Source organism: Lactobacillus kullabergensis, assembly GCF_000967195.1.
Lineage (GTDB): Bacteria > Bacillota > Bacilli > Lactobacillales > Lactobacillaceae > Lactobacillus > Lactobacillus kullabergensis.
On record NZ_KQ033871.1, the window covers coordinates 655,825 to 696,796 of the forward strand.

Here is a 40,972-nt window from a genome sequence, read left to right on the forward strand (position 1 = left end):
AAATAAAAGCCTATAATCGTTGTGATTATAGGTTTTTTGATTATTAATGTTCGCCAAATGTTCGCTGAAGTGCTATATTTCATCCAGCACTTTGACAATTTGACTATCAGATTTCTGTTTAAGTTCATCCAACATGTAAGCATATGTATTAGCTGTAATACTCATATTTGAATGACCTAATCTCTTTGAAATAGAGTATAGATCTACTCCCTTAAATAAAAGCAATGCTACATGGGTATGTCTTAGGCTGTGGAAATGGAAACCTTTCTTCTTAATTCCTAATTTACCTAATTGTTTTCGCAAAACTTTATTAACTGCATTTGAAGTAGGAATGGTACCTGCACCATCAATAAACAATCTTTGATGATTATTCACTTTTAATTGTTTTAATATGTCTAATAGTTTCTGATCAACTTTGATTACTCTAGTTGAAGTTTTATTTTTGGTTTCTTTATTAATCTCATTAGAATCATAATTAATAATTTTATTATTATCATAATCCCAGGACTTGGTTATATGTATTTCAAGATGATTAAAATCTATATCGTCCCAAGTTAAAACTCTTATTTCTCCCGGCCTCATTCCAGTATAGATAATTGTTAATAGCATATATCGACTGACATATGATGGCTTAATATCTTTAAGTAACAGAGTCTTTAATTGCTGAACTTGCTTAAAACTGAGATATTCTATTTTTCTTGTTTTGTCTTCGTTCCAAGTTAAATTAATTCTATCAGTGAAATTAATTCTAACTAAGCCATCACTAACAGCATCCTTTACGCAGCTTCTAATTGTACCGTTAGTTTTCTGAACTGTATCTTTTGCATGATTTTTACCATAATCATTAAAAAAGTCCTGATATTTATTACGGGACATTTTTGATAACTTAGTTTTGCCAAAGGTTTCTTTTAAAAGTTGGTAAATATGGGCATATCTATTTTTGGTGTTATTCGATTTTCCAGGTGCTTTGTAACGTTTATACCATTCCTCAAAATAATCTGCAAAAATTGGATCTTGATCTGATATTAAGTTTTTATCTTTAGCGACTTCAAATTCATTAGCCCATTTTTTAGCCTGCATTTTGGTAGCAAAGCCGCTTTTAGTCTTATATTTACGATTATTTTGCTCATCATACCAAGATACCTGAGCTTGCCAAGATTTACCACGCTTTTTTATATAAGCCATTTTAAATTTTATCTCCTATGCTATAATAGGGTATGCAAAAGGGCATACTCCCTGTTGTTTTTAAGCTATTAAGAACTAGTTTTCCAAGCGTATTCTTAGTAGCTTTTTTTGTTTTGTATTCGTTTGTAACTATTATTTTTGTCTTCTTTGCAAATCACATTAGATTTGTCGATTACTTAATGGACAATGTGTTTTCTTTAGAATCTAAATTTTTTACCACAGTTCATACAAATCATATCTACCTTTTTGGTATTTTTACCTGCAAATCCTGCTATAGCACCAAGTCCTCCAGATAATGCTGTACCAGCAACAGCTTTACCAACAGAAAAGCCTTTACGATGTTGACCTACGGCTTGAACATTTGTTGATCTGCATTTTGGACAATGTGGTTGTCGCATGGAGTTTATAACAGATCCTATCATGCTTGTAACTTTTACAGCCTTTTCTAACTTGCTTGTTTTTTCTTCTTGTACTGAATGTTCGGTAACGTTAGCTGTTTCTTCAGTCTGACTGCTATAAGTATTGTTTTCTGATTTGAGCTCTTGGTTAGCATTATCCACGACTTCAGGCTCAGAAATAGGTCCTACATTTTTAGGAGCAGAGGTAACAACAGCTTCTTTTTTAACTATCTCGGACTGCTGTCTTAATTGATTTAAAGTTTTCTGGTGTTCAATGGAATCTTTTAGCTTTTGTTGTTCAATTAAATTTTTGGCTTCTTTGAAAGGTAATCTCCCTTTATCAAGTTCAACCTTTACAGTATCTTTTATGCCCAAAGGTAATTTATAGCCTAGTGCTTTGATTAAATAGTTATTGTCATCAGAACATATTTTTTCTTTACCAACGGAATATCCTTGATTATTAAAAGATAGTTTTTGACCACATATTGCACATGTCTTGCTCATAATATTCCTCCTAAATTAAGTTTTATATATTATAACGTTTTCATTGAGATCAGAATACTAGATCATCATTTTCTTTAAACAGTCTGTACACATCGCCTTTCATACGATAAGGGATACCAAACTGTTCCATAAAAATGCCAGGCTCATCAAATGTTTCAAACTGACTGGATGCATACTTGTATATTAGATTAAGCGAATATAGATCAGCCTTACGTTCCTCAGAATTAACAGGCTTACCACAATAAAAAGCTCCGTTAACATTACCATTCATAATATGACCAATTTCATGTCCTATAATAAAAGGCAATTCAAATTTATTTTTACTGTTTTGATTTATAACTATCAATTTCTTATCAGGTAAAGCTACTGATTGATAACTTTGCTCTCTTCGAATTAAAGCGCAGCTAATACCATGGTCAAAAGCGTATTTTAAAAGGTATTTTACTAAGTCTTCCATCACTCACCTTTACCCTTTCTAATATCACTGTCCATTAAGTTGCGTATGACATCAAGATACTCCTTAGGCACCGGTTTGCCACGATATGAATAAATAGTTTCGTCATCCGTGATGTCAACATAAGGATGGCTTTGTTTATTTACAGTAGGTGAAGGATCATCGGTATTACCTAAAAGGTAGTCGGTTGATGTATGTAAAACTTGAGCCACTGTTCTTAGCTTTTCAGCAGTTGGTGCTTTTTTTTTCCAATGATATATAGTTCTAGTTCCTAAACCAGCTTTGTCATTTACCTCAATTAATGATAAACCACGTTTTTTAGCTAATTCTTTTATACGTTCAAATGTTGTCATATAAGGCTCCAAGGAAAAACAGCAAAAATATTTCGCAAAATTCGTAAATTTATCTTGAAAAATTCGCAATTATGCGTAATAATATATTTGTCAATTAAATTACTTATAAACTTAAATAAATAAAAAAGTATTGAACAGTATGGGGATACCTTTCAAACGCTTATTTATTATACCTTTATATTCGCACTTATGCGAATCAAAGTCAATATAAATTCGTAATTTATTGACAAAATTATTTACACTTTTGTTTTAGGAAGAAGGGAGTGAGCTATGTTGCCAGCAGAACAAGCTTTAGCAGAGGCTAAGTCAAAGATTTTTAGTGCTATCAAAATTGAAATGATAAGACAAGGGTACACAGTTTCAAGTTTGGCAGATCTATTAAATGTGAATAGACCGACACTTAGCTATGCAATTCATGGTGGTACCACACCACGTGATATATCAGTTAGGAAAAAAGTATATAAAGTGTTGGGGATGAATAGTTAGTTAGGAATGAGGTGAATAAATATTGGCGAATGTAATAGACTTGCCGATACCAGTTGAAACTTTGGCTGGCGTAGTTGATCAAATAATGGAAAAGCGAGGATATGTCCCCGCAGAGTCCTTAGTAGGGAAAACAATCAAGATGAAAGAGTTTTCCGAGAAATATTGTGGTAAGAAAGCTCCAAACTGGATAAGGTTATTTATTTTTGACGAATATCCAGAGATAAATGTAAAAAACGGCGGCTGGGTTGTTAATCCGCGCAGAACTGAAGAAGGTAGTAAAACAATTATTTTTGAAAAACCAGCTGCGGAATGGATGGAGAAGCATCGAGGCGAAATAGATTGGAACGCAAAATTACCGCAATAGTAGGAAGGATATTAGAAAAATGGCAACACTTTTTAAACACATACACCGACATAGAACTGAAAAGCAAAAGCTCATTATTAATCTCATTAATAGTAGCTATTGTTGGGCTGGTGTCAACGATTTACGTTCTCAGCTTACGAGAATACATCCCAGGAACATAAAAAAAGCCCGACCGTAATCGGGCATGTATTCAATGAAAACGTATAAAGAATACAAGGAGATTATAACATATGGAAGTAAAAGATGGTAATGAACTAAAGCAAGCTATCCATGACATTAATGTTCAAGAAGAATTAGCAGAGATTGCTAAAGAAGATCCAGATGCAACATTAATTGGTGATCACGAAAATTCAGTGATTTCAAGTTTAATTAAGGGAAGTAATGTTTATAAAAACAATATGGAATTTCTAAAGCATCGTTTAGAAATTAACCATGGCTCCCTAGATAAATTATGTGAAGAATTAGATTATGATCCGTACGATTTTTTAGCAGATTCTTGTGATATTGATGATGGAGACAGTTTTTCATCAATAATTGAGTGGGCATACGGAAGTGAAAGGATAGGCGATGTTTTAAAATGAAACTTTTCGAAATAAACAATGCAATTAAAGAAGTTGCTGATAAAGATGACATTGATCCAGAAACATTAAAAGATACACTTGACGCTCTAAAACTAACTAGAGATGACAAGCTGGATGGATTAGCTGGCTTAATTGAACGAGACACCGCAAACATCGATTTTTTGACGAACAAAATTAAGCAGCTTACAGAGCAGAAACATCATTACGAGAATCAAAAAAACAACCTTCTAAATTATATGACTGAAGTAATAGATGATGCGGGTATTAAAGAACTACATACTGAACATTACATCCTCAAGCCACGTAATTATAAGCAAAAGACCATCATTTCTGATGAGCGTAAATTACCTAAAATTTATATCGTAACCAAAGAAGTTTCATCAATAGATAAGAGAAAACTTTATCAAGATATGAAAGATGGTCAAGAAGTACCGGGTGCTCATTTAGAACCCAATAGAAAAACAACAATTAGCTAGGAGGCTTTTATGTTAAATAAAGAATTTTTAGACTGGCAGGAAGAAACTTTTAAAGCAATTGAATTATGGACTATCCGTTTAAAGAACGAGGCTTTAAAGCAATACACTTATATAGGTGCAATTAATTATCTTGATATAAATTATCCTAGTCCACTATGTGCACATGATGGATCGCCTAGTGAGCAATTTCAATCAGTCATTAGATCAATGTTTGAAGAAGCGAAAAAGATGGTTTATGAGGAAGCACAGTTGCAGGAGATTAAACATGGAAAATCGAATTAAAGAACTGAGCAAAGAAGAAATTGAATATCGTAAGAAACTAAAGCAGATAGCCCAATCTGGAATTGACATGGCTGGACGCGATTATGTACCTAGTAATAACTTTGCAGATTGGTACGCTGATTCATTATCTGCAATGGCACAGCTTTGCATTGCAGCAAACTTGGTGACTTTAACTGAAACTGTTGAAAGGCTAACAGATAAAATTAATGAGCAAATTAAACGTGTTTGAAAAATTATAAACATGTACAAATTAAGACCATATCAAAACGATTTAATTCAGCGGATTACTAAATCAATGCAACATGGTCACCATCGCATTATTGTGCAGTCACCACCGAGAACGGGGAAGACAGTAGTAATGGCAGAAATTGCTAGAAAAACAACTGCTAAAAACAATCGCGTGATGTTTATCATTCATCGTAAAGAAGTATTGGATCAAGCTAAAGCCACTTTTAAAGCACAAGGCGTTAATCCTAACTTGGCAATAATGGGCTTAGTACAGACACTATGCAGACGGGTAAATAAGTTACCTGAACCACAATTAATTCTGATTGATGAAGGACATCATGCTTTAGCAAAAAGCTACCAGAAAATACTAAACAAATTCAAAAATGCTTATGTATTGTTCTTCACAGCTACTCCTAGACGAACTGGTCAGAAACAATTAGACCAAATAGCAGACGACATTATTGTTGGTAAATCAATTAAAGAGTTAACCGATGAAGGCTTTTTAGCACCGTTTAGGTATTTCCAACCGCCAAACGATTTTAATAGTAAATTACTGAAACGCAGTTCGACTGGTGATTATACTAACAAATCAATGGCTGAAGCAATGAACACTAAAATCTTTGGTCATGTAGTTAAGCAATATCAGCGGATTGCAAAGGGAATGCAAGCAGTGGTTTACACCTATTCCATTGAATCAGCTAAAAAGGTGGCTGAGGAATTCAATGAAGCAGGAATTTTAGCAAAAGAAGTTGATGGTAAAACACCAGTAGTCGAAAGGGATGCAATTGTTACTGATTTTAAAAATCAGAAACTAAAGATATTGGTTAACGTCAATCTTTTCACTGAAGGCGTTGATTTACCCAATGTTGATTGCGTAATAATGGCTCGACCTACCACATCACTAGCATTGTACTTGCAGTTTTCAATGCGCTGCCTAAATCCAAGGCCTGGTAAAACAGCAATAATTATTGATCATGCTAATAATGTACAGAAATTTGGTTATCCAGACGATGACCGAGATTGGAAACAGGCTGTGGTCAGTGGTACAAAATCAGTTTCAAGAATAAATATTGATCCAGGAATGGCAATAATTACATGTGATTACTGCTTTGCGGTTGTAAAAACAAGTGAAGTTAAAAATGGCAAGTGTCCACTCTGCGGAAAGCCGATCAAAATTCACGAGGCAAAGCAAGTTAAAGATGTTGATTTAGTTGAGGCGAAAAATCGTAAAAAATTAATAGCGGAAATAGTAAAAAGTGACTTACTTAAAAAAGTCGCTAGTAAGAAAGTTAGTGAATTAAAATCTCCAGCTGAATTTAATGCTTATGCAAAATTACATGGGTATAAGCCAGGATGGATTTATTACCAACTTAAAATGAGAGGAATGATTAAGAAATGATAGTTTTACCAAAACCAAAAAAATTAGAACCAAAGGCACAGCCGCACAACTTTTTCATCTGGGGAGCCCCAATGAGTGGCAAGAGTTATTTTGCCAGCTTTTTCCCGAATCCAATTGTACTTAACACTGACGGCAACAGTGATCAGGGAACCGCACCAGCGTTTCAAATTAGGAATTTAAGAGACAAAAATGGCAAGCCAACGCAACTAGTTACCCAACAGCTTGACGATATTATTTTAGCTTTACAAACGGAAAACGAGCAACGTAAACCAGAAGAACAATTCAAAACGATTGTAGTAGATGTAATAGACGACATTATCGTTATGCTCGAGCAAGCAATCTGCTGGGATAACAATGTTAAGTCACTAGGTGATATTCCGTATGGCAAAGGCTACGCATTATTTAACACGGCATTGCAACAGCTAGTGATGGATTTAAAAGCTTTACCGATGAACATCATCTACATAAGTCGGGAGATTTCAATCACTGATGAAAACACTGGGGCAACAACTTACCATCCTTCACTTAAGACTAAATATTTTAATGTTGTGAACGGGAATTGTGACGTGGAAATCAGAACTAAAAAAGTTGGTGATGGTGTTAATGCTTCCTACTTTAGAGAAGTCAAGAGCTTAAGAACACAATATAATCCGAAAAATATAACAGACCATCGTATTTTAAAACTATTGGAAACATGCAATGGAATTTTTAAAAAGGAGAGTAAATAATGAGTCTTTTAGATGCAATGAACGAACTGAAACAAAAAGGTTTTAATCCAAAAGAGGGTAAGGAATATAACCCATACGAGCCGATCCCAGATGATACTTATTTAATGAGTTTTGACAATGTGACTCACAACGCAAAAGGTGACCGAGATTTTCTGATGCTTACTTTTAGTGTGGTTCAAGGTAAATATGAAGGCAGACAGGAGTCTATTTTCCCATCATTGGCACAAACAAAAGCTAACGGTGATCCAATGCCGAATTCAGTTATCGCTAGAAGCATTTCTGAAATTCAAATTATTGGTGAAACTCTTAACAATCCAGTGCCTGACAAGTGTTTTGCTTTTGAAAATGAAACCGAGGCTTATGATGCAATTGCCGAAGCACTGCAGCCAGCATGTGGCAAAGTTTTAAAAGTGACTATCAAAACTACTCCTAATAAGAAAAATCCGCAATATCCGTTTAGAAATTATACATTTGAAAAACAGGAACAACCGAAAGTAGCCGATGCCAAAGATCCATTTAATGGAACAGGCGATACTGTTGATATTAACGATGACGACTTACCATTCTAGGAGGAAAATAAAATGATAAATGTTAAACAGATTGTTTTTAACGGAAACATTGATAATTTTAAAGCTAAAAATGGTGTAGTAAATATTCAAATTAGTACATCAGCTAAAAACTTATCATTGGACAGTTTAAATGAAATCGCAAAAAATCAGATTCAAGTGGTGCTTGAGTCTAACCAATTAGAAATGATTGATTCTGAAACTAAGTAATTATGCCACTAGAAAATCTAGTCAATTATGCAATTAACTATGCAGCACATGGATTTTCTGTAATTCCGATTGGATCAAATAAACGACCGCTGATTAAATTTGCCGATAAACCAGCACTTACAAGTGATGAAATTAGAAAGGTTTGGCAACGCTATCCATTGGCTAACATCGCTCTTAAAACTGACAAGTTTTTCGTGATTGATGTTGACCGTCATGGCGATGTTGATGGGTTACAATCTATCATTAAGCTTAATCATAATGAATGGTTTAAAGACACTTTGCGAGAGAAAACTGCTCATGATGGTTATCATTTCTTTTTTCAAAAACCTGCAAAAGAAAATGTGACGCAATGCATTGGCCTATTGCCAGGTGTCGATTTGAAAGCTCACGAAAATAATTATGTGGTAGTCGCTCCAAGTAGAATAGATGACAAGTCCTATCGGTGGCTTAATCACAAACCAATAAGACCAGCTCCCGCTGGTTTGCTGGAATTAATTCAGAGCAAGTCAAAGCCAGAGAAAAAGACGATTTTAGACTATAAAATTGCCAGTAAAACGCAGACCTCAAAGCTATTTGAATTAATTGTGAACGGCTTAGGCGATACAGGCAGGCGCAATGATACTCTTACCAGTTTTGTCGGTGGCTTACTATATCGCGGAGTTGATCCAGCTGCAGCAGCTAAATTAGCATTAATTGCAAATAATAATACAACAGACAGTCTTCCGCTAAATGAAGTGGAACGAACAGTAAATTCAGTAATTGAAAAAGAGATTAAAAGAAGGGGGATCGAATGAGTGACGTTATTCATATTGACGAAAAAAACGCTGAAAAGTTGCGCAAAACTACCATTGAACTTGAACGTCAGAATAATGGTGCTGTTAAAACTACTAGCGTTAAAAACGTAGTAATGATCTTATTGCATGATCCCAACCTCAAGAATCTATTTCGATTAAATGAATTTACGCAAGAAATAGATGTCGTAGATAATCGCAAATTAGAAATCAAAAATATTGGCACTGTCATAATCAGTAAGGGTCAATATACAGACCAGGTAACTAACTCAGTGGAATTATATATCGAAGCTCGATCAGATTATGAGCATGCAACTTTTAAAAATGTGATTATCGAGCAGGCAATTGATAATGTGGCCTACATGAATTCCTATAATCCGGTAATTGAGTATATGGATAATGCCTATAAACATTGGGACAAGAAACGCAGGATTGATAATTTCTTTCCTGAATATCTGGGAGCTAAGAAAAACGCCACCACAACATTAATTACTCGGACGTGGTTAATGGGAGCCGTGGCCAAAGCTTACAACCCTGAAACTAAATTCGATTATGTTTTAGATTTAGTGGGTGGCCAAGGCGTAGGTAAAACTTCAATCCTGAAAAACATTGCGCCAATGGGATTATATACAGATCAATTTAATACTTTCACTAAAAAAGATGATTTTGAGGTGATGAAAAACGCTCTGATTGTCAATGATGATGAAATGACTGCCAGCAATGAGGCCAGTTTTGAAGAAATCAAGAAATTTATTACCATGCAAGATTTCGAATATCGCAAGCCTTATGGTCACAAGCCATTACATTTTAAGAAAAAGTTCGTCATAGCACGGACAACTAATGAGGTTAGGCACTTACGTGACCGTTCTGGCGATCGAAGATTTCTATCAATTTACGCTGATCCAGAAAAACAAACAAAAAATCCTGTGACCGATTTGACCGAGGATGTGGTGCAGCAGCTATGGGGCGAAGTAGTTTGGCTTTATAAGAATGCTAAAGATCCATTTAGATTCACACCTAAGCAGGAAGCCCTATTAAAGCAAAATAGAGAAGAATTTCGCTATACATCAGGATTGGAAGACAATTTAATGGACGTTTTAGAAAATAAGTTCAAAGGTCAAAAATTTATCCCTAATAGAGAATTATCAGTTGCTTTGTTTCAAGATCCCAATGCTTTGTCGCGGAATAATAAGCAGACTCGTGATATTCGTTATTATATGGAACATTTAGGATTTAATACAAGTGCTGTAGTTAAGATTAATAAAAAAGCTGTAAGAGGATTTCAAAGGTTACAGTAAGTTACAGTAAAGTTACAGTAACTGTAACCGCGAAATCGCTTGTGTAAGTAAGTAACTCAGGCATTAGTTACAGTAAAACAGTAAATATTGATAAAACTTTTTATTTATATAATATATCGCCTTCTCAGCTTTAAAAAAACTTTTTATGAAATTTACTGTAACCGGTAAAATTTGATAAGCAAAACCCTTGAATGAGTAAGAAAAGAATAGGTTACAGTAACTGTAACCGGAGCGTAACTCTTGAGGAAAACATTATTAAAATTATTGAAGGGAAATTGGAGTGATAAAGATGCAGACTATTAAATTTAAGGGTAGCGCTAGTGATGGTGTTATCAGAACATATGAAAAGCAAGCAACAGATATCAATGGCTTAAATATTGATATTAAAAATAAAAAAATTGTAGTTTACACAATCAAAATCAAAAATAGAATTTACTACATCAACAAAGATGTATTCTTTGATGTTTTAGAAAAATTGCAAAATTTAAATTTACACGATATCAATTTTTGCTGAGGTAAAAAATTAGGAGAATTTAAATGGCAAGAACAGTTTATAGGAAGAATAAGAATGGCAAGGTTACCTGTTTGGGGCATGTGCCACCTGATTACAAGTTAAAAGCAAACGAGTTTTTTCAAAAGTTGCCGAATGAAAATGAAAGGCTTAACTAATGAAATTAATATATTTTCTATGCGAAATATTAGGCCTCATATTCGGTATTATCGGGTACATACTTTTAGAACTTAAGTCTGAAAAGAATTTAATATTTGGAATAGCACTTGCATTGATTGCGGTGGGTTTTATTTTAATAATTGGATCAATTATTCTTGAGAAATATATGTGGTGGACGAGTTTAGGGTGGTAAAGTTGAAAACTATTATAAAAATGGATGATGGACGGACACAGTATGATGTGTTAGGTGATATCGCACTCGATTTAATTAAAAACAAAGAACCATATGCAAAAGTTGATGAGAGTGAGTTAGGTGAGTTATTTATAAACAAAAAACATATTTTATCTATGCAACAAAAAAGAGAATATACGGATGATGGCAAAGTAATGACTATAGATCAGGTACTTAGTGAACAAAAGAAAGCAGATCAATGAATGAAAAAATGGTTATGTCTGAACACGAAATTCAAAAACAGATTATGCGTGCTTTATCGTTAAATCGATGCACTGTGTATCGAGCAAATGTTGGTAAAATTTTCACGCAGGATGGTCGTATGTTTGATACAGGACTGCCAGTTGGGTTTCCAGATTTAGTTGGCTATCGCTGGAGTGATAACAAAATATTTTTCGTAGAAGTAAAAACAAAAACAGGACAACTTAGTCCAAAACAAATTATATTCCATCAACATTTAATGGAAACAAATACTATTCATGGAGTTGCTCGAAGCACGAATGATGCTTTGAAAATTGTGAAAGGAGGCTTGGTGGGATATGGCTATCCCGTATAATTTAATTCATAACTTAGAAAATGAATATGGAACATTATCATTAGTACCAGATAATAATTTAACCTTAAAGTCTATTCAAAAATCGCTGTATGACAATGAAGAAGAAATTATTGACGCTAAAATCACTACCTTAATTAATGATGGTTATTCAATCAACGAAGTAGCAACAGAATTAAATTTTAGCCAAAATAAAATCAGATCAGCTGTTAATCGTTTAGGATTAGAAGTTAAACCATATTTTAAATATGTAGCGATAAATCGAAAAACTGGACAAAAAATATATAGTAAAAACTTTAGTAAATACCGTGTGATTACACATCAGTCTCTACAGTTTATAAAAAGTGCAAGGTTTTACTTAGACAAAAAAGGATATTATTTAAGAAGATTTCGTAAAATTGTCCGTTTTAAAAATCTAAAACCTGGAGATAAGTATTTTTGTAAAAACAAATTATATACCAAACAATAGAAAGGAAAAGAGCTGTGGAAGAAAACATCGATCTACCTATTGATATTGATCAGAAAAAAACCGCTCAGAAGGTACGTGACTTTTTCAAATATAATTTTGAGCACTACCTAATAAGGGCTGGTTATCATCGTACCGATCTTAGCAGTCCACAGCTCGATCCCACGGGTATCATGAGTCATGATGGCAACTCAGCTGAGAATAAAATGGCGTCAATCTTTGATGCGCAAGATAAATGTCAAGCAGTCTATCATGCCATTGAACAATGCGCTGATAGTTCAAAGCAACCATTCAGAACGATTTTAAAATCACTTTACATTGAAGAACTAACTGATTGGCAAGTAGCAGCTAAAGTGCAATACAGTGATTCTAGGTACAGCGATTTGAAACGTTATGCTTTATGTCAGTTTGCAGACACAATTGATACCTGGAAAACAATTTATAATGTGAAAATTCCAGAACTTAAGGTATTTAAAAATCGGGTCAATATCGGGTCAGAATCGGAGAAAGGTCGGGTTGAATAGGTGTTATATTGGTAGCATCAAGAATAAAAGATAATTCTTGAATGTGTATATACAAAAGTAGCGATAGGTTCGAATCCTATCGTTGCTATAACGTGTAATTCAATACGGCAGTCAAAGTATATTATTTAGCGGACTTAACCAATTGATTACACGTTTTTATTATATTCATCTCAAAGAAAACTGGTTTTTATGCCTAGTTTTTTGTAATATTTATTATTAAGAGGTGAATATAATGGAGCATAGTTTTACTGAATTCAAGGATTTTTTCGAAATTAATGGCGAAATGTGGACTGCCTATAATTTGGACCCTAAAACATACGAATGTGGATACTGTGGTTATTGTGTCTCTTCTGATAAAGGGATGTGTTTATCACAAAACACTCCTGAAATGTCAGCATATATATATATATGTAATAACTGTCATTTACCGACTTTAATTTATGATATTAGAGTATACAATTCCTCCGCAGACGTAATAAATGAAATTTACGAACAAATTCCAGGTGCTAGATATGGAGAGCCCATAAAGCACTTGCCCTATAAAGTAGAAAAAATATATGAAGAAGCACGTGATAGTTTTTCAGTCGGAGCATATACGGCGGTTACGCTACTTTGTAGAAAATTATTAATGCATGTTGCTGTTGATTTGGGTGCTGACGAAAATAAAAAATTTATAGATTACGTAAATTATTTTGAAACTAAAGGATACATATCTAAAAATGCAAAGCCTTGGGTTGATAAAATTAGAAAGTTAGGTAATGAAGCCAATCATGAAATTATGATTGGAAACAAAGAAGATGCTAAAAAGATTATAGAGTTTAGTGCCATGTTGCTAAAAACCAATTATGAATATCCAGGTAAGATTGAAGACTAAACAAAGACACATAAATGTCGATAAAATAGACATGGATGTGTCTTTTTGTTTGCTCTAATTTTATAGGATGCTAATTGGTAATTCATATTCTATGTCTTTAGTATAAATGTAAAATGGCTGTACCCAAGAATACTGATTTAGATTCAAATATAGCAGGAATATTATTTGATTGAAATGAAAAATATGATTTTTTAAGCTCCACCAAAAGTTATTACAGAAGGGGCAATTAGATATTATTAAGAAAAGTAAAGAAACTTAGAAAAAATAATTTTATGACAAAATGAGCGATTTTTAAATACCTAAAAACATTTTTTCTTATAATATACCTGTAAAGTAATAAGTATTTTAACAGGAGAATTGAACATGAATTATTCAGATTTTTCAAGTTTGTTTAAAAATATTATAGAATTAGCAAAAAAGATTAAAGATTCTAAGGTAAAAAATGCTATCTTGGAATTACAAAATAAAACTATGGATCTAATTCAAGAAAACATAGATCTTAAGGATCAACTCAGTAGGAAGAAAGACGAGGATGAATTTGCAAAAAATATTAAATTAACAGATGAAGGATACTATTATAAAGATGAAACTACACCCTACTGTATTAGATGTTGGGATGCTGATAAAAAAAGAATACACTTACAAAAAAGTGGATATGGAACTTGGATTTGTCCGGAAGAGATATTTTTAAAAAATAAATGATTTTATTGAAATTTATGAAGAAAAGAGAAAATGTAAAAAGATGTCATCATTATTAGTTAAAAAATTTTTAATTTTTATTTCTAAAAATTGGTTTCCTATTGTTATTCCAGCTGTAATTTCGGCTTTATTATCTTATTTTGTTTCTGTGAGGGCTAATGCACAAATAGCACGAAATCAAAATAGTCGGCAAAGGGAATTGGAAAATTCGCGTACTTTTGAAAAGCTTTATGATTTGCTATTGAGTATGTATAGAAACATTAATCATTTGAACATTATTATGGAGTTTTTTCCCTCAGGAGATTTACCGGCAACAGCTATAAAAAGAATTAGCGAATCAGAAAAAGAACTGGACAAAGAAATTTCAGAGTTTTCTGAGTTAGTTAACCTTAACCCCTCGTTATTTAAAGAAGGAAAAAGAAAAATATTAGTTGAACTTGTAGATGAATTTATGAAAGACGATAAGGAATATTTAAAAGTAGCAACAGGAAAATCTAATCAAGTTAGTTTAGAAAAGTCAAAAGTTTCTATGTTGGATACTTTAGATTATCTTGAACTGGAAAAAGAATATTATTTATATAAATTTTTGAAGTAATTAAAATAACTTAATTAGGAGGTGGTGAAATGATTTGACTGATGCAGAGAAACGGATAGCTGCACAACATGATTATGAACTTGGCATGAAATATAAGGACATTGCAACTAAATATGGTGTGTCTATTAATACGGTGAGATCATGGAAAACCCGTTATAAATGGCAACGCAATAAAAGCAAAAAAGATGTGCACATTAATCAAAATGATGTGCACACAAAAAGACCAACGAGTGAAGCGATTGAGCAACTAAATGAAAGTAATTTAACAGATAAACGAAAGGCGTTTGTACTAGAGTACTTACGCCTTTTTAATGCAGCACAGGCTTACATTAATGTTTATGAAGTTGATTATCAAACAGCAAAAACTAATGGTCCTAGATTGCTGAGAAATGCTCACGTTCAAAAACAGATAAAGCAAATTCGGGAAGCCAAGTTGAAAGAACTAGCAATTGAGCCTTTGGATCTGATTGAAGATGTTGCTAAGGAAGCTAAAGCTGACATAGGCAACTATCTTAACTTTGGTAGCTGGCCAGAGAAACTAGTCGAAAAGGAAAAGACGAAAAAGACTTTTAAAGATGATAAAGGTCATGAACTAAGTACTAATGTTGTTGAAGACAAACCAGTGATAGATGCTGACGGAAAGCAGGTCACAATACACCACAGCTATCTTTACTTTAAGGACAAAGACCAAGTCGATACTTCCTTAATTAAGAAGATAACCAGGGGCAAAGATGGTGCCACGATTGAACTTTACGACAAGACTAAAGCACGTGACCAGCTCTTAGAGTGGCTCAAAGAGCAGAATAACGACAATGACACCACAGTGAACATCAATTTCGACGTGCCAAAGGAGGACAATAATGCAAGTAAGTCTTAAAAACAATATTTCACCTGCGTTTTATAACCTTTTTTGGGATATTCATAACAAAAAACATGCTAATTATTGGCTTAAAGGAGGACGAGGCAGCACCAAGTCCTCTTTTATTTCAATAATGATCGTTCTGGGAGTCATGCAGGACAAAAATGCTAACGCAATTGTTTTGCGTAAGGTGGCAAACACGTTGCGTGACTCAGTATTTGAGCAATACTTGTGGGCAATAGACCTATTACATGTTGATGAATACTGGCAGTCTTCTGTTAGTCCTATGCAGTTAACATTTAAGCCTACTGGTCAGCAAATCAGGTTCAAAGGTGCAGACGACCCACGCAAGATTAAGTCGCAAACCTTTCGTCAAGGATACACGAAATTTAAGCATTTTGAAGAGGTTACTGAATTCAAAGGTATGGAAGAGATTCGTTCAATCAATCAGTCTCTTGGTCGTGGTGGTTCAGGTATCATTACCTTTTATTCATATAACCCACCGGCTAGACAATCTAACTGGGTAAATCAAGCAGTAGACAGTGAGCAAATGCGTGATGATACGTTGGTTAACCTATCTGATTATCGTTCAGTTCCGAAATCATGGCTTGGTGTTGAATTTATAGCAGATGCTGAACAACTGAAAAAGGATAATGAGAAAGCATATCGCCACGAGTATTTAGGTGAAGTTACAGGTACTGGTGCAGAAGTGTTCAACAATATCACAACACGTGCCATTACTGATGATGAGATTGCTACTTTTGACAAGGTTTATCACGGATTGGACTTCGGCTTTGCTCATGATCCGACTGCGTATGTAAAAATTTATTGGGATGCGGCTAGACGTCGCATTTTTATTTTTGATGAGTTTGAGCGCGTAGGTTTAAAAAATCGTGATGCCGTTGAGATGATTAAGCAGCGTAATCTATTAAACGAACCAGTAATTGCAGATTCAGCATCCCCTGGGACGATAGCAGAATATCATGACTTAGGTTTAAACATTTATGGTGCAAGAAAAGGACCAGGTTCTCGTGACCATGGCTATAAGTGGCTTGAGGATTTGAGAGAAATAATCATTGATCCAGTTAGGTGTCCTGATGCGTGGAGAGAGTTCACAGGCTACGAGTTTGAGTTGGATTTGAACGGTAACTATAAATCAGGCTATCCAGATGGCAATGACCATACCATGGATGCAACCAGATACGCATTAGAAAGATTAATTCAGAAAGGAGGTTTCGAACCTTGGAAGTAGAAGCAATGAAAAAGCTTTTAGAGCGAACACAAGGTAGGCGCAATAAATTTAATGAAAAGTATAGTAAGTCGAAACATTATTATTTAAATGAGAACGATATTACTATCAAAAATCATGGCGAATCAAAAACAAAGGAAGATGATGCTAGTAAAGAAAGCAAGAATCCGCTTAGACCAGCTGACAACAGGATCAGTTCTAATTTTCATCAATTATTGGTGGACCAAGAGGCGGGCTATCTGGCCACTAAACCGCCAACGATTGACGTTGATGATGATAAGCTTAATCAACAAATTAAAAATACGCTAGGTGACAATTTCGGCTTGAGATTGAATGAGCTAGTTGTAGATGCAGCTAATGCAGGTATAGCATGGCTACATTATTGGATTGATTCAGATGGTCAATTTAGATATGGACTAGTCCCGCCTGATCAAGTAACACCAATTTATTCAACTGATTTAAATCGTAAACTGGTTGGTTTAAGACGATCATACAGGGAACTTGAGCCAGATACTGCAAAAACCTATTGGGTGCATGAATATTGGGATGAACAGACAGTTACCGCCTTTAAATCTAATGATGATCAATTTAGCGATTTGGAAGCAATCAATGACCGCTTTACTATTTTTGATGCCTCAACTAATGAAAAAATGGGCACATCAAGTGTGAATAAGCATGGTTTAGGGAGAATTCCTTTTATAGCATTTCCAAAAAATAAAGAGCAACAACCTGATTTATATCATTACAAAGGACTGATAGATGTTTATGACAAAATATACAATGGCTATGTTAATGATCTTGATGATATTCAGCAGGTATTTTTAATCCTTAAAAACCTGGATGGGCAAGATTTGGATGATTTCAGAGAAAATTTACGTAGATATAAATCCATTAAAATAAGAAGTATGGGTGCTGGCGATGATTCTGGCGTTGATCAGCTTGCAATTGATATTCCAACTGAAGCACGGAATTCTATGCTTGAAACTACTAAGACGAACATCTTTGTCCACGCTCAAGGTATAGATCCAACAGACTTTAAGACCAACAATGCAACCGGTACGGCGATTAAGATGTTGTATTCGCATTTGGAATTAAAGGCAGCTAAGACGGAAGCTTATTTCAGGGATGCATTAACTGAGCTAGTCCGTGCAATCATGAACTGGCTACACGTACCAGACGCAGATAGTCGACCAATCGAACAAACTTGGACTAGAACAGCAATTCAAAATAATGTTGAAAAAGCACAAGTAGTCAGTCAACTAGCTAACTGGACAAGCAAAGAAGCAATCGCTAAGGCAAATCCAATAGTTGAAGATTGGCAGCAGGAACTGAAAGACCAGCAGGAAGACCTAAAGAATCGCAATGATGAGTACGGCAACCCTGACAACCTAAACGGTGGTGACAATAATGACGACCAAGAGAGAGGTTAATTATTGGAAACGTCGTTTTCTTTTTGAAAAAAAGCAGCAGTTGCAGAATACTGCTGAGTATGAAGCAGCAATGCGTGCTCGTTTAAAAGAAGTCGAACAGGTATTAGAGCAGGAAGTTGACTATTGGTTAAAGCGTTATGCAGCTAATCAGGAAATTACTATTAAAGATGCTCGTAAGATACTGTCAACAATCGGTACTCGTGACTGGCACATGACTTTAAAAGAGTTCAAAGCTAAGGCTAAAGCTGGCGGTTTTGATAAAGAATTAGACGCTGAGTATTTTCGCAGTCAGTTGTCGCGATTAGAGAACATAGACGAGCAATTAACTAACCTGTTAAGTCAATATGCAAGGTCTGAAACGGATAAAATGGAAAGTAGTCTATCATATCAGTATCAGCAAACTTACATGCACAGCATCTATTTAACGCAAATGGAGAGGGCTAAATTAACCAGTAACTTTGCAAATGTTAACGAGTATCAGGTAAAAGCAATTGTGCACAAGCCATGGCGAGGTAGTGATTTTTCAAAGCGAATATGGAAAAACTACACTGAAGTTTTACCCAATGAATTGGGAGATGCATTATTACGTGGTTCAGTCCTAGGTCATTCCCACGAACAGATTTTCAAAATGATGCGCCAACGCTTGAAAGACGTTGAAGACTATCAATTACACAGACTGATTATCACTGAAATGGGACATGTAGCAGAGACAGCTACAGCTCAAGCATATAAAGAGGAAGAAGTTGACCAATACCAATATTTAGCAACGCTTGAATCACACACATGTGATGAGTGCGCTCATCTAGATTTAAAAGTCTTTGACTTGAAAGATAAGGTTGAAGGTTTAAATTATCCGTTAATACATCCATATTGTAGATGTACAACAATGCCATATATTGAAGGTTTGCCCGATAGCTCTGAACGCTGGGCTCGTGATCCTGAAACGGGCAAAAGTATGTATGTTGAAAACATGACCTTTGACCAATGGCAAAAAGAAATAGATAATCAGCGTAAAAATCTAGTCAAAGTGTATAAAGTAAATAAAGCTTCAAGATACATAACAAATAAAAGAAAATATAAGTGGAATGAACTTAATGCAGAGCAGTATAATAAACATGTAAGGGATACGCCTGAATTTAATAACTATAAAAAGGGTCGGAAACGACCATTAAGTGAACTGGTTATATCTCCTGCTGAAGCTCAATCGTTGATTGACAAATATGGAAAGAAAAACGAAAGCGTTAATAAAAATCAGATTCTGTTTAAACATGAATCATATATTGGTTTATGGTCAGACATAAATGGTAAATTATTTCCAACTAAACGAGGACGTATTTCCTATAGAAAAAATAAAGGTGCACATATTACACCTAGAAAGCCAGACAAATTAGATTAGAAAGGTTGAAAAATGGATCCACATAAAATGTCTTTACCAGAAATAATTGCAAATTTTCGCGCAAGAAATGTCACATTTACATTAAAAGATGGTAGCAAGAAAACTATTTTTGTTGAAGAAATCGAAAATGAGGACGATGATCAGCCTGAACTAATCTTCATGGCTGCAGGTGACGATCCTCAAGATATTTGGATTTCAGAAGTGGTCAGTGCAGTACCAGCATAGGAGAGAAATATTATGTCCCAAAACAGCTATGAAACTATAGAATTTAAAATTTTGCAGTATCTTAAAGAATGTAGAGATAATGTAGAACAAATTAATCCTGATCAAATAAAAAAGATAGCTGATAGTGTTGGCTCAGATAAATTTGTGAGTGTTTTAAGTGATTTAGAAAAGAGAGGGTATGTTGATAAAAAAACATTTGAAATAGATCCACAGGGCTTTTTAACAATTAACATACTAAAAGATAGCCCTATTACTGATCAAGGTTTACAATTCTTGTCTGAAAACTCCAGCATGACTAAATTGTATAAAGCTTTAAAAGAAGTAAAGTTTTGGCTTAGTTAAAGTTTATTAAAGCAGCTTAACAGCTGCTTTTTTATTGCCCTGAGCATGGCGTAAAAAGGCTTATTTTTTATACCTTGATTTGTGTTCGCCACACGTAAAAAAAGCGAGAGAGGAAACAAATATGAAACGTGAAGAACTAAAAAAATTAAATTTAACAGATGAACAAATTGACAAAGTAATGAGCCTACATGGCGCCGATGTTGAAAACTCAAAGTCCAAGATTGACGAATTGAATAAGACTAACGAGTCTTTGCAGTCGCAGATTGCAGAGCGTGACAAGGATTTAAAAACACTCAAAAAGCAAGCAGGCGATAATGAAGAACTCACTAATCAGTTCAAAGAGTTACAGAGCAAATACAAGCAAGACACCGAGAATTTAACTAAGGAATTGCAACAAACCAAGCTCAATAGCGCAGTCGACAGTGCATTGGGCAAGGCAAAGGTACGTAATACCAAGGCTGCTAAGGCTCTGCTGAATATGGACGATATACAGCTCAACGACAAAGGCGAACTTGAAGGCTTAGACGATCAAATTAGTTCATTACAGAAATCAGATGGCTATCTATTTGATCAAGGTAGTAAGGAACCGTATCAACCACAAGGTGGTGGAGCTAAGACAGACCCTGATCCTATAGCGGCCATGACTAATATTTTCAAAGGAGAATAAAAGTAAATGGAAGCAATAGTTAATTATGCAGACAAGTATCAAAAAGCAGTTCAACAAGGATTTTATGATGGTCACTTATTTACCAGTGATCTATGGTTATCTCCATCTAATAAATTAATTGATTTTGATGGGGCAAAACATATTAAAATACCTAGACTGACAATTCTAGAAGGTCGAAAAGACAGAAAAAGACGTGAGATTACAGACATTAAAGCTAATTACAGCAACGATTGGGACAGTTATGAACTAACTAATGAGCGTTATTGGGACACTTTGGTTGATCCTAGCGATGTGAATGAAACGAACTATGCAATTACAATTGCGAACATCACTCGTCAATTTAATTTGGACGAGAAAATGCCCGAGATGGATAAATATATGTTTAGTAAGCTGTTTTTAGAAAAGCAAACAAAGGATGGTGGCAAAGGTATTACTACTGACACTTTGGACGAAAAGAACATTCTAACTGCTTTTGATAATATGATGACCGACTTTGATGAGGCTCGAATTCCTAGCCAAGGCAGATTTCTTTATGTAACAACTAAAATTAATGCAATGTTGAAGAGAGCAGAAACCATCAATAGAAGTTTAGTATTAAAAGATCCTAACAATATTAATCGTTCTGTTCACAGCTTAGATGATGTATCAATTATTGTTGTGCCAACTGATTTAATGCAAACAGCGTACGACTTTACGGTAGGTGCCAAAACCATCGATAATTCTAAGCAAATTGATATGATGCTGATTAGTAATGGGGTTCAAATTGCACCAGAAAAATATAATTTTGTTGGCTTTGATGACCCAATGGCAATTAACAGCGGGAACTGTCTCTACTACGAAAGTTCATATAATGATGTCTTATTGCTAAACACTAAGACAGCCGGTATTCAGTTTGTAATTTCAGATAAAACAGCTCCGCAAGCACCATCAACTAAGACAGCAAGCAAAAGTGGGAAGTAAAAATGAACGATGAAAGAAAAAAGGAGATTAAAGATAAGGTCGCCCAATTATTGGGTGACAAATCAAATAATGATCTGATAGATTTCAGTTTAAACAGAGTAATTCAAGCAGTTGCCAATTTTACCAATATTCCAGTAGAAGACCTGCCACCAGAAATAGACAGCACTATTACGGCAATGTGTTTGCAGTTAATTCAGACGCACAGCTGGACTAGTAATGATACCGTTAATTCAATTAGTGAAGGCGATGTGTCCGTTAACTTTGGCTCGCCTGCTGAAATATATGCTCAGGTGCAGAAACTTAACCCAGTTACTGATGACTTTATCAGCGACCTAATTCATTTTCGGAGGTTGCCGCAATGATTGATGCGCTAAATAAATTGAAAGACATAGCTCCGATGTTATGGACTGACAAGGTTACTATTCAGGCTACCAAAAAGGTAGTTAACGAACATCATATAACCACCAGTGAGCCTGTGACGGTTGTTTCAGACGAACCAGCTAAAGTGATACTTAAAGGACTAAAAGCCAGTGAGCAGTCTTTCTTTGGCTCTGATGAGTATGATGCAACGTTACTACTCAGAACAGGAATAGATGTGCCTGCAGGTGCCACTATTATAGTGACTGATGTTAATGGTAAGGTGACGAAGTATAAACGTAGTAGCAAAGGCTATTCTGGTTATGTGAGCCACCAAGAAATCGCAATGACAAGGGATGAAAAAGCATGAGTGCGTTTGGAGATTTCGACAACAGTCAATTTAAAGAATTTGCTAAGCATGTAAATGCCCAAGTAGCAGGTGGTCAGTTAAAAAACGAGGTCAAAAACAGTGTTAAGAATGTAGGTGAAACGTATAAACGCAATGCGGAAGCCAGAACGCCAGTCAAAACTGGTGATTTAAGACGTAGCTGGGAACTTAAAGGTCCTTTTTTTAGTGGCACAGATATATCAGTAGAATTACGCAATAGCAAAAACTATGCTTCATTTGTTGAAAACGGGCATAGACAGACACCAGGCAGATATGTGCCAGCTATTGGTAAGAAGTTAAAGGCAAGCTGGGTTCCTGGTCAGCATTTTCTGCAAAAAGCCACTAAGCAGACTTCTAACCAGATTCCACAGCTGATTACGCCAGTAATGGACGATATTCTAAGGAGGCTGATGGAGTGACAATAATTGAGCGAATTGCTGACGAGATAGCACGGCTATTTCCTAAGGCAACAATTTACACTGAAAATCAATCAGATGGTTTTACTGAACCGTCTTTTTTTATCGAAAAAATTGATACCAGTTCGGCGCCTGAATTGTTTGACCGGCAGTCACGTAAGTATGCCTACCAGGTAATCTATTTCCCAAATCCAGACAATCCCAAAACTGATATGGAACGGATGGAGGACTACTTGTTGAGTGGATTATTAGAGCTAAAGGACTATGCCCCACTTAGACACATTCAGGTAACACAGCAAGAAGACAACACGCTAATTTATCAATTTGAAATATGGGGAAGATATTACCCCGAAAAAGATGAAATCAAATTAAACAAACAAGAAGTGAAAGGACAAATTATATGAGTTGGAAAACACAGAATAAGCGCCGCCCAGGTGCCTATTTTAACGTTGTCGGTAAAGGCAATAACAATAATGGTACGGATATTGGAAGGACATTACTACCAGTTGGCACTCAGCTAAATTGGGGCGCTAAAGGGATTATTAAATTAAACAGTGACTCAAACTTTAAAGCATTGCTTGGGCATGATATTGATGAGCCTGAACTGCAAACGCTCCATGAAGTGCTTAAAGGAGCAAACACTGTATTATTGTTAAACAATAATGACGGTATTGCGGCTACAGCCAACGATGAGTCATTACCGTGGGCCTTCACAGCCAAATACCCTGGCACAGTCGGCAATGATTTGCATGTTACTGTGCAAAAAAGCGATAGCAAGGTGATCGTATCAACTTTGTTAGGCAGTAGGATTGTCGATCAACAGGACGTTAACGTTGATAAGCCAGAAAGTATTATGTCAAACGACTATATTTTAGTTAAATTGACTGACAGAACAACACCAACAAGTCCTACTACCCAGGACAGCGATGACAATTCTAAGGCACCAATTGTTAAACCAACAAGTCTTAATCCATTGGCTGATTTACAACATGATGTGACAGTTGATCTCACAGGCGGAACAACTACGCCAGTAGACATTAGCGACTTATTAAACGATGCACTGGAAACAGAGGACTACGATGTAGCCACTACAGCTGGTTTCCCAATTGATAGTCCGCTACACAAAAAATTAGTTGACGAAATCAAGCATTTGCGTGAAGACAATGACATCAAAGTACGTGGTGTTGTCCCTTATACAGGTGACAAGGTTAATTATGAAGGTATTTCAACAGTGGCTAATGGTGTCATTTTAGGAGACGGTACTGAACTAGATGCCACAGTAGCTGCAGGGTTCTTTGCAGGAGCATCAAGTTCTGCAAATGCAGCCAAATCATTGACCTATGTGGAATACCCAGATGCAATTAGTGCATATCCGAAGTTCAGCAATGATCGGACAATTGAAGCTTTAGAGAATGGTGAAATTGTTTTTACGACCAAACGCAATGAGACAGTTGTGATTGAGCAGGATATTAACTCATTGACTAAGGTAACAGCAGAAAAGCCAGTCTTCTTTAGCAAAAACCGTGTAGTACGGACAATGGATACCATTGTAACCAACACTAAGCGAACATTCGAAGATATGTTTATCGGCAAGATTACTAATAGCTCGACAGGTCGTGATTTATTTAAAGCTAATCGAGTAAGCTATCTGCAAAGCTTAGCCGATGCCAATGTTATCAGTGATTTCAAAGAAGACGACATTTCTATTGAAGCTGGTAATGATCGGGATTCAATTCTCGTTAATCTAGCAGTTAAACCATTGGACTCAATGGAGAAGCTTTACATGACAATGGTCGTTCAATAATAGGAGGTAAAAAGTAATGGCAGATGAAACAGTAAGCACAGTTGGCAGTTTTCTAAACGGAAGAGACACAATCTCAACAAAGGATGCCAAAGTATACGTCACAATTGATGGTAAGGTAATTCCGTTAATTGAATGCAAAAAATTTAGTGCAAAACTAGAAAAGAACAAGGAAGACGTTCAGACATTAGGCAGTCGCTGGAAACACAAGAAAGTTACTTCGGTAGAAGGTACTGGAACACTTGGAGGTTACCTGATTAGTTCAAATTGGACTAAATATGCCTTGCCTTATATTAATGGCGGTAAAGATTTATATTTCGAAATCACAATGACCATTAATGATCCTACCAGTAGAGCAGGTACACAAACTTTGCACTTTGGCGAAGTAAACCTAGATGATGTCCCTTTTGCTGACTTTGAAGCAGATGATGGAGTCATGGATTGGGAATCAGACTTTACCTTTGAACAGGTAAATTTAGTTACCGGTTTTAATGGATTCGATTTGTAATTAGGAGGAAATAAAAATGGCTTATAATGTCGAAGATTTTTTAGCAGAAAATGTCAAACCGAAAAATGAAACTAAGGAAGTAAAAATAAAAGGTTTTAAATCACCATTTATCATTAAAGCACTCACAGCGGATGAATTTAATGAAATGCAAAAGCAAGCAACGACTAGCTATATTAACAAAAAAACGCATCAACGTATTCAAGAAACTGACCAAGGCAAGCTAGTTGATTTGATGATGGCTGAAGCAGTTATTCAACCAGATTTAAATAATGAAAAATTACAAAAGTCATGGGGTTGTATTGCAGATCCTGCGGGTGTGTTAAAGAAAATGCTAAATGCTGGTCAGTATGCTGACCTTGGACAATCAATTCAAGAAATATCAGGATTTGATATTGACAGTATTAACAACTATGTCGAACAAGCAAAAAACTAATCAATGAGTCCTATGGCGATTTTAGCATTTATTATTACTGCCTGAATGAATATCATTGGACTCCTGGACAATGGGCTGAATTGACACAAAAAGAAAAAGCACTAGTAGTAGCTTCTATTCAAATTAGGCAAAAAGAAGAGAAAAAGCAAGAGCGAGAAGCCAAACGTAAAGCTAGGTCTAAACATATATAGAAGGGAGGTAACTAATGGCTACAATAAGCAGTACTTTAAAAATAAATGATGCTTTCAGTAATGTATTAAATAAGTTTAATGCTGGTGTACAACGTAGTGTTAGCTGGAGTTCCCGTCTTAAAAATGCAATAAATGGGGGTAGTAATGGAATGCTATCTCTTGGAAATGGCGCTAGATCTGCAGGAATTGGACTAAAACAGATCATAGCAGGAACTGCCTTTGGCGGAATGATTAGTTCGGCTGCAAGTGCTGCTACTACCGGAATTCATTCAATGATTGATGAACTAAATGAGGCTAGTGTTTCCTGGCAAACATTTGATGGGAACATGCGTCAATTAGGTAGGTCACCAGCACAGATAGCAGCAGCCAAAAGCTCGATGCAAAAATTTGCCCAAGACACAATTTATTCTGCATCAGACATGTCCTCTACTTATAGCCAATTGGCAGCTGTAGGAGTTAAGAATACTACGAGACTGGTCAAAGGATTTGGTGGATTGGCTGCAGCTGCTACTGATCCAAAGCAGGCTATGAAGACTTTGAGTCAACAAGCTACGCAAATGGCAGCTAAGCCGACAGTACAATGGCAAGATTTTAAACTTATGCTTGAACAAACGCCAGCAGGTATGGCTGCAGTTGCTAAGTCTATGCATATGTCAACTCAAGACCTAGTCAAAAATGTGCAAGACGGAAAAATAAAAACCCAGGAATTTCTTAATGCTGTTGCCAAAACCGGTACAAATGCTAATTTCAGCAAAATGGCTACACAGTATAAAACTGTTGGTCAGGCAATGGATGGGTTGAAAGAAACTTTATCCAACGGCTTACAGCCACAATTTCAAAAATTAAGTAAAATTGGAATTAGTGCAATTGAAGGAATAACCAATAAAATGAGTGAGTTAAATTGGAACTCCTTTGGAGATGGCATCATTAATGCCATTAATTACGTTAAACCAATTTTTGACAAGTTTAAATTAGGTTTGCAAGATGTATTCGATGGCTTTAACAGTACTGGCGCTGGCAAAGAAGTTGGTAAAATGTTTCAAACTATAGCTGACGCTGTTAGTGATGTCATTGACACGATGAGCGAAGGAGATGGCAAAACTAGCTTTTTTACGACTTTAGGCTCAATTTCTGGTAGAAGTATTTCGGGAATAGCCAAGGCAATCAGCGCAATCGCAAAAGTAATTGGTAAATTAGATCCAAGCAGTTTGCAGGCTTTAGGTACTGCATTCTTTATTCTGAAAACCGGAACTAGGGGATTAATATTTACAACTGTTGTATATGGTCTAAATAAACTTAGCAAACTTAAGCCTGGTACACTAAATAATATTGCAGGTGCTATTAAAAACCTTGCAATAGCTTTTGCGGCTTTCAAAGTAATAAATACTCTTGGTAAAGGAATTTCAGGTATAGCAAAAGTATTTGGAGCATTTAAAAAAGTAAAATCTCCTAAATTGCCAACAAATAGTGTTCCTGAATCGGGAGGAATTATGCAAAGTGCTGGAGCCTTTTTAAAACTAGGTGCTGCATTGATGGAAGTCGGTGTTGCTGTCGTATTAGTTGCTAGTGGTTTCTGGATACTTGCTCAGGCGGCAAATTCTTTAGCAAGTGGCGGAGGTACGTCGATTGCCGTGTTCTTTGGAATGTTAGTTGCAATTGGCGCTTTAGCTGTAGTAGTTAAATTACTTGGACCGGCTTTTATTAGTTCAGCAGCAGGATTTCTTATCTTTGGAGCAGCACTCCTATTGATTGGGGTAGCCATTTTTATAGCTACGGCAGGCTTGGCACTGTTAGGGATGCAATTGCCTAACATTGCCACCTATGGCGCTCAAGCAGCCTTAAATATTCTTTTATTGGCAGTCGCAATTACAGTTTTCGGTGTAGCAGCAATCATTGGAGCAATCGGCATAGTTGCCCTAGCCTTAGCTATTGTAGTTTTATCTGTGTCTCTAGTGATTTCAGCAGTTGGAGCTGTTTTATTAGGCGCAGGACTACTAATATTAGGTATTTTTGCAATTATAGCGGCAGTTGGCATTACTATGCTGGCAGTTGGTGTTGCATTACTCGCAGTATTTTCAGTTATTGCAGCAGTAGGATTAGTTTTAATGGGAGCTGGTATAGCAATATTAGCTGTTGTTGCTATCGTTGCGGCAGTAGGAATGATGTTGTTTGCTTTGGCATTAATGTTAGCTACACCATTACTTATGATAGCCGCTATTGCAACACTATTATTAGGTGTAGCAGCCGTTGTTCTGGGAGCTGGTCTATTAATAGTAGGTGCAGCATTGATGGTTGTTGCCAGTGGTTTAGCAGCTGTCGGAGTTGCAGTGATGAAGTTAGTAACTATGTTTATCATGGCTGGTACTATGATGGTTACAGCTATCACAAGTGCAATGAGTAACGTTGTAAATAGTGTCAGAAATGGTATTTCAAATGCAGTTAATGCAGCAAGAAGTTTTGCAGGTTCATTAGTAAGTGTTGGTAGAGACTTGATTCAAGGCTTAGTTAATGGGATTAAATCTATGATTGGTGCTGCAGTTAATGCAGTATCAAATGTTGCAGGAAAAGTTGTTAGTGCAGCTAAGAGTTTCTTCCATTTGGGGTCACCTTCTAAATTGTTTAATCAATTTGGTCGATGGTTAGACCAGGGGCTTGCGATTGGTTTAAATCATGACGCGGATATAGCTGCAAATGCCTCAGCGAGCATGGCAGAAGGTGTAGTCGCCGCTGCATCAGATATGACACCAACGCTTAATCCTTTGGTAATGGGTCAAACTAATGCAGGAGATTTGCTTGCTAATGGCTTTGACCGTGCCGCAACTGCTGTAAATAGTGTTGCCAATGCACTAAACGGATTGGATGGAGCTACAGCAGGAATTGGTATTAATGAACAAGATCAATTAGAAACTTCAATCAGTAGCAATGACGATAATGGTTCGAATTTAATTGGAACTAAATTCGGCAGTAGCAGCGCAAATAATGACAATCGGAGTTCAACTGTCACAATTGAAAGTGGCGCTATCCAGATTAACAGCACAGGCAATGCGGACTATGACGCAGACGCAATATTAGCAGCGATTGAAAATAGACTAATTGCTCAGAATGAAAAATCATTAAGTTAGAGAGGTGAATTATATGGACGGCTTTGGTGTCTTTTTGACTAGCTACAAAACAAGTAAGACTATCCAACTACCAGTCAATCCAGCAGAACTAAAGCTCAATTATGAAAATGATGATCAAAGCGAAACGGTAGTGAATTTAGGCGAAATAAATCGACTGGGCAATATTAAGCTAGTAGGAATTACTATCGATTCCGTTTTTCCAAAATACAAAACGACCTATTTAGCAGATGATTCGCCTAAAAAGCCCGACTATTACATTAAGTGGATTAAAAAAATCCAAAAAGCCAAAGGACTAGTCAGGCTGGTTGTTGCCAACACAAAAATAAGCATGTGTATGACGATTGCTAGTTTTAATTATGGCTTTGAGGATGGGTTTGACGAAGAGTACAAGTACACACTTGAACTAAAGCAATATCGGAGTTTTAAAGCTGAGAAAGTAAAAAAGAAGAAAAAACATAAATCTAAAAAAGGCAAAAAACGAGTTGCACCTCCTAAAAAGTTTGGAATTCATTCAACAGTAATCGTTAATGGACGTTTACACTTGGATTCAAATGGCAATGGAGCTGGTGTTTATGAGAAAAATGCCAAACGACAGGTAATTAACATTGCTACTGGGCATAAGTACCCAATATGCGTGGGTATTAATGGCATTGCTCGGGGTTGGGTTAAGAAAAGCGATGTGAAGAAAGCATGATAACGACATTTAAGTTGGTGCGTAGAAGCAATCTGTACCGCAAGTCTAAAAAGAACGGCAAGGGAACCACATACGATTTGCGGAATGTTGTTGCGAATGTTAAATGGTCAACTGATCTTAATTTTAGTGCTGGCGAATTGACGTTTGACTTAATTCAAAAAGCACACCCAATAATCCCTTATACGGGCGATGTCATCAAGTTCAGATGGAGCCATCATAAAATTTTTTACGGCTACGTATTCAATTACAAAGTCAAAGAAGATGACACAGTTAGTGTTACTTGCTATGACAAAGAACGCTACTTAAAAAACCAGGATTCAATCGTTTGGAAATCTGGCACTATTGCTGATCGTTTTAACAATGTTTGCAAACGTGCAGGGATTAAGCACAAAGTAGTTGACAAGCCAACTCACAAGGTGGCAGCCGAAGTTTGTGATGGTAAGACGTACTTCGACATGCTTAAGAGTGCCATTACCAAAACTTTGAGCGCCACTAAGCACATGTATTATGTGTATTGCAATTACGATGTTGTTGAGCTACGAAGGGCGCCCTATAAAAAATTAAAAATCATAATTGGTAGTAAGTCCGCAATGACGGGCTTTTCTTATGCCGTGGATATTAACGACACAGCTAATGTGGTTAAGGTCATCCAAAAGGATGTTAAAAAATCCCAGTCTAAATCAGCCACTGCCAAGCAAAAAAAGGCTAATGGTAAGAATCAAAAAACCACTAGTGCCAAAGCTAAGACCAGTAAAAAGGATGAAGCTAAACGCACTAGCTTTAAGTCTGTTAGTGCAAAAGGCGATTCAACAGAGCAGTGGGGCAAATTGCAAATCACGGTCAATAAGAAGAACAAGGCTAATCACGCTCAGATGGTTAAACAGGCTAAGGATGAGCTGCGCAAGCGTAATCGTGCTAATAAGGAATTGACAGTTGATTGTATTGGCAATGTTGACCTTGTTGCAGGTAATGCTGTGACAATCAAGATTAACGACATTAATAAAACGTTGAAAAATTGCCCAATTTTGAAAGCTGAACATGAATTTGGTACTGATTACATGTGCCATTTGACAATGAAAGTAGGTGCTTCATGGCTGGAGAACGGTTAATTAAGATGCTAAATAGTCGCGGTGGTAAAGACAGTGACTATGCTGATGTTGTCTATGGTGTAGTTACTAGCACGGAGCCGTTGAAGGTGCAGCTATCCAACAATATGGTAATTGACGATAACTTCATTGTGTTAGGCAAACACATAGGCAAATTCAAATTACCTGGCAAAGCAACTATTAATGGCAGTGATGTGATTAAAACCGAAAAAATCAACTTTAAAGATATGGAATTTGACAATAGCTTAAAGAAAAACGATAAAGTGACCATGATCCGCATGGATGGCGGACAACAGTTTTACCTGTTTGAACGAGAGGAGGGATAGCATGGACGATGATAATATTATTGTTACTGACGATGACAACATTGATGATGAGAGCGCCGAATTGGAAGATACCGATATTGACACTGATGGTGACGATGATGAGTCTTTGGACGATGAACCTACCTTAACTTTTAAGATTGAAAATGGACGCATTCGTGGCAAAGTTGATGAAAAGCAAGCCATGATTCAGGCAGTCGACAAGATACTGCAAACGGAACGTCTAGTCTATCCCATCTACTCGGACCAATACGGCAATGACCTTAACGATTTAATTGGCAAAGACATGGGCTATGCCAAGGTAGAGGCTGAAAGGATGATTAAAGAGGCATTATTAGCTGATGATCGAGTGGTTGAAGTCAATATTGACACAGTTAATGAAGTAAGCCGAGATACCCTAGAAATTAAAGGCACCTGCGTTACGGTGTACGGCAATATTAATATAGATAGTGAGGTGAGCGTGGATGACACCAGATGATTTAGCTGAGAGCTACATGGCGGAAGATTATGGCTACTGGCTTGATTTAATGCTGGATTATGTTCCCGATGATATTGATCAGCGAGAAGGTTCAGTAATTTATGACGCATTAGCACCTACAGCTATGGTTTTAGCTCAACATTCTTTGGCAAGTGCAAACATCATTAAACAGACTTATGTAAAGACAGCTCAAGGACAATTTCTTGACTACCGAGCAGCTGAACACGGCACAGCCAGATATGCAGCAACCCAAACGGAAGTTAAGGCTAAATTCTTAGATTCTGACGGCAACTCAATTAATAACGTACAGATAGGCGACCAATTTGCCAGCATTGGTGAAACGCCTATTTTTTATACGGTGCAAAAAATTAATGATGATTTGACCGGTGAATTAACTGCCGATGACCCAGGGACAACAGCCAACTCTTACATCGGGCAAATACTGCCAGTAACGAGCAACGATAGTCTTTCATGGGCAGAAATAACCGAGATAGTGGCTCCTGCTCGAGATGCAGAAACTGATGACCACCTGCGTGACCGTCTGTTAAGGGCAGATGACTGGATTGCTTACGGTGGCAACATTACTGATTACTTGGCAATGCTCAGCAAAATTAGTGAAGTTGGAGCTGGACAAGTTTATCCTGTCTGGAATGGTGCGGGCACAGTCAAGCTAGTTATTGTTGACAATAATCTAATGCCTGCTAGTGCCGACTTAGTTAAAAAGGTTAAGAACATCATTGATCCTGTTGATAATGAAAGCCAGGGCTATGGTCTGGCGCCAATCGACCATCAAGTAACTGTAGTTGCACCAACACCATTGACGGTGAACATAGCAGCCACGGTAAATATTGATGGCACTCATGGAGTAGACATAGTTAAAGCTAAGATTAAGACTTCTATCGAAGAATATTTTAAGTTGCTACGGCAAAGTTGGAACAATATTGATGCAAAGACTGGGCGAGGCTACTCGCAGACTATTTACCGCTCAAAAATACTGTCACAAATAATGATGGTTGATGGGGTAATCAATACATCAGTTCCAATGTTAAATGGCTCTGATCAAGACATTACGCTTGTGTTTGATAATCAAACGTCACAACTGCCAGTTCTAGGGGAGGTAAAGTTAGATGGCTAATAATTTAATGGACTATCTTCCTGACTATTACAATGACGTTTACGAAATGCAGGCAATCATGCATGCACAAGGAGAAGTGCTTGATAAAGCTGAAAGTGAGCAGTTTCGACTGCTTTTAAATCAGTTTGTTACGCAAACAGATGTGAAAGGAATTTCTGTTTTTGAAGACCAAGTAGGAATTAAACCTGCTCCAAATGATGATTTAGAGGAACGACAAAACAAAGTACTGATGCGACTTTTGCCTCCAAGACCAATCACTATTGAGTACTTGCGTGACTTATTTGCGACACTTAAAATACTTGCGACAATCACAGTTATTGAAAGGGATGCAATCGTTGAAGCTAAAAGTGCCGAAATTAACAGCAGTCAGATTGAGAATATCAAGTATTTGCTTAACATTTATCTGCCAGCCAACATGATCTATGAGATTAGAGTGGCGCTAAACAGAGCTGAAATTAGCAACGACTTTAAAGTTGGTCTGGGGACTTGGCTGAAAGCAACAACTGCAGTGCAAGCCAACGTTTCTCAGTTTATTAATTAGAAAGGAGGAGCAAAGATTTGTCGAAATACAATAAAACGATTTTAACCAATGCAGGTCTTGATTTAGCTGCTAAAGCCAGTTCTGGTAAAACCAAGTTCACGATTACTAGGGCTGCCACATCAACTGAAAAATTGGCGGATAAAAGTATCAGTGAATTACAACAATTAACCACACTACCAAGTTTGATGCAGTATGGTGAGATTAATAATGTAGCGGATTCTGCACAAGACAAGAGCATTGTCATTGGCGCAGAGCTTATTTTTAATAATAAAGATTTATCAAACAGCTACAATATCAATACCGTTGGTTTATTTGCAAAAGAAGATGGTAGCGACAAAGAGTTTCTTTATGCTTTAACTACAGCCGTTGAACCTGAAACAATGCCTGACTTTAAGGATAAAGTATTATTCAAGTTCAACTTAACTATGTTCGTTGTAGTGGGACAGACAGATAATGTTACTGTTGATGTTACTGACAATGGTGTGGTTACGCAAGAGCAACTAGCTAAGGCAGTTCAGGCATTACCGCAGAAGCAGGATATTACCAATCTATTCAACAAAATTGATATAGACATTAACTCACTTCATCAAACAATTGACACTGATATTAAAAAATTAACAGCCCTTAACAGCGATAGTGGCAATAACATATATAATACGAAAATTAACCTTGATACGTTCTCAACGGTTGGGATAAGCAAATTTCTAGGCTGTCAATTACAGTCTGATGGAAAGATGACAGGCTTTGATGCAACGCAAGGCAATTTATATGGTTGGATATTCGATGTTCCTAAATGGAACGGTGCCAAGACTTATGAGCAGATTGTCTACATTAGCGATTACGGTCAAGGCAGTTTAACTTATGTGCGTACCAAAGCTGATAGTACAAGCAAGGAAGACTTTCTCAAAATTGCATCTGACAAAGATTTAGGCAACATTCACACAATTTCAAATCCAATTTTAAAAGATAATAAAACTAACCCTGACTCACTTACAGAATCAGGGATTTATTATTCTAAAAATGGCTTTAATTTCGCTAAAAATGACATACCAGATGACTATCGGAGTGATGGTAAGACATATATATTCGTTCTGGAAGGTGAGAACCCAGGGTACTCGTTAAATTACTACCAACAGTTTATGTTTCAGGCGACAAAATTTAACTTTGAGTGTTGGTACAGAGCAGGGTATAAGTATGGCAGTGATGCTTACTATACAGTCAGCTTTGTTAACATGAAAGACATCTTCGGGAAGATGAAGCAGATCAGCCTTAATGGTGGCACAGCGATTAATCCTGATGATAATGGCGTAGCCAATATTAAGGTTGTCACGAAGGTTAACAATACAGCTCCTGACCAAAACGGTAATGTTATTGTAGATTCTTACTCCAAAGCAGAATCCGACAAGAGGCATAATGATCTGATTTCTAGAATTGAAATTCAAGAAAACAAGGAAATCGTGCATCACTGCGATGACCTTGATAGTGGCATTGCTTACTCTAAAGCCCATCCTAATGTTTTCGTGGCAACACCATAAGAGGAGGTTGACAAATGCTAATGAATGGCAAAGAAGTTAACAATTTGATTGTTGCTGGACAACGGTTTTCAGCTGTAAAAAGTACACTCATTGGGACTAAAATTCAAACAAAAAAAGGTCAAAAAGTTTATTATGTTGGAAATGTTAACACCACTTCGGCAGGGCAGTTTTCAATAGGATCAGCTGTTAAGGATGAAATAGTACCGATTAAGCAGTGCTTGTACTTAATAAAAACTGATAAACTCGAAGATGGAGAGTATTGGATTCAGATTGGCATCACTTTTTCAGATGAGAGTAATAAAGTAATTTATAGCTCAACGCCATGTTATATAAGGCTGTCGGATATTACCATCAAAAGTGAAGTGGGGGGGGTAAATAGTCCCTCCTGTTTACTAATAATATATAACGTGGAGGAGGTGACTCCTTCATGTTGTTAAATGGCAAAGAAGTGAATAACTTGATAATTGGCGGTCACAGATTTACACGAGATGATTTGGCTGGCAGAAAAGTTATGCTTTTAAAAAACTATTACGATGGAACATATTTAGCTATAGATAAAAATAATGAATTACATCTTACTGACCCCTACCCTGGTAAATACGTGTCAAGTGGCTCAACATGGACTATCCTGACAACTTTGGGAAAATATATTTGCATTGGAGTAGCGTGGGTTGATCCAGCTGATGTTAAATTTATAGATTAGTTAGGAGATTAAAAATGGCAGAAAATAAGGAAACTAAAGGCTTTATTCAGGTTTATAAATCAACCAATACGGTGCCATGTGAACCATGGTTTGCACCTGCGGATGCAGAAATTGCATACCCTTTTGTTAAAGAAGCACCTGATCCTAAATTAAAGTCACCTAAATATGACTGGAATAATTATCGATGGTATGAAACTGATGGAGCTGTTCAAGGTCAACAATTAGCAGAAATTGCTAAACAAGTAAATCAATTAAAAGATGACGTAGCTAACGGTAAAGTAAGTGATGAGGCTCTAAACCAACAGCTCGGAACACTTGTAGGCTTGGTGTCACAAGGTGCTATTGAACAACAGGCATCACAGCCAAGCAAAGATGACAAAGCTGACAGTGCTGCTAAATCTGATGGAGGCGATAAATAATGAATATAATGAATGCATTTGAGTCGCTTTACAAATACCTTTTCAGTGTCAATGTTTATACCAAAGAAACGATTGAAGGTTATGTTGGTAAAACTATTGATGCAGATGCTTACAAAAGAATAACAGGTGATGACTATGTGGCACCGTCTGCTAAGTAACATCAATGAGAACTTTGAGCAAACTTTAGCGGGAGCGTCAATAATTGCAATTGGCGCTTCTCTTTGGCTTGATCGTGATTATTTCTTTTGGCCACCAGAATTAACTGAAACCATGAACGACCAGAGATTAGATATTACTATCTCAGTTTTAGGCTTGGCATTAATTTTGTTGGCTATTACTGGTAATAAAAGTAAGGCATGGCAACACATATTTTTAATTTTATGTGGTTCAGTCGTGTGCATGCTAGGATGCACACAACTATGGCATGCCTTTTTAGCTGGACAAATGAGAATGGCACATACAGTAATTGGAGACGTGATTATTTTTATCTTAATCATTAGGGCAGCATATAAAAGTTAGGTAGGTGGTTAAGTGCATGAGTTAATCAGTACAATTCAAGTCTTAACAGCCTTGATAGGTGCATTTGCCACTTTTTTCGCTGTCTTGCATAAGTCGCATCATGAGGACTATGCGGATAAGTTTAAGACGCTTGAGAAAGAGAGGGATAACTTAGCTGAAGACTATGAAAATGAGCGTGAAAAACGGATAGAAATCGAAAAAAAATACGAAAAATTGAAAAAGAAGTTGGAGAACACTGAATAGTGTTCTTTTTTTGTCGAAAGGAATAAAAATGACGCAAATTATTAACTTTTTAAACACATTATTGCCATACGTTGTCCTATTAGCAGTCGGCATTGTGGCTGCTTATCCATACGCTAAACAACACAATCCAGCATTTGCCGAAAAAATGAAATGGCTGTATGACGTAGCGCAATATATCGTTACTCAACAGGCAACACATACCGATGTTTCTGGAGCAGAGAAGAAGCAGGCAGCTACTGACGCATTGCTAGAACAAGCTAAGGCATCTAAAGCTAAATTAACCAAAGAAACAGCTGAAGGGATGATTGAGAAAGCATACCAGGAAGGAGCAACAAAAAATGAAACTAAATAAAAAGTATGCATTGTCGGTTAATGAAGGCTCATCTGCTTTGGCTAAAAGAGATATTATTGTGGCTCACTCCACCGCAACGCCAAATGGTGAAGCCTGGGCAATTGCGCACAACATGAAGGCAGGCATTAATACGGCACAGACCTATGTCCATTTGGTTGTCGATGACAAAGAATGCTACCTAGTAGGTGGTCTGGGCTATGTCGCTTGGGGATGTGGCTACTATGGTAATCAACTGTCACCTATGCAAATTGAGCTGTGCGAATTTAGCAATAAGATACGTGCAAAGAAAGCCTACCGTAACTATATTGGGCTAATTCGTGAGTACGCTAAAAAGTATGGCATTCCTTTAACACTAGATACGAGCGCTAAACGTGGGGTAAAAACACACAACTGGGTAACTCATAATTTAGGCAACACAGACCATAGCGATCCTTACGGCTACTTATCTAGTATCGGTATTAGCAAGGAACAGTTCGCCCATGATATTGCTAATGGAGTTGGCGGTAAAGTAGTGTTATCAAGGAAACCAGCTAAAAGTACGGGTAAAAAATCTAACTGGATTAAAAAGCCTGGTACCTTTATTTTAGGCAAATCTCTCAAATTGCACACATCGCCACACATTAGCGCCCCAGCGATTGCTATGTTGCCTAAAGGCAGTGCAATTAAGTATGATGCAGTGTTGCAAGGCCCTAAACGCTTATGGCTAAGGCAGCCACGAACTAAGGGCTATGGCTATATTGTTGGCAAAGATAAGTACGGTAAAGCTATGGGAAAATTTAAATAGTATTAATTAAGCCACTCTAGAGAAATGCTCTGGAGTGGCTTATTTTGATGCTATAATTTGCATAAAAGAAAAAGGAGAGTATATATGAATTTATACAAGGGAAAGAATAAAAAATCAAAGAAAATAGCAAGGCTTTGGGCCGCATTAATTACGGGATTTATATCTGTGATAGTAGTACTAATTTCTAGATTTATTATAAAAAGCAATTTGTTATTTTATATATCTTATTTTATATTTTTACTATCTTTTTATGTGATTTTTTACATATTTTTATTTTCTATAACAAGCAACTTTAACAAAATTACTTGTTGCTTACTTTGCTTATTTGCTTTTATACAGTTTCCATTCATTATCCGTATTGTAATTAGTATGATTAACTCAATTGTGAAAGTTAAACAAAATTTTTCGTTATTAGTTCCGTCTATGCTGATATTAGTTCTGTGGGTTTTTATCCATTCAATTTACCTTTGGGTTTTTTACTTATGTGTTTGTAAAAAAATACTTACTGAGATTAATCAAGGTGTGTTCCTCTTTTTTACTAAGGTAATTTGGTCAGTAATAACTTCAGTACTAGTATTTTGTTCAGGCACAATATTTATTATGTTATTTAAGAAGGGAGATAATGTTTTTAGCATAATCTATCAGGCTCTTAATATTTTTATAAATACCATCAATCCATTTATTGAAATGTATACTTATGTTAGAGAAAAACTAGATGAATTTCATAAGCAAGAAAAAGAAAAACGAGAGGAACTAGAAAAAGAAAAATACAAGTATGATTTTTATAATTATGATTAAAAAGGCAATTGGATTTAGTTTCAGATGGCTTATTTTTTGCAATAAAAAAGCTCCCACTAGGGAGCATAAGGTAAATGAAGTTAGATCGAAACTTCAAAAATAATTTTAACTTTTTTTAGAAAAAATTGCAAAAAGTAGTTGACAATATACGTTTAAACGTATATTATAATATATGTAAGGTAAATGAATAAAGAAAGGAATTTCAAAATGTCAACTACAAGCTTTAACGATTACAGATTCAAAGGTTTCAAGTATCAAGATCAATCTCACAAATATTGGGATTTTAAGCAGCAGGTTAACGATGATGAGAGCAAGGTATTGATCAGAATTAGTCCTGATAATGTTTTTAGCTACATGGGTAATAAAGGCTGGACTAATTACGTACTTAAATTAGATCGTGACCATTGCATGTTTTTAAAAAACTGGCAATACTTTGAAGGCTATTATGGCACCTATATTCTTTTAGATAAAATTTACTTCAAAGTTGCTGATGCAAGAGAGCCATTTGAAGACATGGTAAGCCAAGGAGACATGTTAACTTGGAATGACGCATTAGACATTGCTAAAGAACAACAAAAAATCATTAGTGAAGATAATTTAGTTTTAGTTGCAAAGGATTAGGAGATGACTTAATGACTAAAGTTAGCGATGCTCAATTAAAAGCTAGCAGAAAATGGGATGAGGCTCATAAAGAGCGTAAAAAATACATCGTTGCTAGATCGCAAGCTAAAAGATTTGTGACAAAATTGGCAACAAAAGAAGATTTAGAAAAATTAAAAAAATTAATTGAAGAAAAACAAGAAAATACTTGACGATCTACGTTTAAACGTATATTATAATATATGTAAGGTAAATGAATAAAGAAAGGAATTTTGAAAATGAAAAATTCAGATTTAAGAATAATTAGTAAGAAATACGCAGATCAAATTAATCAATATGTTGCTGATTACGGTTTAAATGATGCCGATCAGAGAGATGTAATTACTATTTTCGATGATGATTCTAAAGACTATCCTTCAGGTCAGCGTGTTGATGTTACGTTCAAGATGAATACTGAAGGTGATGGTTTACCAGAAGAATTTGACATGAGCGAATTCTGGACTCGTGATCTAAACTTAAAAGATAGTAATTTATCAACACTAATTGACGAATACACAGACGCTATCAGGTAATATCAATGTACTACTCATTTGACTCAACAAGTTTAATTAATGAATTAGAAAAAGATATTGCCGAGTTTGGCAATACTGAAGTTTGGGCATACTGGAAGTTAATGGAAAACGGTCAGGAAATTTATTTTGATTATTTCCCAGTTAATGACCCTGATGAAATAGGAAATCCAGTGTACATGGATATTGAAAGCTTTGACAAAGAGGTTGCAAAAGCATATCCCAATTTTTTAAGAAAGAAGATCAAGTCTAAAGATCTTCTCGAGATTTTTAAAAAAGAAAATAAAACTATTTAGAACCGCTCTAGTTAACCGCTAGGGCGGTTATTTGTTTGTCTAAAAATATTTAAAGCCTTCAGAATTGCACTCTCAGCACCAGCATTTTATAATAATTGCAAACAAATGTTTGGTGGATATTATGAAGAACAATTTTAACGATACAGTAAACAACTTTTTTAAGAATTATCAAGATAGAGGCATGAAAAAATGGCAAGGATTCATGCTTAGTGACCACATAGCTGCCCTTAATCGTGACAAAGAAAACAATGCCAAAGAATATTCCGAAAAAGATACAATGTCTCAGGTGGAGATAAGTCAGATATTATTGCAGGCTTTTGCAAATAATAAATTAGTTTCAGTTCAGCTTAAAGAAAAAACGCTAGATAAGAAGATACAGCCTGATATTGTTGGTCTGGTAAAGGGATATGAGGGCGATAAAATTATTATTGGCGATAATGGGGTAGAGCTAAGTAATATTAATAATATTCAGATTAATTAATGTTCGCCAAAATGTTCGCCAACTTTATATTTAATAAATTTAGCAAACATAAAAATTATCGAAAATTATTGATATATAAAGAAACTAGCTTTAACTATTTTTATCTATTATCTTTATTTACGCCCCTCACCTCCAT

General features: G+C 36.0%; 62 protein-coding genes. 58 read left to right on the top strand and 4 right to left on the bottom strand.

Annotation, left to right across the window (positions count from 1 at the left end; genetic code table 11):
* Positions 1 to 72: 72 nt before the first annotated feature.
* The 4 genes from JF76_RS03730 to JF76_RS03745 form a co-directional block, all read right to left on the bottom strand.
* Positions 73 to 1,185 carry a site-specific integrase gene (locus tag JF76_RS03730; RefSeq protein ID WP_045927867.1) on the bottom strand — a complete coding sequence of 371 codons (1,113 nt, stop codon included), beginning with the start codon at positions 1,183 to 1,185 and terminating at the stop codon, positions 73 to 75.
* A gap of 197 nt (positions 1,186 to 1,382) precedes the next feature.
* Positions 1,383 to 2,087: a hypothetical protein gene (locus JF76_RS10405; protein ID WP_244267925.1), complete on the bottom strand. Its 705-nt coding sequence runs from the start codon at positions 2,085 to 2,087 to the stop codon at positions 1,383 to 1,385.
* A gap of 49 nt (positions 2,088 to 2,136) precedes the next feature.
* A complete protein-coding gene (locus JF76_RS03740; protein ID WP_045927868.1) occupies positions 2,137 to 2,544 on the bottom strand; it encodes a zinc metalloprotease in 408 nt (135 codons plus the stop codon).
* Positions 2,544 to 2,894, bottom strand: a complete 351-nt coding sequence (locus tag JF76_RS03745) for a helix-turn-helix domain-containing protein (RefSeq protein ID WP_045927869.1) — start codon at positions 2,892 to 2,894, stop codon at positions 2,544 to 2,546. Before JF76_RS03745 ends, JF76_RS03740 begins: the two co-directional genes overlap by 1 nt.
* A gap of 270 nt (positions 2,895 to 3,164) precedes the next feature.
* Here JF76_RS03745 and JF76_RS03750 point away from each other — a divergent pair, with 270 nt between their 5' ends.
* The 58 genes from JF76_RS03750 (at position 3,165) to JF76_RS04030 (ending at position 40,836) form a co-directional block, all read left to right on the top strand.
* Positions 3,165 to 3,380: a helix-turn-helix domain-containing protein gene (locus JF76_RS03750; protein WP_052697060.1), complete on the top strand. Its 216-nt coding sequence runs from the start codon at positions 3,165 to 3,167 to the stop codon at positions 3,378 to 3,380.
* A gap of 22 nt (positions 3,381 to 3,402) precedes the next feature.
* Entirely contained in the window at positions 3,403 to 3,744 is a 342-nt protein-coding gene (locus JF76_RS03755; protein ID WP_045927870.1) for a DUF771 domain-containing protein, read from the top strand.
* Positions 3,745 to 3,974: 230 nt separating this feature from the next.
* The gene (locus JF76_RS03760; protein WP_045927871.1) at positions 3,975 to 4,325 is read left to right on the top strand and encodes a hypothetical protein; all 351 of its coding nucleotides are present in this window, start codon (positions 3,975 to 3,977) and stop codon (positions 4,323 to 4,325) included.
* Entirely contained in the window at positions 4,322 to 4,801 is a 480-nt protein-coding gene (locus tag JF76_RS03765) for a siphovirus Gp157 family protein (protein ID WP_045927872.1), read from the top strand. Before JF76_RS03760 ends, JF76_RS03765 begins: the two co-directional genes overlap by 4 nt.
* Before the next feature lie 9 nt (positions 4,802 to 4,810).
* Positions 4,811 to 5,083 (top strand): hypothetical protein, encoded by a 273-nt coding sequence (locus JF76_RS03770; protein ID WP_045927873.1) that lies wholly within the window; start codon positions 4,811 to 4,813, stop codon positions 5,081 to 5,083.
* Entirely contained in the window at positions 5,067 to 5,312 is a 246-nt protein-coding gene (locus JF76_RS03775) for a hypothetical protein (protein ID WP_045927874.1), read from the top strand. Before JF76_RS03770 ends, JF76_RS03775 begins: the two co-directional genes overlap by 17 nt.
* 12 nt (positions 5,313 to 5,324) lie before the next feature.
* Positions 5,325 to 6,710, top strand: coding sequence for a DEAD/DEAH box helicase (locus tag JF76_RS03780; protein WP_045927875.1), 1,386 nt, complete (start codon positions 5,325 to 5,327; stop codon positions 6,708 to 6,710).
* On the top strand, positions 6,707 to 7,438 hold the full coding sequence (locus JF76_RS03785; RefSeq protein WP_045927876.1) for an AAA family ATPase: 732 nt from the start codon (positions 6,707 to 6,709) through the stop codon (positions 7,436 to 7,438). Before JF76_RS03780 ends, JF76_RS03785 begins: the two co-directional genes overlap by 4 nt.
* On the top strand, positions 7,438 to 8,007 hold the full coding sequence (locus JF76_RS03790) for a hypothetical protein (protein ID WP_045927877.1): 570 nt from the start codon (positions 7,438 to 7,440) through the stop codon (positions 8,005 to 8,007). The genes JF76_RS03785 and JF76_RS03790 overlap by 1 nt, the downstream gene beginning before the upstream one ends.
* Before the next feature lie 12 nt (positions 8,008 to 8,019).
* Positions 8,020 to 8,214 carry a hypothetical protein gene (locus JF76_RS03795; protein ID WP_052697061.1) on the top strand — a complete coding sequence of 65 codons (195 nt, stop codon included), beginning with the start codon at positions 8,020 to 8,022 and terminating at the stop codon, positions 8,212 to 8,214.
* A gap of 2 nt (positions 8,215 to 8,216) precedes the next feature.
* Complete coding sequence (locus JF76_RS03800) at positions 8,217 to 9,008, top strand: bifunctional DNA primase/polymerase (protein WP_045927878.1); 792 nt, start codon at positions 8,217 to 8,219, stop codon at positions 9,006 to 9,008.
* Entirely contained in the window at positions 9,005 to 10,303 is a 1,299-nt protein-coding gene (locus tag JF76_RS03805) for a VapE domain-containing protein (protein ID WP_045927879.1), read from the top strand. The genes JF76_RS03800 and JF76_RS03805 overlap by 4 nt, the downstream gene beginning before the upstream one ends.
* A 289-nt stretch (positions 10,304 to 10,592) precedes the next feature.
* Positions 10,593 to 10,817: a hypothetical protein gene (locus JF76_RS03810; protein WP_045927880.1), complete on the top strand. Its 225-nt coding sequence runs from the start codon at positions 10,593 to 10,595 to the stop codon at positions 10,815 to 10,817.
* A gap of 23 nt (positions 10,818 to 10,840) precedes the next feature.
* Positions 10,841 to 10,972 (top strand): hypothetical protein, encoded by a 132-nt coding sequence (locus JF76_RS10495; protein ID WP_279625411.1) that lies wholly within the window; start codon positions 10,841 to 10,843, stop codon positions 10,970 to 10,972.
* Positions 10,973 to 11,168: 196 nt separating this feature from the next.
* Positions 11,169 to 11,408: a hypothetical protein gene (locus JF76_RS03820; RefSeq protein WP_045927882.1), complete on the top strand. Its 240-nt coding sequence runs from the start codon at positions 11,169 to 11,171 to the stop codon at positions 11,406 to 11,408.
* On the top strand, positions 11,405 to 11,761 hold the full coding sequence (locus tag JF76_RS03825; RefSeq protein WP_244267926.1) for a VRR-NUC domain-containing protein: 357 nt from the start codon (positions 11,405 to 11,407) through the stop codon (positions 11,759 to 11,761). The genes JF76_RS03820 and JF76_RS03825 overlap by 4 nt, the downstream gene beginning before the upstream one ends.
* Complete coding sequence (locus tag JF76_RS03830; RefSeq protein WP_045927883.1) at positions 11,745 to 12,227, top strand: hypothetical protein; 483 nt, start codon at positions 11,745 to 11,747, stop codon at positions 12,225 to 12,227. The genes JF76_RS03825 and JF76_RS03830 overlap by 17 nt, the downstream gene beginning before the upstream one ends.
* Positions 12,228 to 12,241: 14 nt before the next feature.
* Positions 12,242 to 12,748, top strand: coding sequence for an ArpU family phage packaging/lysis transcriptional regulator (locus JF76_RS09910; protein ID WP_052697062.1), 507 nt, complete (start codon positions 12,242 to 12,244; stop codon positions 12,746 to 12,748).
* 232 nt (positions 12,749 to 12,980) lie between these two features.
* Positions 12,981 to 13,622, top strand: coding sequence for a DUF4145 domain-containing protein (locus JF76_RS03840; protein WP_045927884.1), 642 nt, complete (start codon positions 12,981 to 12,983; stop codon positions 13,620 to 13,622).
* 363 nt (positions 13,623 to 13,985) lie between these two features.
* Positions 13,986 to 14,324 (top strand): hypothetical protein, encoded by a 339-nt coding sequence (locus tag JF76_RS03845; protein WP_045927885.1) that lies wholly within the window; start codon positions 13,986 to 13,988, stop codon positions 14,322 to 14,324.
* Between the two features lie 40 nt (positions 14,325 to 14,364).
* A complete protein-coding gene (locus JF76_RS03850) occupies positions 14,365 to 14,916 on the top strand; it encodes a hypothetical protein (RefSeq protein ID WP_045927886.1) in 552 nt (183 codons plus the stop codon).
* A gap of 34 nt (positions 14,917 to 14,950) precedes the next feature.
* The gene (locus JF76_RS03855; protein WP_052697063.1) at positions 14,951 to 15,793 is read left to right on the top strand and encodes a terminase small subunit; all 843 of its coding nucleotides are present in this window, start codon (positions 14,951 to 14,953) and stop codon (positions 15,791 to 15,793) included.
* Complete coding sequence (locus JF76_RS03860) at positions 15,777 to 17,027, top strand: PBSX family phage terminase large subunit (protein WP_045927887.1); 1,251 nt, start codon at positions 15,777 to 15,779, stop codon at positions 17,025 to 17,027. The genes JF76_RS03855 and JF76_RS03860 overlap by 17 nt, the downstream gene beginning before the upstream one ends.
* Positions 17,018 to 18,454 (top strand): phage portal protein, encoded by a 1,437-nt coding sequence (locus JF76_RS03865; RefSeq protein WP_045927888.1) that lies wholly within the window; start codon positions 17,018 to 17,020, stop codon positions 18,452 to 18,454. The genes JF76_RS03860 and JF76_RS03865 overlap by 10 nt, the downstream gene beginning before the upstream one ends.
* The gene (locus JF76_RS03870) at positions 18,432 to 19,850 is read left to right on the top strand and encodes a minor capsid protein (protein WP_052697064.1); all 1,419 of its coding nucleotides are present in this window, start codon (positions 18,432 to 18,434) and stop codon (positions 19,848 to 19,850) included. The genes JF76_RS03865 and JF76_RS03870 overlap by 23 nt, the downstream gene beginning before the upstream one ends.
* A 12-nt stretch (positions 19,851 to 19,862) precedes the next feature.
* Positions 19,863 to 20,075, top strand: a complete 213-nt coding sequence (locus tag JF76_RS03875; protein ID WP_045927889.1) for a type 2 periplasmic-binding domain-containing protein — start codon at positions 19,863 to 19,865, stop codon at positions 20,073 to 20,075.
* Positions 20,076 to 20,087: 12 nt separating this feature from the next.
* On the top strand, positions 20,088 to 20,417 hold the full coding sequence (locus tag JF76_RS03880; RefSeq protein WP_045927890.1) for a YjcQ family protein: 330 nt from the start codon (positions 20,088 to 20,090) through the stop codon (positions 20,415 to 20,417).
* 121 nt (positions 20,418 to 20,538) lie between these two features.
* A complete protein-coding gene (locus JF76_RS03885) occupies positions 20,539 to 21,084 on the top strand; it encodes a phage scaffolding protein (RefSeq protein ID WP_045927891.1) in 546 nt (181 codons plus the stop codon).
* Between the two features lie 6 nt (positions 21,085 to 21,090).
* The gene (locus JF76_RS03890; RefSeq protein WP_045927892.1) at positions 21,091 to 22,044 is read left to right on the top strand and encodes a hypothetical protein; all 954 of its coding nucleotides are present in this window, start codon (positions 21,091 to 21,093) and stop codon (positions 22,042 to 22,044) included.
* 2 nt (positions 22,045 to 22,046) lie between these two features.
* Positions 22,047 to 22,406, top strand: coding sequence for a head-tail connector protein (locus JF76_RS09915; RefSeq protein ID WP_052697065.1), 360 nt, complete (start codon positions 22,047 to 22,049; stop codon positions 22,404 to 22,406).
* Positions 22,406 to 22,771 carry a hypothetical protein gene (locus JF76_RS03900; RefSeq protein ID WP_156962790.1) on the top strand — a complete coding sequence of 122 codons (366 nt, stop codon included), beginning with the start codon at positions 22,406 to 22,408 and terminating at the stop codon, positions 22,769 to 22,771. The genes JF76_RS09915 and JF76_RS03900 overlap by 1 nt, the downstream gene beginning before the upstream one ends.
* Positions 22,768 to 23,208, top strand: a complete 441-nt coding sequence (locus JF76_RS03905) for an HK97 gp10 family phage protein (protein ID WP_045927894.1) — start codon at positions 22,768 to 22,770, stop codon at positions 23,206 to 23,208. The genes JF76_RS03900 and JF76_RS03905 overlap by 4 nt, the downstream gene beginning before the upstream one ends.
* A complete protein-coding gene (locus JF76_RS03910) occupies positions 23,205 to 23,609 on the top strand; it encodes a phage tail terminator family protein (protein ID WP_045927895.1) in 405 nt (134 codons plus the stop codon). Before JF76_RS03905 ends, JF76_RS03910 begins: the two co-directional genes overlap by 4 nt.
* Positions 23,606 to 25,009: a phage tail sheath subtilisin-like domain-containing protein gene (locus JF76_RS03915; RefSeq protein ID WP_045927896.1), complete on the top strand. Its 1,404-nt coding sequence runs from the start codon at positions 23,606 to 23,608 to the stop codon at positions 25,007 to 25,009. The genes JF76_RS03910 and JF76_RS03915 overlap by 4 nt, the downstream gene beginning before the upstream one ends.
* Positions 25,010 to 25,025: 16 nt before the next feature.
* Positions 25,026 to 25,514 (top strand): phage tail tube protein, encoded by a 489-nt coding sequence (locus tag JF76_RS03920; protein WP_045927897.1) that lies wholly within the window; start codon positions 25,026 to 25,028, stop codon positions 25,512 to 25,514.
* 16 nt (positions 25,515 to 25,530) lie between these two features.
* On the top strand, positions 25,531 to 25,947 hold the full coding sequence (locus JF76_RS03925) for a phage tail assembly chaperone (RefSeq protein WP_045927898.1): 417 nt from the start codon (positions 25,531 to 25,533) through the stop codon (positions 25,945 to 25,947).
* A 205-nt stretch (positions 25,948 to 26,152) separates the two neighbouring features.
* A complete protein-coding gene (locus JF76_RS03930) occupies positions 26,153 to 29,260 on the top strand; it encodes a tape measure protein (protein ID WP_045927899.1) in 3,108 nt (1,035 codons plus the stop codon).
* Between the two features lie 13 nt (positions 29,261 to 29,273).
* Positions 29,274 to 29,954: a hypothetical protein gene (locus JF76_RS03935; RefSeq protein ID WP_045927900.1), complete on the top strand. Its 681-nt coding sequence runs from the start codon at positions 29,274 to 29,276 to the stop codon at positions 29,952 to 29,954.
* Positions 29,951 to 31,063, top strand: a complete 1,113-nt coding sequence (locus tag JF76_RS03940) for an XkdQ/YqbQ family protein (protein WP_045927901.1) — start codon at positions 29,951 to 29,953, stop codon at positions 31,061 to 31,063. The genes JF76_RS03935 and JF76_RS03940 overlap by 4 nt, the downstream gene beginning before the upstream one ends.
* Entirely contained in the window at positions 31,045 to 31,386 is a 342-nt protein-coding gene (locus JF76_RS03945; protein ID WP_045927902.1) for a DUF2577 domain-containing protein, read from the top strand. The genes JF76_RS03940 and JF76_RS03945 overlap by 19 nt, the downstream gene beginning before the upstream one ends.
* 1 nt (position 31,387) lies before the next feature.
* Positions 31,388 to 31,861: a DUF2634 domain-containing protein gene (locus tag JF76_RS03950; RefSeq protein ID WP_208854447.1), complete on the top strand. Its 474-nt coding sequence runs from the start codon at positions 31,388 to 31,390 to the stop codon at positions 31,859 to 31,861.
* On the top strand, positions 31,848 to 32,996 hold the full coding sequence (locus tag JF76_RS03955) for a baseplate J/gp47 family protein (protein ID WP_045927903.1): 1,149 nt from the start codon (positions 31,848 to 31,850) through the stop codon (positions 32,994 to 32,996). Before JF76_RS03950 ends, JF76_RS03955 begins: the two co-directional genes overlap by 14 nt.
* Positions 32,989 to 33,537 (top strand): putative phage tail protein, encoded by a 549-nt coding sequence (locus JF76_RS03960; protein ID WP_045927904.1) that lies wholly within the window; start codon positions 32,989 to 32,991, stop codon positions 33,535 to 33,537. Before JF76_RS03955 ends, JF76_RS03960 begins: the two co-directional genes overlap by 8 nt.
* Before the next feature lie 17 nt (positions 33,538 to 33,554).
* Entirely contained in the window at positions 33,555 to 35,072 is a 1,518-nt protein-coding gene (locus JF76_RS03965) for a hypothetical protein (protein WP_045927905.1), read from the top strand.
* Between the two features lie 20 nt (positions 35,073 to 35,092).
* Positions 35,093 to 35,509: a hypothetical protein gene (locus tag JF76_RS03970; protein WP_156962754.1), complete on the top strand. Its 417-nt coding sequence runs from the start codon at positions 35,093 to 35,095 to the stop codon at positions 35,507 to 35,509.
* Positions 35,500 to 35,775, top strand: coding sequence for a hypothetical protein (locus JF76_RS03975; protein WP_045927907.1), 276 nt, complete (start codon positions 35,500 to 35,502; stop codon positions 35,773 to 35,775). The genes JF76_RS03970 and JF76_RS03975 overlap by 10 nt, the downstream gene beginning before the upstream one ends.
* A 14-nt stretch (positions 35,776 to 35,789) precedes the next feature.
* Positions 35,790 to 36,194: a hypothetical protein gene (locus JF76_RS03980; protein ID WP_045927908.1), complete on the top strand. Its 405-nt coding sequence runs from the start codon at positions 35,790 to 35,792 to the stop codon at positions 36,192 to 36,194.
* Positions 36,194 to 36,352 (top strand): XkdX family protein, encoded by a 159-nt coding sequence (locus JF76_RS10215; protein ID WP_156962755.1) that lies wholly within the window; start codon positions 36,194 to 36,196, stop codon positions 36,350 to 36,352. The genes JF76_RS03980 and JF76_RS10215 overlap by 1 nt, the downstream gene beginning before the upstream one ends.
* Positions 36,330 to 36,713 carry a hypothetical protein gene (locus tag JF76_RS09920; protein WP_052697066.1) on the top strand — a complete coding sequence of 128 codons (384 nt, stop codon included), beginning with the start codon at positions 36,330 to 36,332 and terminating at the stop codon, positions 36,711 to 36,713. The genes JF76_RS10215 and JF76_RS09920 overlap by 23 nt, the downstream gene beginning before the upstream one ends.
* 12 nt (positions 36,714 to 36,725) lie before the next feature.
* On the top strand, positions 36,726 to 36,956 hold the full coding sequence (locus JF76_RS03990) for a hypothetical protein (RefSeq protein ID WP_045927909.1): 231 nt from the start codon (positions 36,726 to 36,728) through the stop codon (positions 36,954 to 36,956).
* A 28-nt stretch (positions 36,957 to 36,984) separates the two neighbouring features.
* Positions 36,985 to 37,308, top strand: a complete 324-nt coding sequence (locus JF76_RS03995) for a phage holin, LLH family (protein WP_045927910.1) — start codon at positions 36,985 to 36,987, stop codon at positions 37,306 to 37,308.
* Positions 37,295 to 38,092 carry an N-acetylmuramoyl-L-alanine amidase gene (locus JF76_RS10410; RefSeq protein ID WP_052697067.1) on the top strand — a complete coding sequence of 266 codons (798 nt, stop codon included), beginning with the start codon at positions 37,295 to 37,297 and terminating at the stop codon, positions 38,090 to 38,092. The genes JF76_RS03995 and JF76_RS10410 overlap by 14 nt, the downstream gene beginning before the upstream one ends.
* Positions 38,093 to 38,176: 84 nt before the next feature.
* Positions 38,177 to 38,890, top strand: a complete 714-nt coding sequence (locus JF76_RS04005) for a hypothetical protein (RefSeq protein ID WP_045927911.1) — start codon at positions 38,177 to 38,179, stop codon at positions 38,888 to 38,890.
* Between the two features lie 207 nt (positions 38,891 to 39,097).
* Positions 39,098 to 39,511: a hypothetical protein gene (locus JF76_RS04010; RefSeq protein WP_045927912.1), complete on the top strand. Its 414-nt coding sequence runs from the start codon at positions 39,098 to 39,100 to the stop codon at positions 39,509 to 39,511.
* 11 nt (positions 39,512 to 39,522) lie between these two features.
* Complete coding sequence (locus JF76_RS04015; protein ID WP_045927913.1) at positions 39,523 to 39,702, top strand: hypothetical protein; 180 nt, start codon at positions 39,523 to 39,525, stop codon at positions 39,700 to 39,702.
* Positions 39,703 to 39,768: 66 nt separating this feature from the next.
* The gene (locus JF76_RS04020) at positions 39,769 to 40,062 is read left to right on the top strand and encodes a hypothetical protein (RefSeq protein WP_045927914.1); all 294 of its coding nucleotides are present in this window, start codon (positions 39,769 to 39,771) and stop codon (positions 40,060 to 40,062) included.
* 5 nt (positions 40,063 to 40,067) lie between these two features.
* Complete coding sequence (locus JF76_RS04025; RefSeq protein ID WP_045927915.1) at positions 40,068 to 40,355, top strand: hypothetical protein; 288 nt, start codon at positions 40,068 to 40,070, stop codon at positions 40,353 to 40,355.
* 121 nt (positions 40,356 to 40,476) lie between these two features.
* Positions 40,477 to 40,836: a hypothetical protein gene (locus JF76_RS04030; RefSeq protein WP_045927916.1), complete on the top strand. Its 360-nt coding sequence runs from the start codon at positions 40,477 to 40,479 to the stop codon at positions 40,834 to 40,836.
* Positions 40,837 to 40,972 lie beyond the last annotated feature (136 nt).

What these genes read in the sequence shown, in the direction of transcription:
- JF76_RS03730 (WP_045927867.1), bottom strand. Translation starts at nt 1,185, where the DNA reads ATGGCTTATATAAAAAAGCGTGGTAAATCTTGGCAAGCTCAGGTATCT.
- JF76_RS10405 (WP_244267925.1), bottom strand. Translation starts at nt 2,087, where the DNA reads ATGAGCAAGACATGTGCAATATGTGGTCAAAAACTATCTTTTAATAAT.
- JF76_RS03740 (WP_045927868.1), bottom strand. Translation starts at nt 2,544, where the DNA reads ATGGAAGACTTAGTAAAATACCTTTTAAAATACGCTTTTGACCATGGT.
- JF76_RS03745 (WP_045927869.1), bottom strand. Translation starts at nt 2,894, where the DNA reads ATGACAACATTTGAACGTATAAAAGAATTAGCTAAAAAACGTGGTTTA.
- JF76_RS03750 (WP_052697060.1), top strand. Translation starts at nt 3,165, where the DNA reads ATGTTGCCAGCAGAACAAGCTTTAGCAGAGGCTAAGTCAAAGATTTTT.
- JF76_RS03760 (WP_045927871.1), top strand. Translation starts at nt 3,975, where the DNA reads ATGGAAGTAAAAGATGGTAATGAACTAAAGCAAGCTATCCATGACATT.
- JF76_RS03765 (WP_045927872.1), top strand. Translation starts at nt 4,322, where the DNA reads ATGAAACTTTTCGAAATAAACAATGCAATTAAAGAAGTTGCTGATAAA.
- JF76_RS03770 (WP_045927873.1), top strand. Translation starts at nt 4,811, where the DNA reads ATGTTAAATAAAGAATTTTTAGACTGGCAGGAAGAAACTTTTAAAGCA.
- JF76_RS03775 (WP_045927874.1), top strand. Translation starts at nt 5,067, where the DNA reads ATGGAAAATCGAATTAAAGAACTGAGCAAAGAAGAAATTGAATATCGT.
- JF76_RS03780 (WP_045927875.1), top strand. Translation starts at nt 5,325, where the DNA reads ATGTACAAATTAAGACCATATCAAAACGATTTAATTCAGCGGATTACT.
- JF76_RS03785 (WP_045927876.1), top strand. Translation starts at nt 6,707, where the DNA reads ATGATAGTTTTACCAAAACCAAAAAAATTAGAACCAAAGGCACAGCCG.
- JF76_RS03790 (WP_045927877.1), top strand. Translation starts at nt 7,438, where the DNA reads ATGAGTCTTTTAGATGCAATGAACGAACTGAAACAAAAAGGTTTTAAT.
- JF76_RS03795 (WP_052697061.1), top strand. Translation starts at nt 8,020, where the DNA reads ATGATAAATGTTAAACAGATTGTTTTTAACGGAAACATTGATAATTTT.
- JF76_RS03800 (WP_045927878.1), top strand. Translation starts at nt 8,217, where the DNA reads ATGCCACTAGAAAATCTAGTCAATTATGCAATTAACTATGCAGCACAT.
- JF76_RS03805 (WP_045927879.1), top strand. Translation starts at nt 9,005, where the DNA reads ATGAGTGACGTTATTCATATTGACGAAAAAAACGCTGAAAAGTTGCGC.
- JF76_RS03810 (WP_045927880.1), top strand. Translation starts at nt 10,593, where the DNA reads ATGCAGACTATTAAATTTAAGGGTAGCGCTAGTGATGGTGTTATCAGA.
- JF76_RS10495 (WP_279625411.1), top strand. Translation starts at nt 10,841, where the DNA reads ATGGCAAGAACAGTTTATAGGAAGAATAAGAATGGCAAGGTTACCTGT.
- JF76_RS03825 (WP_244267926.1), top strand. Translation starts at nt 11,405, where the DNA reads ATGAATGAAAAAATGGTTATGTCTGAACACGAAATTCAAAAACAGATT.
- JF76_RS03830 (WP_045927883.1), top strand. Translation starts at nt 11,745, where the DNA reads ATGGCTATCCCGTATAATTTAATTCATAACTTAGAAAATGAATATGGA.
- JF76_RS03840 (WP_045927884.1), top strand. Translation starts at nt 12,981, where the DNA reads ATGGAGCATAGTTTTACTGAATTCAAGGATTTTTTCGAAATTAATGGC.
- JF76_RS03845 (WP_045927885.1), top strand. Translation starts at nt 13,986, where the DNA reads ATGAATTATTCAGATTTTTCAAGTTTGTTTAAAAATATTATAGAATTA.
- JF76_RS03850 (WP_045927886.1), top strand. Translation starts at nt 14,365, where the DNA reads ATGTCATCATTATTAGTTAAAAAATTTTTAATTTTTATTTCTAAAAAT.
- JF76_RS03860 (WP_045927887.1), top strand. Translation starts at nt 15,777, where the DNA reads ATGCAAGTAAGTCTTAAAAACAATATTTCACCTGCGTTTTATAACCTT.
- JF76_RS03870 (WP_052697064.1), top strand. Translation starts at nt 18,432, where the DNA reads ATGACGACCAAGAGAGAGGTTAATTATTGGAAACGTCGTTTTCTTTTT.
- JF76_RS03875 (WP_045927889.1), top strand. Translation starts at nt 19,863, where the DNA reads ATGGATCCACATAAAATGTCTTTACCAGAAATAATTGCAAATTTTCGC.
- JF76_RS03880 (WP_045927890.1), top strand. Translation starts at nt 20,088, where the DNA reads ATGTCCCAAAACAGCTATGAAACTATAGAATTTAAAATTTTGCAGTAT.
- JF76_RS03885 (WP_045927891.1), top strand. Translation starts at nt 20,539, where the DNA reads ATGAAACGTGAAGAACTAAAAAAATTAAATTTAACAGATGAACAAATT.
- JF76_RS03890 (WP_045927892.1), top strand. Translation starts at nt 21,091, where the DNA reads ATGGAAGCAATAGTTAATTATGCAGACAAGTATCAAAAAGCAGTTCAA.
- JF76_RS09915 (WP_052697065.1), top strand. Translation starts at nt 22,047, where the DNA reads ATGAACGATGAAAGAAAAAAGGAGATTAAAGATAAGGTCGCCCAATTA.
- JF76_RS03905 (WP_045927894.1), top strand. Translation starts at nt 22,768, where the DNA reads ATGAGTGCGTTTGGAGATTTCGACAACAGTCAATTTAAAGAATTTGCT.
- JF76_RS03915 (WP_045927896.1), top strand. Translation starts at nt 23,606, where the DNA reads ATGAGTTGGAAAACACAGAATAAGCGCCGCCCAGGTGCCTATTTTAAC.
- JF76_RS03920 (WP_045927897.1), top strand. Translation starts at nt 25,026, where the DNA reads ATGGCAGATGAAACAGTAAGCACAGTTGGCAGTTTTCTAAACGGAAGA.
- JF76_RS03925 (WP_045927898.1), top strand. Translation starts at nt 25,531, where the DNA reads ATGGCTTATAATGTCGAAGATTTTTTAGCAGAAAATGTCAAACCGAAA.
- JF76_RS03930 (WP_045927899.1), top strand. Translation starts at nt 26,153, where the DNA reads ATGGCTACAATAAGCAGTACTTTAAAAATAAATGATGCTTTCAGTAAT.
- JF76_RS03935 (WP_045927900.1), top strand. Translation starts at nt 29,274, where the DNA reads ATGGACGGCTTTGGTGTCTTTTTGACTAGCTACAAAACAAGTAAGACT.
- JF76_RS03940 (WP_045927901.1), top strand. Translation starts at nt 29,951, where the DNA reads ATGATAACGACATTTAAGTTGGTGCGTAGAAGCAATCTGTACCGCAAG.
- JF76_RS03945 (WP_045927902.1), top strand. Translation starts at nt 31,045, where the DNA reads ATGGCTGGAGAACGGTTAATTAAGATGCTAAATAGTCGCGGTGGTAAA.
- JF76_RS03950 (WP_208854447.1), top strand. Translation starts at nt 31,388, where the DNA reads ATGGACGATGATAATATTATTGTTACTGACGATGACAACATTGATGAT.
- JF76_RS03955 (WP_045927903.1), top strand. Translation starts at nt 31,848, where the DNA reads ATGACACCAGATGATTTAGCTGAGAGCTACATGGCGGAAGATTATGGC.
- JF76_RS03960 (WP_045927904.1), top strand. Translation starts at nt 32,989, where the DNA reads ATGGCTAATAATTTAATGGACTATCTTCCTGACTATTACAATGACGTT.
- JF76_RS03970 (WP_156962754.1), top strand. Translation starts at nt 35,093, where the DNA reads ATGAATGGCAAAGAAGTTAACAATTTGATTGTTGCTGGACAACGGTTT.
- JF76_RS03975 (WP_045927907.1), top strand. Translation starts at nt 35,500, where the DNA reads ATGTTGTTAAATGGCAAAGAAGTGAATAACTTGATAATTGGCGGTCAC.
- JF76_RS03980 (WP_045927908.1), top strand. Translation starts at nt 35,790, where the DNA reads ATGGCAGAAAATAAGGAAACTAAAGGCTTTATTCAGGTTTATAAATCA.
- JF76_RS10215 (WP_156962755.1), top strand. Translation starts at nt 36,194, where the DNA reads ATGAATATAATGAATGCATTTGAGTCGCTTTACAAATACCTTTTCAGT.
- JF76_RS09920 (WP_052697066.1), top strand. Translation starts at nt 36,330, where the DNA reads ATGTGGCACCGTCTGCTAAGTAACATCAATGAGAACTTTGAGCAAACT.
- JF76_RS03995 (WP_045927910.1), top strand. Translation starts at nt 36,985, where the DNA reads ATGACGCAAATTATTAACTTTTTAAACACATTATTGCCATACGTTGTC.
- JF76_RS10410 (WP_052697067.1), top strand. Translation starts at nt 37,295, where the DNA reads ATGAAACTAAATAAAAAGTATGCATTGTCGGTTAATGAAGGCTCATCT.
- JF76_RS04005 (WP_045927911.1), top strand. Translation starts at nt 38,177, where the DNA reads ATGAATTTATACAAGGGAAAGAATAAAAAATCAAAGAAAATAGCAAGG.
- JF76_RS04010 (WP_045927912.1), top strand. Translation starts at nt 39,098, where the DNA reads ATGTCAACTACAAGCTTTAACGATTACAGATTCAAAGGTTTCAAGTAT.
- JF76_RS04015 (WP_045927913.1), top strand. Translation starts at nt 39,523, where the DNA reads ATGACTAAAGTTAGCGATGCTCAATTAAAAGCTAGCAGAAAATGGGAT.
- JF76_RS04020 (WP_045927914.1), top strand. Translation starts at nt 39,769, where the DNA reads ATGAAAAATTCAGATTTAAGAATAATTAGTAAGAAATACGCAGATCAA.
- JF76_RS04025 (WP_045927915.1), top strand. Translation starts at nt 40,068, where the DNA reads ATGTACTACTCATTTGACTCAACAAGTTTAATTAATGAATTAGAAAAA.
- JF76_RS04030 (WP_045927916.1), top strand. Translation starts at nt 40,477, where the DNA reads ATGAAGAACAATTTTAACGATACAGTAAACAACTTTTTTAAGAATTAT.